This is a genomic window from Rothia sp. HMSC08A08, from assembly GCF_001808385.1.
Lineage (GTDB): Bacteria > Actinomycetota > Actinomycetes > Actinomycetales > Micrococcaceae > Rothia > Rothia dentocariosa.
Window position 1 is genome coordinate 1 of record NZ_KV793074.1, and the last position, 57,671, is coordinate 57,671.

Sequence of the window (57,671 nt, forward strand, 5' to 3'; positions counted from 1 at the left end):
AGCGAGCTTCTACGCCAGATGCTCCTTATGCAGCACCACCTGATGCGGCAGCGCATCCGCATCCATCACCTGGGCCTGCCGTTCTCGCTGTTGGTCGCGGGCGCGGTCTGAGAGCGAATAGAACCATTTGATGTGCTCGCACACCCGCTCATAGGCGGCGTCCTCGTCACGGGTGGAGATCGCCTCGTAAATGCCCCGGTGCTGGTCTTGAAGCGTCTGCTTGACGGAATCCCAATCGCGCAGCAGCGGCACCGCCTCCTGCACGTAGCTGATAGTCGCCATGTGCAGTGAATCGATCACGGTATCGAGCACAATGTTTCCGCCCAGCTTTGAAAGTTCGTAGTGAAAGCGGGTATCGCAGAAATGGAAACGCTCGTTTGATACCTGCGGCAGATCCATCTCACGCAGATGCTCGCGGGCGTTCTCCAGCGCCAGATCGCGTTCGGGGGAGTCGGGGGCATTTGCGGCGGCACGTGCAGCCGGTCCCTCCAGAAGCAAACGTGTAGAAACCACATCTTTGACCGGCAGGTTGCGGGTTGCGATGTGCATGCGCAGTGCCCAGCTGAGGGTGTCGGAGGGCTCCGAGATGACGATCGCGCCTGATTTAGGCCCCGATCCGCTACTGGAGCGAATCAGTCCCAGCGCGTTGAGAATACGCAGGGCCTCGCGTACCGAGGGCCGGGAAATTCCGTGTTTTTCGGCCAGTGCACGCTCGGAAGGCAGCTTATCACCGACACGCAGCTCGCCCAGGCGCAGCCGCCGCTCGAAGGTTTCAAGAATGATGCTGTAGCTGCGTTCCTGTATGCGGGATGTCGAGTCTGTCAGGTGAGTCATGAGGTGTTCCCATCCTAATAAGTCTCAAGATACGGGTGAGAATAACCCGTCGTGTGTGCGTTTGAGGCGGCTCAGGTGGGGTGGGAGAGTGCCTGAGCCTGTGAGGAATAGTAAGAGAAACGCGCGGGGCGGCGTACCGTGAAGTACACCGCCCCATCGTGGTTTATGCGTTTGTATGTGCAGCGTACCGGTTAGGGAATCAGGAACGAGAGCACGTTGGTCTGCAGGAAGACCAGAATACAGACCACCACGAGCATGGCGAACGACCAGGGAACCACGGCCTTGAGGATGTCGGATTCCTTACCTTCCATATCCACGGAGGTTGCCGCGATAGCCAAGGACTGCGGGGAGATCATCTTACCGACCACGCCACCGGTGGTGTTAGCAGCCAGCAGCAGTTCGGGGGTTGCCCCAGAAATACCGGCCTGGTGCAGGTTCTCGGCGGCAGAGACCTGCAGCTTCGAGAACAGTGCGTTGGCGCTGGTGTCCGAGCCGGTCACTGCGGTACCGATCCAGCCCAGTGCGGGCGCCAGGATAGCGTATACGGGGCCGAGTCCTGCCAGGAAGGTACCCATGGCAACTGTCTGACCCGAGAAGTTCATGACGTATGCCAGCGCCAGCACTGACGCAATGGTCAGAATTGACCAACGCATACGGTAGACGACCGAACCGAATTCGGTGAACAGTGCGGGGAACTTGAACCCGTAACGACCCTTCTCGTTGAAGAGGAAGTAGATAACACCCACGATCAGACCCGAGATAATCAGCAGGGTACCGGGGTTCGAGAGCCAGGTGAAGGAGTAAACAGCATCCTTACTTTTGTGCCGTCTTTGGTGACCAAGCGGGAGCTAAGCGCGGGAATATCGATTTTGATAGCCACGGTCTTGAGCCATGTCTTCAACTCTGCACTGAGGTTCACGAGACCGAAGATAACAACCACGATCAGGTAGGGCAGAAGAGCCATCCACACACGCACGGCGGGCAGTGCTTCTTTCTCTTCGACCTGTGAAGGAAGGCCGTAACGCTCACGCACGCCTTCTACGCCGCGCGGTTTCCAGAAGCGCAGGAAGAGCACTGCGGCACCCATCGAGACGATACATGCCACCACGTCGGTGAGGTTGTATGCGGGGGTTGCTGCGGTGATCCACTGTGCAATACCGAAGGAAATACCAATGACGAAGGCAGGGAGCCATGCATCTTTAACACCCTTCATACCGTCGAGGATGAAGAGCAGAATGACGGGCACGAACATTGCCAGGAACGGTGCCTGGTGACCGACGATGGTTGCAATAACGTGCGGGTCTTTGCCGCCAACATCGCCTGCAGTCACAATCGGGACGGCGACGGCACCGAAGGCCACAGGAGCGGTGTTAGCAAGAAGCACGGTAATAGCTGCTTTGAGCGGTTTCACACCAAGGGCAAGAATCATGGTTGCGGTAATTGCCACGGGAGCACCGAACCCTGCGAGGGCTTCAAGCAGACCACCGAAGCAGAAGGCAATCAGAATCGCCTGGATACGCAAATCGCCGCCGCCCAGACGGTCGAAGGTACGGCGCAAGTCTTCAAAGCGTCCGGCAAGCACGGTGACCTGGTAGAACCAGATAGCGCCGAGGATCACCCAGCAGATCACCAAACCGTAGATAGCGCCGCGCACCGCGCTGAGCCCTGCCAAGTCGAAGGGCATCGTAAAGCCGAGGCTTGCCACCAGGATGGATGCGGCAAGTGCCACCAGCGCCGACCAGTGTGCGCGTGCCTTGACGACGAGTAGCATGATGAAGAAGGTCAGTAGCGGTATGGTTGCCACGAGCGCGCTTAGCCCAAGGCTTCCCCCGACTGCGTTGGGTTCAGCGAAGAATGTATTCACTGGAACTCCTTTGGTTCGGTTCGACATGGATGTGGTCAGACCAATCAAAATTCCACGGATTCGTGGCGACTATGGCACCCTTCTGGGATGTGGTCAGACCATTAGCTTCATGTGAAGCCTACCCGAAGGGTGGTTTGAGATACAACTTATAGAGTGCAGGTGTGTTTTCCGCACGATGGCGGGGGAGAGGGGTGATATTTGCGTTCTGGGCGTCAAAAATGGGTTGTTCCAACTTCTGGCATTAAATTTCAGCTCTGCGCATAGAGATTTTGCGCACTGTATTTTTTCGAGATGTTCCCGGGTTGTACCACCCGATATTGCAAGGGATTTCATGGGTAAAGTATGCATATTTACGGGAAATTATGCAGATAAATTTGGCAGTTCCGCGTCAGCTCGCGGATGTTGCATATACACCCGCTGGAATGTCTGTTTAAGGTATCTCGAAACATTGGGGTTGCTATGACCTAAAGCATGCTTTACTACCTGAAACTAAGGGAGTCCTTAAAACTCAATTTGGTGAGAAAAATGTTCGTTATTTCAATTAAAGGAATGCTCCGAACCTGGTGTTAAATGAAGATCAACGAAGAAAGTCTACGATTACGTTTCTACACCGATATGACCGGTCCCCGTAAACACCGGCGGGTTCCTGAGAGAACCTGGTCAGTCATGATCCTGGCGCGTTGAAAACCCGCGTTACGTAAATTCGGCACAGGAATTTGCGTCCCGGAGCGCATACCGCATCCCACACCAGCGGTTCTGTAGAGACTCGAAACCAGAAAGGACGGATAACATGCGTATTGCGCTTTTCTCCACGTGCATTGTTGATGGCATGTATCCCCGCGTAGCGCGCGCGACCGTCGAGATTCTAGAACGCTTAGGGCATGAGGTTGTTTATCCTCCCGGGCAGACCTGCTGTTCCCAAATGCATGTCAATTCCGGGTATTTTGATGATGCCTACCCCGTTGTAAAAAACCACGTCGAGTCTTTTGAGGCGTGGGATTGGGATGTTGCCGTGGCACCTTCAGGTTCCTGCGTGGCGTCCCTGGGGCACCAGCAGCCCATGATCGCTCGTCATCAGGGCGACGAAGATCTTGCCGTGCGGGCAGAACAGATTGCCGCACGCACCTTTGAACTTTCCCAGCTTCTCATTGACGTTCTGGGCATCACCAACGCTGCCGAGCAGCTTGGTTCTTACTTCCCCGAGCACGTGACCTACCACAGCTCATGCCACGGTATGCGTCTGCTGCATCTTGGCTCTCGTCAGTCAGATCTTGTGCGCACCGTTGAGGGTATTAAGTACACCGAAATTGAGGGTCTCGACCAGTGCTGCGGCTTCGGTGGAACCTTCTCGTTCAAGAACGCCGATGTTTCCGGGGCGATGGTTGAAGACAAAGCAACCAACGTTGAGAAGACCGGCGCATCCGTATGCACTGGCGGCGACTGCTCCTGCCTGATGAATATCGGCGGTGCACTCTCACGCCGCGGATCCTCTGTTAAGACCGTCCATTTTGCCGAAATCCTCGCCTCCACCAAGGAGAATCCGCTGAAGATTGATGGCAACGTAGAACTCGCCTTCGCATAGAAAGTAGGTTGATGATGACTTCCACCGCAATCCCCCTGGGTATGCCGAAGGTCGTGCACTACGGCGAAGGCAATATCTTTGAGAACGAACCGTTCCCCGAATACGCCAAGCGTGAGCTGAAGAATGACCAGCTGCGTAATAACCTGCGTTTCGTGACCCACGCTATTCGCAATAAACGTGCCCGCGTTACCAGCGAGCTGCCCGACTGGCAGGAGCTGCGCAACACCGGCGAAATGGTGAAGAACTATGTGCTCTTCAACCTGCCTCAAATGCTGGAACAGTTCGAGCGCAACTTTACCGCGCGTGGCGGCCACGTGCACTGGGCACGCGATGCTCACGAGGCAAACCAGATCGCCCTCGATCTGATTCGCGAACAGGGTGTGGACGAGATTATCAAGATCAAGTCCATGGCAACTGCCGAGACCGGTCTGAACGAGTTCTTGGAAGAGAACGGTATTAACGCCATTGAGACCGACCTTGCGGAAGAAATTGTGCAGCTGGGCGAAGACCGCCCCTCGCACATCCTGGTTCCGGCAATTCACCGTAACCGCCGCGAAATCCGCGATATCTTCCTTAAGAAGATTGAAGGCATTAACCCGGATATTACCGATGAACCCGCTGAGCTTGCGGAGGCTTCGCGTAACCGTCTGCGCGAGAAGTTCCTCTCGACTAAGGTCGCCGTTTCGGGCGTGAACTTCGGTATCGCTGAGACCGGCACCATGACCATCGTAGAATCCGAAGGCAACGGTCGTATGTGCCTGACCCTGCCCGACACCCTCATTTCGTTCATGGGTATTGAGAAGCTGTTGCCCACCTTCCAGGACTACGAGGCGTTCCTGCAGCTTTTGCCGCGTTCCTCCACAGGTGAGCGCATGAACCCTTACACCTCCATGTGGACGGGCGTAACCCCCGGTGACGGCCCGCAGAACCTGCACGTGATCCTTATCGATAATGGTCGTACCGCTGTGCTGGCCGATGAACTGGGTCGCCAGGCTCTGCGCTGCATCCGCTGTTCTGCCTGCATGAACGTGTGCCCCGTGTACGAGCGCGCCGGTGGTCACGCCTACGGTTCCACCTACCCCGGTCCGATTGGTGCAATTCTTTCGCCCCAGCTTTCCGGTATTGAAGCGGCGCACAATAACTCGCTGCCATACGCATCTTCGCTATGCGGTGCCTGCTACGAAGTGTGCCCCGTGAAGATCAACTTCCCCGAGGTGCTGGTGCATCTGCGCGGTAAGGATGTTGAGGCGAAGCACGCGAAGAAACACACGCCCACGCAGATGGACGCCATGATGTACGGCGCTAAGAAGCTGTTCTCCTCGGGCAAGATGATGGCAGCCGCCGAGCGTGGTCTGCCGATGTCCCGTCTGATTAGCGGAAAGAAACACAAGATTACGAAGGTGCCCGGAATTATCGGCGGTTGGACAGACTACCGTGATATTCCTGAGCCTCCCAAAGAATCGTTCCGCAACTGGTGGAAGAAGGAAAAGTCTGGCGCACCCGCTCGCGACAGCGCCGAGCGCGTGGATATTTCCGCTCTCATTGAAGCGAATAAGGGTAAGGTTGCAGAAGCCGCAGCGAACGCACAGGCTGCGGCCGAAGCTCAGGCGGCTCGTGAAGGTAAGGAGAACGCATAATGTCCTCTGCGAAGGAAGATATTCTCACACGTATTCGTGAGTCCCTGTCGGATGCCCCCGAGGCACCAACCCCCGTGCGTAACTACCGCCGCGTGAGCGAGCTGAACCGCGAGCAGACTATTGAGATGCTGGTGGATCGCCTGATCGACTATAAGGCGAACGTCTTCAACGCGACCGAATCGAATATCGCCGAGGTTATTGCCGAGCGTCTGGGAGAGAAATCGCGCTATGTGGTTCCCACCGGGCTGAACCCCGAATGGCTGCCTGAGGATACCGCAACCCGCGTGCATGTCACCGATTCGGGGAGCACTCTCGAACCCGGCGCGCTTTCGGTGCATGAACTTGACGCCGTGGATGCGGTGGTCACTTCCTCGACCGTATCGTGCGCTGAGACCGGCACCATTTTCTTGAACTCCGCCCCGCAGGAAGGCCGCCGTGCGATTTCCCTGGTGCCCGATCACCACGTATGTGTGGTGCCGGAATCCACGATTGTGGAGCTGGTGCCGGAGGCGATTGAACGCATCACCTACGAGCGCCCGGTGACAATGATCTCCGGGCCGTCTGCGACCAGCGATATTGAGCTGATTCGCGTGGAGGGTGTGCACGGACCGCGCATCCTGGATGTGGTGATTCTCGAAGGCAAATAGTAGGTGCGGCAGGCGTGTACCTAGGCGGTTGAGCCTAGAGCCCCGCTAACGCATTGAATAGAAGGGGATGGGGACCTAACGTGATTCCTATCCCCTTTCATTGTGTGGGAGAAGTGCCTCGCACGCTATCACCGCTCGAACAGCATAAGCACGCACATCACGAGCTGGAGCGCAGCCGGCCCACAGCACGAGCACAGCGAAGCCCCTGCCGCGCATCCGGGAGAGTAACCCGGTGCCCAGCAGGGGCTTCTAGGAACAAGCTACAGAACTTTACGCGCGAGCGTCGAAGTGCTGCAGACCGGAATCTTCGCGGCTACCGCCTTGACCGTCGCCAACATCGCGGTAATCGCTGATCCATTCAATTTTCTGAACCCACTTGACCATCTTGTAGCCGTGCATGGAATCTGCACGCAAGCGCAGGGGACCACCGTAAACATCCGGTAGGGGCTTATCGTTCATACCCCAAGCCAGAATGGTTTCGTCCTCCATTACCATGGAGATATCCAAGCATTCGTAGTAGGGTTCGGTGGGGCGACCATCGTAGGTGTGACCCACGTGCCCGAAGGAAGTCACCATAACGTACCGTGCGTTATCGTCCTTTTCAACAAGGGCGAGTACATCACGCAGGCGAACACCTTCCCATTTGGCGATGCCCGTCCACCCCTGCATGCAGGTGTGCATCGTAATATTGACTTCCTTGCCCAAGGACTTCAAATCGTCGATGCTTAGCGACTTCGGCTCTTTCACCAAACCGCCCAGCTCCAGGCGATAATCTACGAAGTCCTGTTCACGCAGTCGGTTCCATTCGGTGCTTTCACGCTCTGTAGGCGGGCGTGTGTTAACCCAGTGGAACGGCGAAATATCGGCGTCCGTGAAGGTCTGCTTCTTGACCTGACGCGAGGAGATGCGATCCAGGAACAGGTTGCGAACCGGCTGGGTCAGACCCCAAACGAAGGTCTGAGCGAAGCGCAGGTCTCGATGCGACCAGTAAGAAGCACCGATCCAGACCGCGAGAACCACGACGACACCAACGATCAGCATGGTCACTGCCTGGGCGAACTGTGCCGCGTCAATCTCGTTGTAGTTCTTGTTGAGCATCATGTGCGCAATGTTGTACTGCGGGTGAACGATGAGTACCAGCGCCACGTGCATGATCGTGAAAACGCAGTAGAACGCCATGCCCAAGAAGTGAATTGAGCGGGCGGTCTGGCGGTTACGGAACAACCGCACGTAGCGTGGGAAGCGACCGCAGAACGCGGGGCTCATGATAGGACCGGTGGCAATCATCAGTGGTGCCACGATGAAAACCACGGTGAAGTACATGAGCTTCTGAAGCGCATCGTAGGGTTGGAAATGCTCAATAGAGGGGATTTGGAAACCCGCGTAAATCTGGATGGACTGCCATGCCTCGGGGAAAATATCCCAGGAGGTAGGAACAATACGGCGCCACTGACCCGTAATAAAGAGTAGGCTCACATAAACCAGACCATTAGCAATCCAGATGACGGTAGTGAGAGCGTGCCAAGCACGTCCCAAGCCAATCTGAGCCTTACCGGGGAGCGAGATCAGAGGAGAGAGGCTTCGTTGATCGTCGCGGGCGGTGTATTCGCCAGGAACGGTTGAAACCTTATCCTTCGTGAACTTGAGCCACTCAGACCCGGGGGTGCAGTGGTTGTTCCAGTAAAAACGCGGATGTGAGGCAATAACTTCCCAACCGGATCGGATGAGAAGTCCAATCATCAGAAAGTTAATGAAGTGGGTGATGCGCAGCCAGGCAGGAAAGTCTAGTGCTACACCACCGGCACTCATCATGAGTGTTTGGTGCATTTGTCTTCCTTAGAATGACCGTGTGTGCGTATGGAATTGGTGTGTGAGGCCGTAAAGGTAAAGTGCTCTGATGAGCTATTCAGAGGTTGAGGCCATATCGTTCTCCGTCCCTGTAGAGCTCGTCTGTCAACGCGGGACTACCCGGAAGAGTCATATCTCGACTAACCTGCAACCCCACATGAGATATTGGATTCTGTGGGATTTATGAGGAGCCCTGCCGTATCTATTTCATCTTAGCTGACACAGTGTCACTCGCAAAAGATAAGAGTCGTAACACGCCGAAAATTTGTCGTAAAAATACCGAATATTACGGACTTTTGAGGGTGTTAATGACCTTAAGTAATGCTGCCGGGTAACGATTACGTGACGGGTAAATTATGGAATTTAAGAGGTTATATGTATGAAAACTTAGGATACCCTTTTTGTGGGTTTAGAGCGATTAAACCAAAATTACACGTTCTTATTTTATGGTTTCAGACACCTCAACTCGTCGGCACCCTGAGAACCGGAGTATGCACGATGCACGCGAACGCAGCAGGTGAGGCTCGGTCGGGCACATCTCCCCGCCCGCACCTAGAGCGCGAGCAGATATTATTTCGGCGAACAGATAGCGGATTGCTATCTGCTCGCCGAAATAATATCTGGGGGTAGAATCCTGACTCTAGACCGTGCGGATTGCATCGGCGGGTTGCGCGCGAGAGGCCACAATAGCCGGAACCATGGCAGATACCAGTCCGGAGATACCACCTGCGCCGAGCCCCAGGAATAGGGGAGTCGCCTCCAGAATAGGTTTCCAGCCGTTGAGTTGGCATATCAGTAAGGTCAGGAGCGTGCCTAGCGTAATCCCCAAAATACCACCCGCAAGCCCAATAAAAAGCCCTTCAAGCAGAAACATGCGCCGTACCGCCGCTTTCGACGCTCCCACCGCACGCCGTAACGCGATCTCGCCGCGCCTGGTTTGCACGCTTAAATACAGAGTTGTGCCCGCGCTCAGTGCCGCCAGCAGAAGAATACCCCAGGAGGATACAAGCGAGAGGGTCGCAATATCGTTCGAGACCCCGCGATGCAAAGACCTCAAGTCTGTGACCGTCTGAACCTTGTAATTTTCCGGGTGCGCCGCATCCACGCTTAAGGGCGCTACCTCAGAAACAGGCGCGGGGTAGCCTGGTTTAGTGCGCATGAGAAAAAGGTGCTCGTTTTGCGGGTATGACGATGCGCTCTTCATATCAAGCACCACAGCATTAAGCAGAAGGGCATCTCGGGGAGCGTCCTCAATGATGCCGACCACACTATACTCCCGCCCTTTGAGTGTCACGATGGAGCCGGCACCAGAACCGGAAATCCCAAGCTGTTCCGCTGCGTGCTTTCCTACGAGAGCCGAAGGGCGGTCTTGATTCATATGTGCGCGGGTAAAAAGGGTGCGGGCGTTGCCTGGTTTGGTGACCGCCTCTGCCGCATCCAGGTACCCCGTGTCGATAGCGTAGGTGAGCACGCTTATTTTATTGATGGGAACCGGTACGTCAAGCGGGAACTTTGAGACATCACCGGCGATGCTCGTGCGGTATCCGACGGCGGTAACCCCGTTAATCGCCGTGAGTTTTTGGGAAACCTCCCCGGCTTCTTCAGAGGAAAAATCTTGGGAGACGGGTGAAAGTCGAACCTCGTCGAGAGCTGCCGCTTCCAGGCGTTCACTGACCTGATGAGCGGTGCTGTTCAAGAGTCCCGAGGATGCCACCAGCCCGGTGACCGCGAGCGCATAGGCGGTGCAGAGCAAAGCTGAGCGTCCTAGCCGTGTTGTCATGGCGGCCGCCGCATCCCAGACGGAGGAGAACCAGGCTCGAACACCGCTGCGTTCCAGGGGCTGCTTTTTCTGCTGCCGTTCAGACATATTATGCTGTGGAGCGGTACTTGATTCTGCGTCTTTGAAGTGCACCTCTTCTAGATGGCCGTCTACCATGCGCAGACACCGGCTTGCCTGACGGGCAACATCTTCATCGTGGGTAATCAGAACAATGGTAGTACCCGCCGCATTGAGTCTTTTGAAATCTTCCATGACTCGCTCGGTAGTTACACGGTCCAGGTTTCCGGTGGGCTCATCAGCAAGAAGAATATCCGGGTGCGTGCTCAGGGCACGGGCTATAGCAACCCGTTGGCGTTCACCGCCGGAAAGCGCACCTCCGGAATACATGAGCCGGTGTTCCAGCCCCAACTGGGTGAGCGTCTCTTCGCTAATGCGTAGTTGTTCGTGAAGACCCACTCCCTGTACCCGAAGGGGAAGTGCAACATTGCGTATCACGCTTTCGTGGGGCAGCAGATGTGCGTCTTGAAAAACGAACCCGAGATGTCGGCTGCGCAGAATGTCCAGGTCGCGGGTCGGTGCATGGGTAATGTCACGTCCACGAAGAAAATAGCTGCCGTGCGTGGGGGTATCTAAGAGGCCGAGCACATTCAAGAGCGTAGATTTACCGGACCCGGAAGGGCCGATAATTGCGAGCATATCGCCCGGGTACACCCGCAGGTCTAGGTTCTGCAGAACGGGAGTATCGGCCCTGGTGTAGGTTTTGGATATGCCTACGAGCTCAAGAATAGGCTCATGCCCGTTGTTGATGGATTCTTCGTGTTCGGTTTCGTAGGGCAAGTCAGCGCTACGGGGTTGGGATTTCAACGTCGGTTCCTTCCCGCAGCTCCTGGTCGCTTTTAATGGCCGCCCAGCCTTCAGCCTGGCGTACTACGGTCACGGTGACTTCTTCTCCACTGTGTAGGCGCAGATACTCTTCACCGTTTTTCTCACGCAGGGCTGTAATAGGTACGGCTAGTGTGGGGTCGCCGCTGCTTTTCACCTCAAGAGTTGCGGATGCACCATCGGGCGCTTGGAACCCTTCCGGCACGGTGAAGGTCACGTCTTTACCTGGTATATCGCCGGTGGCGTTAAACTCTGATATTGCGGTAACGGTTGCCGTTCCTGAGGCCCCACCGGCGGATTTTGCTTCGGCGGTGCTGCCCACGTGCAGGTCACGGGTGACATCGATGGTTGCACGTGCCACGATCGTGGGAGAGCCGTTCCGTGTAGTCAACAGCGGATTCTCCCCCAGTACCGTACCCTGTGCTGCGATAGTTTCGACGGTGCGCCCCGCAGAGGGCACCAGCATAAAGGTTTTCCAGTCGATGCTTTCAACATCGCCGCTGGCAACCCCTAAGTTGTAGAGGAAGGACTGATAGGCCTTCATACTTTGCTCCGACCAGGTGCCGTCTGTACCGGGGGCATACCCCCAATTGGTGAGGGTCTGTTGGAGCGCCAGCACATCAGACCCCGAATCGTCTTTCTTGATGGTGCGGTAGAAAGGAATGGAATCGGGCATGGCAATAATGGGCACATCAGAGATAGTTGCCACAAGGTCACCGGGGTGAATAGTGCGCCCAGGTTCTACCGCAACGCGAGTAACCACGGCACGTTCAGCCCCTACAGCAGGGGAGTAGGGCTCAGCTTTACCCAGCTGCACTTTCCCTTGAAGTACCGTCGCCTGCCCTACCTGACGTTTTTCGATTTTGGTGGTGACGGTGAGTTTTTCTTGAGAGCTGGCAAGGGCCTCTGACTGTGCGGTACTCATATTTTTACCCACGATTAAACCTAGAACCAGAAAAAGCAAGTTAGCGCAGATAAAAATAATGAGGATGCGCGAGCGGGGAATGCGCTCCAAAGAAACATGTGACGTATTTTTTACCATGAGGGCAGCGGCTCTCCGTGATCGGCTAATACTTTTTTAGCCTCTTCGATTTGGGCGTCAAGGTTTTTGCGGTATTCATCAAGCTGCGGCTTGTACTTTTCAATGGCTGCGGCCTGATATTGTGCCCGGCGGTTCATAGTTTTCATGAAATATCCGGTGCTGTCTTTGCAGTCTAGATCAGCGAGAGCGACTTCAATTTCTTTTTCTTTATCGCCGGGAACATCTGGTGCCCAGTAGTAGTCTTTGGGAATAGAAATACCTTTATCTTTGAGGCATTGTTCCCATTCTCCGTGCCATTTTTTGACGTCTTCATCGCGCATCCATGCGGAGTCTGCTTCAAGATCAGCCTGAGCAACGATGGTGTTGGCTTCGGGCATTCGAGCGGGGAAATCGCCCAGCTGACGGACTGTATTTTGGCATTCGCTATATATTTCCATCTGGGCTTCCGAATATTCTTTTTGGGGAAGTAATGTAACTATACGAATTTTTGTTACATCATGGTCGATAGAGTATCCGTATTTGGAGACGTAGTCTTTATTCCAAATTCCGTACTGAAAATGTGGTTTAATTTCAACACCATCTCCGGTGCTGCCGCTTGGAACTCCTCGCGCTACTGAACAGTCATTGTTATTGTAAATATTTGCACTGAGCGTTATAAGCCCTTCTGATGTAGACATCATATATTTGTTGAGTGGAAGAATAATTTCCATATGTTCGTTATCAAAGGTCGCTTTAACATCTGAAAACTTTGAATAATTTAAATCTTTTCCGGCGGTAGGATCACCCTGAGGCTCACCTGTGTGAGGTCCGCTTGAACATGCTGAACACAGGAGAGTAAGGCAGGTAATGGCAGAGAGAAGCCTTTTCATAGCTTTGGATTCTTTCGAGATGAGGGGACTGAGCATCCAGTCCAACAGAACCATGTGAGTGGTACAGCACGTTTTTGTGATGTATCTCAAATCTAGCGTAAATCACCCAGAAAGCAAGGCTGTAGAATTATAAAATTACCCATGTTTATGAATAAATATCTGTGAGTTGTGAATAAATATTGATGAGATGTTTGGTATACACGCGAAAATGATGTGTTATAGCCCCATATAAGGGATATATGCAGCTGATGTGCCTCAAAAAGCCGGTGGATGCCCAACGCAACATGTATATATATTTTTTCTAAATAACGGACATCTATCTGACAGATGCTCGTCACGGGACGTCATATACCGTCTAAACCCCGGAATCTCGCAGGTAGTCCCGTCCCCTATAATCGTGCGGGTTTCTGGCATGGGAGGGGGGGACCACGAACTTCGGACGGTGTGACCGCAGCGAACGCATCCGCGCGGGAAAATCCCTACAATGAACCATAAACGCCGAACGAGCAGAGTCTTGCGCCAAACCTACAGGAGCAGCAGATGAGCAATGATATGGATCTTCGCACCTCCTATAAGAAATTCATCCAGGACTTACCCCAGCTTCTCGCGGACAAAGGCCCCGAACAGGTATATGCCCTGTACAAAGCCGAGAATTATGGCAGCCTGCGCGCGGGCGGGTTCCGCGAGGAAATCGAACGCCTAGCCAGCCCTGTACCTCACTGGTGCGATCAGGGGTTCTTTCGGTTAGCCGAGCTCTACGATGGGCTGCAGCTGAACCATGGCGACGACTATTTTCTGGCGCTTATGAACCTGAACGTTTCGCTTCGGCAGAGTCTGCTGCGCCACGACCGGCAATTTCGTGACGAGCTGCTGTGGCACCTGTTCACCGTCGAGGGAACCCCCGAAAGGTCGTTCGCGACTGTAGATAAAAATACGTTCAGAAACACCTGGCAGAGAGAACTGCTTGAGGCTTCTGCCGAGGGGCTGATTCCCCGGGAACATCTGCTGGATGCGTGCCTGGCATCGTTAGCGCGGGACTTCGCCGCCTACCGCGCCGGGTGGTTCTCCCGCATGTATGCCGCGCTCAAACCCACCGCCGCAGAATCCGCTCAACGGCAGGATACGCTCGTGAACCTGCTGGGGTCGCCGGTGGGCACGACCGTCACCCTAGCGGTCAAACAGCTTTCGGCGGTGCATCGGGCGGGGCTTCTTGAGGCCGACCGGTTCGTTCATGGATGCGCCCCCGCGCTGCTAACGAGCAAGGCGAATGCGCTGGCGATCCTCAAACTCTTGGCGTCTCTGCGCGGTACAGTCGGTGATACGCCGGTTGCTGAAGCATCTGTTGCGGGACTGAACCACGCGCATCCACAGGTGCAGTTGGCAACCGCAAAATTGCTGCATCAAGCCACAGCGGCTGAAACGCTGCATCAGCATGTGCAGAACCTCAGCCCGGTTGCACGGCAGGAATTAGAGGATGCCGAACTCCTGAAACGTACAGAAGAGGGAACAGCGCAGCATACAGCCTTGAAAGCCCCAGTTGAGACCGAGCAAACCGCCAAGGATACGGACCACGATGCCCCGCATCCTGATTACATGCGTTCCGGGAAAGGTACGGGGGGGGGAAGTTCCCAATATTCTTGAGAGCATCCGAGTGAGTTGGGATTATCGTGAAAGCGAGGCGAAACGCCCCAACGGCAAACCTGAAAACGTGTGGTGGAGCCCCGCCGTGCACCTGCCTGCCGCAGAACCACACCACACGCCGGACGAAAAACATCTGCTCACCCTGCACTATGTGGCAACGAGTTGCGAAGAACTGGCGCGCCTCTGCCCTTCTTCCACAGTGCCCGTGGCGGTAGGGCTGTTGGAACGATGGGTCTTTCTCGACGAAGAAGACGGGCACCACTATATGCATGATATGGTCCAGACCCTCAGGAACCATCCGGGGCAGTGGAACTCCATCACCTCGCAGGCGCTCGCTGTGCTGGCTACTTCAAAGCATAATATAGACCGTGCGGGAGCCGCCGAGCTGTTGGCGGAGAACCTTGGCGGTCGGCTCTCCTACGAAGACGCCACTACAGGGTTTTCGCAGGCTGCTCCGGCGCTGATGTTCACCCGGTGGGCGCATACCTTTGAGGATATGGCGGCTATAGACCCGCGTGTTACCCTGCGTTTCTTAGGCGGTCTGCTGCCGCATTGTGATCGCACCCAGCACGGGATGGGGAAGCTCCTGGGAGTATATGCGCAGGAATACGTGCGTGTTCACGGCGCGGATGATTCCCCGCAACTAAGCCCCGAGATGACCGCGTGGTTAGGCGGTTTTAAAGGGTCCTCGCAGGCGGCAAAACACGCACGGGCTATACTCAAAACCCTGACCTAAATACGCTTCCTTAGCTCGGGGCACTAGCTAGTTCTCCGGCGGTTTCTGGGTTTTGGAGGACCCCGAAGAGCCTTTGCCCCGCAGAGGACTGTGCGTTTCTTTCGTCGGTTTCACAGCCGGAATCATGCCGGTTGTGAGCTTCACCGTCGCGTTGCGGTGCGCCTTCAACGCATCAATCTGGGCACGCTTAGAAACACCGGACTCAGCCTCAGCCGCCTGCGACCTAAAAGCCCGCTTAATGGCCGCAGCCCACAGTGGGAACAGCAAAACCGTGAGGGCACCACCTGCCACCAGAAGCGATGCGGTAGAGCTCTCCAGCAGCCCCGAACTCGTGGCGATACTCGTGACCGCCACAATAATAGGCAGGCCCGCCGCTGAATACAGCGCCAACTCAATCTTCTCGCTCATTGACTGCAGCCCCGAACCCGTGTTCGTGAACCGCTCCGCAATAAACACCGGCACCCCGCGCACCAGCAGAATACCAATAACCACCATCGCCAGCAGCAGAGGCGAAGACGCCACCACAGAAGGGTTAATCCCCATACCGCTGACCACGAAAAACAGCGGAATCATGAACGTAAACCCGACCGTCTCTAACCGTGCCGTGATCATGTGAAGTGCGCCCACCGGGGTGAGCGAACGCATAATAATACCCGCAGCGAAGGCGCCGAGCACCGCATCCAGCCCGAAAAGTGCCGTAAACATGATGAGGGTAGCCAGCAGAAACATAGCAAGACGCAGCACGAGCTGACTGGTCGTGTTAGTTTCTACCGCCATAATTTGGCGCAGACCGGGCACTTTCTGCAGAAGACGATGCGGAATAATCGCCGTCACCACAGCAATCGCCATGAACCCCAGCAGAATCAGAATCGCCAAGCCCGGAGAGTACGAGGAGAGCAGCAGCGACATCGCAAAAATCGGGAAAAGCTCGCCAACGGCACCGTGTACCAGCCCCGCATTCCCCCCCCGAGTACCCGCCGCACCATGGGATTTGAGCATGGGCAGCAGCGTGCCCAGAGCCGTGGAACTCAGCGCAATACCCACCGCAATATAGGTGTTAAAACCCTTGGCGAAACCGGTGATGAGCGCCGCCCCCAACACGCCCAGCGCAAAGCAAACGAACCAGGTTACGATCGCGCTCTTACCTTGGCGGTTACGCAGCGAATCGACATTAATCTCAAACCCGGCAATCAGAAAGAGCATACCTAAACCCAGCTCTTTCAGCAGCGGAATGCCGCCGTCGCTGCCGGATGCCAGCCCCAGCACGTTCGGGCCAATGAGCACACCGCAGATCAGCAGGAACACCACATCAGGGATGCGCTTGCCCGTTAGCCGCGACATGATGGGCGAAAGCAGCGCCGCTAAGGTCACCCAGAAAATCGAGACATACTGCGCGGTACCCTCAACCCCAGACGCCTCGTGCGGACCCGCAGCAAGAATATGCGTGTGCGCGGCGGCGAGGGGCTGGGCAAGCTGAGAAACATCCAGAACGTTCATAGTGAAGAAAGCATACCTTAGATACTTCGGGTTATTCACATAGGAGGGGCTTCAATGAGTTTGGGCGTAAGTACAGCGGGCGAAGAAATCTACTCCAGTTGCCCAAGGTATCACATGACGTTCCGAAGCCAGCGGATAATCCGCACACAACAATCCGGTATCTTGCACCCACCCCCGCACATCTGCGCCCTGAGCTGGGGCAAAACATTTTGACATCACGTGATGCGGCATACCCTCAACACGAACCGTCACAGCATCAGGCGCCGCTAGAAACCGCCCGCAGAACACGGTACCGTAGAATGCACCACCACAGGCACGAGCGAGCAGGAGATGCATGCTACCGGAAACCAACACCCGGCGAGATACCGGGTTAGACAGCGCTCGCGCTTTTGCGCTTCTGCTCATGCTTATTCCCGTGAGCGTAAGCCATAACCTGGTGCCCGGCAAACATTTGAGCTGGCTTTCACAGATGCTTCCACAGGCGTTGGATCTGTTCGCCGTGATTCTGGGAGCGGCTGCATATTTATACTCCCGCAAAGTGGCTTTTCCGCAGTTTTTTGCGAGCAGCATCGTGCGTTTTCTGGCGTTCTGCGTGCTCGGCTGGATTCTCGCCCAACTTCCACACAGCACCTTTGCGGATCAAGCTTTTTCCGGGTGGAAAGACTTCCCCATCCGTTTCGATATGCTTCTGCCCCTAGCCGTGCTGACCCTGCTGAGCATCGGGCTAGTATATATGCCGTTTTGGGTGCAGCTTGCCGTGACCGTGCTCGCCAGCCCCGCCGTGCCGTTCACTTACGAGCGGCTGAGCGTGGGCGGGTGGACTGCCGACGACTGGCTGCATCGTACAATTCCAGCAATCGTGAACGAAAGCGCGGGAACCATGTTTCAGGATGGGTTCAAACTCATTTGGCTTATGGGCTTGGGCATGGTGCTGTGGCGAGGGTACGAAAAACTCGGCGCACGCCTGGGCACACCGGTGGCGCTGGGTTCTCTTGCTATGAGCATCTACCTGTGGGTGTATCCGCATGCCCAACTGGGACCGCTCACGTGGCCGATCATACTCACCATCGTAGGCGTGGTGGGAACCATCTGCACCTGGGGCGAACTTGCGCGGCTCAGTGCCGGAAAAGGCATGCTGGAACCGTTCGCGCGGCTGGGTCGAATGTCGCTGAGCGCATCCATTGTGATGCTGGCGCTGGCATTCTACGGCGGCGGGCGGCTCGTGACGATGGTCGCCGGTGAAGGTTATCGCGCCCAGCAGCAGGGGAGCGTCTATAGTTATGCGCTCTGGTTCGGGTTCTTGCTTGTATGGTGGGTGCTGGCGATGATGCTGTGCACTCTGTGGGAGAAAATTCAGCAACGCGGCCCCCTCGAAATGGCGCTCGCCCTCATGAGTGGGCGGGGATAGGGCCTGGACTCGGTCGAAGATCTCGTCCTCGCATCGTAGCGCGGACAGGCCCGAAAGACACTCGCTGCCTCGACGATAAAAAATGAGGTAAGGGTGAACCAACATGCTAAGGATCTGGCAGAGCAATACGGCACTAAGTGTAATGGTGGTCATCAGTTTGGTGGGTCGCTGGAGCCAAGCCGACCTCGCCGAATGTATCAACGTGTCACGGCAGACGATCGTCTCACTAGAGAACTGTCGATACGAGCCGACGCTGAAGACCGCCATGCGGTTATCGGCAGTGTTCGATGCACCGATCGAGGAGAAGATCTTCAGCCCAGACCCCGACGACCTCAGCTTCGTTCGCACAGACTGACCACACGCGCCCTTAACCCACAAGACGCCGAACGCCTCGATTCATCTGGATGGACCCCCATACAGCGAGGCCACTACGAGCACATCGTTACCCTCCGCCCAGGGCGATGGCGAGCGTTGCTGCTGCCAGCAGGAGGCTGGTCGGTGCCATCGTCCAGCGTTCGGCGGGGCTGCGCGAGATCGCGTTGAGCGCCACGCTCGCGGCGAAGAACGCGAACACCACCCAGGTCAAGACGATCACCGCTGTACTGTCTCCGGCCGGGAGAACGCCCGCACGGCTGAGCAGCAGGGCCGCCAACCCCGCGTATACCAGCACCGACGCCGCACTGGCGACGCGGAGCCCGTGCGGCAGAACGCGGTGCGTGCCGCCCCATACGAAACGACCATAGGGAAGGCCCGACGCGACGAGGAGCTGCAGGACGGCGAGCGCCGCCAGTAGCGCGAGCGCGACGACAAGAGCGATGGCGGTCATGCGGTTTCCTCTCGCCGAGCCTCTGCATTGCGAGCACATGCGCGCGGATGCCGTGGCCCAGGGTTGACCGCCGTCTTGCTCCTGTACCGCTTGACCAGGTGCCGGGCATCGACAGTCAGAGGCGGAGTCGCGGTATCCATCATTCACTCCTCAGATCGTGGGCCATGCTCGGTCGAGTACGTGCTGGTAGGGCTCTTCCTAGTCACGGTCACTCCTGAGAGTTCTCGGTCGACTCGGCGAGTCCGAGCAGCTGGCGTGTCTCGCGCAGCCACTCCCGTTCGGCCTCGGCGTGGACCAAGCCATTGCGCAGGGTCGCCGTCTGCAACAGCCCCATCAGGTCATCGGACCTGATCGTGATCGAGGATAACGTGGTCAACGCCTCGTTCATCTGACGCTCCCGCTCATCAAGCATCCTCTCCACCCCTTCCCGGCCGATCAGGGCGGCAAAGAACAGCCGGGCGAGGAACGGCTCCTTGGGAAGGTCCTCCTCCACCGGAGATGACAGCCAGTCCGTCAGCTCCGCGCGCCCGGCGTCGGTCAGGGAGTGCACCTTGCGGTCGGGCTTGCCGTCCTGTCGCACCACCTCTGTCGTGATCGCCCCCGCCCCGCTCAGCCGATCCAGCGTCCGATAGATCTGCGACCGGTCGGCGTGCCAGAAGTGCGCTACCGAACTTGCGAACGCACGTGCCAGGTCGTAACCACTTGCGGAACGGATCGACAGCAGCCCAAGGATCGCGTGCTTCAACTCCATGTCACATAGTCTACCACACACCTATATGACTATGCACCTATGAGTTCGGAATCTACGAGCACACTGGTGCTGCGGTCACCTGTCCAGGGATGACCCGCCATAGTGTGGGCCGCGGTCTTGAGTCAGGGCACGCGAGGATTGGAGTTGGCGGTGACGTTCTTCGACAGCACGGTCGGTGGCACCGCGCTGCATCTGCTCGATGGCACGGGACTGCTTGATGCGTCGAAGTGGGGTGCGTGGTTGTGGTCGCACTTGTGGATGGAGGTTGCTGACGGGGTGCTGCATCAGGAGTGTGGCTGGATGCGCGAACCAATCATAGGGCCTCGTCCTCGCAGTGAAAAGGATGCTGCGTTTGAGTTGGATCAGTTTCCTCGGGATCCGCAGTGGGTTCCGGAGTGGATGGCGGTCAAGGCGGCTGCTTATCACAAGGAGGCGGAGAAGTGGGGGCGTCGGGCTAGGAAGAAAACCGAGAAGGCTGAGGCTGCGGGGGGGGGCAGCTGTATGTAACTGGGCGCATCAAAGATATGATGATTGTGAGGGGGAAGAACTATTTCCCGAACGATATTGAGAAGTCTTTGCGAAGGGACTTGCCAATCCTGCGTGGGCGGCGGTTTGTCGTGTTCCAAAATACGGAGGACCTTATCTATTGCTTCGTGGAGGAGGTGATTGAGATAGGCGATAGCACGGGTGTTCCAGGTCTTGTTCGGGACAGTGATGATGAGGTTGGCAGCATGTTGCGATCCGGAATCGCGCGTAGCGTGGCGCAAAGATATGGTTTGTATGTTGCTGATATGCGGGTGGTTCCGGCGGGCAGCTTGCCGACGACTGTCTCTGGAAAGATTGTCCGGACAGGTTTGGAGGACCTAATCAGTCGGTTAGACGTTGGAGAGAACGACGAGTGAGTTGATGGTATATGGGAACTGCAATAGAGTCCGGTAGTCGCGAAATTACAGATTTAAGGGATAGCCGCGTTCTGGCGCTTGTGCTCGTCTGCACGGTGAGTTTCATGAACGTCCTGGATATCACGGTGGTGTCGGTGGCACTGGGTGATATCGGGCAGAGTCTTGGTGGGTCGCAGAGTGAGTTGCAGTGGGTAGTGGATGCTTACACGCTGCCGTTGGGAGCGTTGCTGATGTCAGCGGCGACTTTGAGCGGAAGTCTGGGGCGGCTGCGATTGTTCCGATGGGGGCTGGTCCTGTTCACGGTGGGGTCGGCCGTGTGCGCGTTGGCCCCTTCGATGGTCGTACTCAATGTTTTCCGGGCTCTTCAGGCGGTCGGTGGGGCGATCTTCTTGGGCGTCGGTGTGCCGATGATCTCTGATCGCTACGCCGCCGGACGCGAGCGGGCACGAGCTACCGGGATTTACGGGCTCATCTCAGGGGTGGCTATCGCAGTGGGGCCACTGGCAGGCGGCGGTCTGGTCCTAGTCGTCGGGTGGCGTTCTATCTTTTGGATCAACGTCCCTGTGGGGGTGGTGTCCTGGCTGGCGTCGTGGTATGTGAAGGATCACGGCGCGGATCGCAGAGGTTCAGACATGGACTGGCCCGGAACGCTGCTGGCAGTCCTTGCCACCGGGGGCGTGACGGCCGTCCTGCTGGAGGGGTCGGCATGGGGGTGGACCAGTGCGCGCACACTTGGTGGCGTTGCCGTCGGACTGGCCGCGATGGGTTTGTTCATGGCCGTCGAGCGGCGCTCGGACTCACCTATGATTCCGGGACGCCTGCTGACTGACCGGCTCTATGTGGTGAGTATCCTGACCGGCTTTGCCGTCCAGGCTGGTCTGGTGGGGCAGATGCCTTGGCTGTCGCTGTATGCGCAGAATATCTACCTGTTGTCACCCCTGCAGGCCGGACTCTGCTTCCTCCCGTTCAGTCTCTGTGCCATCGCGGGGGCGTGGCTGTTTCGTGGCGGTAATAGGCGCTGGGCGCCGTCGGCCAGGCTGCTGGGGATCCTTGTCGTCGGGTGCGCGGCGCTGATGTCATGGGTACTGTTGTACGGCTCATCGACCTGGGTGGCGCTCCTGCCGGGTCTGATCCTGGCAGGCATTGCGGTTGGCGCTGCCGGGACCGTAGTCAACGAGCTGGCGGTTGCCTCCTTCGAGGGTGATGATGCAGGTGCGGCCTCTGGGCTGTCCGCGGCGATGAGGCAGATCGGCGTGGTACTCGGCGTGGCTGTCTCCGGCGTGGGGTTCGGTGGCGCGAGCGAGCACGTGGTGCGTAATCAGTGGCCGGTGGGTGCGCAGGAGCTTGTCAGCAGCGTGCGCTCAGGACAGGGACTGCGTACGACGGCTAGTGCTCCCGGTGCCGGGCGCAGCCTTCTTACCGACGTCGTGCACCGTGCCACCGACTGGGGGATGGTGACCAGTTTCGCGATCGGGCTGTTCATCATGCTAATGGTGCTGGTTACCGGTGTCCTGTGGCTACGACGAGGAGGCGTCAACATGCCGACTCCGGGGAAGAAAAACTCCCCCGATCCGAGAAACACCGCGCACCCCGCACACTAAGCGTCATGAGTCAGGCGTTTTCGCCTCACAGCCCTAGAATGCTCGGCTTCGGCGTGCCTTCTTGGGCTTCTTCAGTAGGTCGGTCATGGGGAAGTTCACATACCAGGCCTGGCGCTACCCCGGCAGAACACCAGAATTGGAGCACGATTCCGGGGACATGAATTTTCATATCCCCGAACTCGGTATTCCGCGAGATTAAGTCACAAGGACGACCCTCATAGAAATCTGCTTTCCCAAGACTTCAGCCACAACCGCCAAAGCTGTAAATGCATGACAACTTTGATAGGACATGACGGATTATCTTAGCAGGTTGATCACAGCCTTGCGTGAGGCTGAGATTCACGTTCAAGGCAACAAAGGACTTGTGAGTTTTCCCCGCAGGCGAAACATCAACGACGCCTGCTTCTGGGCAACCAATGACACATGGAATGTGGGCTATTCACGCTGGCTCACGGATCCAATAGCAATTCTCACCACTCCTGATCGTGATGTCTCACTGCGCTGGCTGATTTGCTGCATCGGCAACCTGTATCGCAAGAAGCAGAATGATTCTACCTCCTCCCTCTCCGAACCACTTCCGGATTCGTGAACGGCTGGAAAGTTCCCGAACCCAGCAACGGATAGGCACGTAACGGACTACTGTCGGATAGTGCGGGCGTATTCCTCTATCACAACGCCGGATTCAAAGCTTCGACAACTCACCAGATCAAAGTTCTGCACGACGGCACCAGCATTACCGAACAGTCGGACACCATCACCAAGGACGACGGGATTGCGTTTGAGAATGAGGCGGTCGATCTCGGGCAGCAGCTCTCCTGCAAGATTTCCACCACCGCAGAGATAGATCGCAAGCCCCTCTTGCTGCTTCAGCTCACGCACAGTCGCGAGCGCGTCAGCGGTGAATGTCACGCCAGCTGGCGGGGCTGTCTCCGAGCGTGTTGCGACGAACTCGCTCAGGTGCGCATAGGGTCGTTCAATACCGGCCGCCCGCGCAATGTCATAACTTGCTCGCCCTTGAATGACCGTGTCGAAGCGATTACCCGGCGGATGCATATCGAGCGCCGCGAGTACATGGGCGGGGAGCGCATCGGCGAAGTCACTCAAGTAGACAGCCATGTGATCCCCTTCAACGGGGAAGGCATCGTAACTGCCGTCCGGTGCGGCGATGTAGCCATCGATAGACACGGCGACGTAGTAAATCAGTTCACGCATCATATCTCCAATCACTACTTTTGTCGTGGTTAACATGACTTTACCACGATATCAGTAGTACATGCGATAGCATGATCACATGGTCCGTAATGCTGAACGACGCACACTGCTCTCCGACGCTGCTGTACGAGTACTCGCTCAACAAGGCTCACGCGGTCTGACGCATCGGGCGATCGACGCCGAGGCGAAAGCACCCAGAGGTACAGCCTCGAACTACTTTGCCTCGCGCGATGAAATCATCGATGCGATCCTGCTCCGTATCAGTGAACGTCTGCAGCCGGACCCCGACATCCACGCTGACCTTGCCCAGCGACCTCCCGGCGTTGAGCTATTCACCGAGTACTTGCGCGACATTGTCCACCGGCTGACAGACAACCGTGATGCTGCGATAGCGCTCTTCGAGCTGCGGCTCGAAGCCACCCGCCGCCCGCGCGTCGCGGAGGTGCTCACCACCTGGCGGCGAGCAGGGCTTCAAGCCGATATCGAGTTCAACGAGAAGATGGGCCTACCCGGTCGGCCTGCGGACATCACGCTTTTCCACTACGCCCTCGACGGACTGCTTCTTGATCATCTCACCGTTCCCGTGGATGAAACTGTCAACCCTGACGAAGTGGTGAGCGTGCTCGCCCACCGAATTCTCGGCAGCTGACGCAACCCATCACTTTAAAGTCGCCAACATGCTGGGTTCTCCCCAGACCCTCCAGCTCAATCCTGCTCTGCCGAGTAGACGCGGTCTACCAACGACAGCTCAAACTGCTGCATTTTGTGTCGCTGTCCAGGGCATGCTTGTCACGCAGATACTCCAGCGTCAGAACGAGGTTCTCAGTGGGGCCACTGCGTGCTGCGCATAGGCGCTCGCTCTCATGAGCGGGCGGGGATAGCCCGGCGAAGTGACGAATATGCTGGCACGCACGGTTTCTCTTCGATACTCTGGTGCCTACTGAAGAACACGTGAGAGAGGAATAAGTCCGTGACGTACTTTGCGCACAGGGTGGTGGGAAAAACTGAATATGACGGATTCGATGTCCCCCAGACTCCGCAGTCTTTCGCCGACGATACCGAGCAGCGCCTCACTGATCCCGACTTTTTGGAGGGTGACAAACGCTTTGCCCTCGTGGTGTGGGCTCTGCCTGAAGGCGTGAACCATGTTGATGACGTTCCCCAGGATTCGGTGGCGCACGGCAACTATATACAGTGTGCCGGTTCCACGCATGCGATGACGGAAATTAGGGTGGCTGCCGAAGATGGCTCGTACGAACAGTACACGGTGGCCCGCAAACCCGTGACCGACCCCGATGCGTGGACAACCATCACATGGGTTGGTAACCGTATGCCCGTTCAAGTGCACCCTGAAGAGGTTTTCACGGGTGAGCAGGCGGCGCCTATCTTCCGCGCCTACATTGAGGACGGCGTGATTCCGCCGCGCGATTTGCTGCGTACATTGGATATTTAGACATTTGACTCGGCCCAGTGGGTGACCCGAGCAGAAAGCATATACAGAAAACCCCCTGAAGATTACTCTCAGGGGGTTTAGAGTTGGTCGGGATGACAGGATTTGAACCTGCGACCTCGTCGTCCCGAACGACGCGCGCTACCAAGCTGCGCCACATCCCGGTGTTAACCTGTCGGACAACCCGCAGGCAACTCATCAATAATAGCCGAAGAACCCGGGGAAAGCAACACGAATAAGCCCTCTCAAAAACCTGTAAACCCTGATTTTCCAGGGGATTAAGCGCGGTGTCTTGTGCGTGTGCTTCCACATCCTGCGTGACACAGCATAGGCGCGGAAGCACACGCAACACCGGAGAGAAACGCTCAACATTTCCCGCAGCGGCTGTACAAGATTACCCGCTTAGATTTTGGCGAAGCGGAACACAAATGCGGCGGTCGCTTCACGAGTAACAGGCTCATGCGGGCGGAAGGTGCCGTCAGGCCAGCCGGTCGTGATCTTCTGGGCCTTAAACCATGCGATTTCACGGTAGAACGGGCTCTTCGAGTTAACATCCGTAAAGGGTGCCTGAGTCGGTGCCGCATCGTCGTTCATATTGGCGGCACGGTAGAAGAACGCCGCCAGGGCCTCACGGGTAACGGAATCGTGCGGGCGGAACGTGCCATCCGACCAGCCGGTCGTGATGTGCTGCTGGTGCATCCACACGATCTCCTTGTAGAAGGGATCGCTCGGAGCAACGTCGGTGAACGGCGACTGCTTGGGTAGAACAACATCGGGTGAGCCAGCCATCCGGTAGAAGTATGCGGCAATTGCGGCGCGCTCAATATTCTGGGACGGGCGGAAGGTGCCATCGGGCCAACCCGTCGAGATACCGGTCTGTCCCAGCCAGGTGATCTCCTGATAGAACATGTGGGTCTGGGGAACATCCTTGAAGACTACCGCCGCTGGCTTTTCGCTCGGTGCAGGTGCGGGAGCCTCCGGAGACGGGCCGTCACTCGGAGCCGGTGCGACTACAGGCGCCGCGGGAGTCGGATCTACCGAGAGCCCGGGGTTCGTCTCAGCTGCCGGTGCGCTGGGTGCTGCAGATGCGCTCGGCGCAGGATCCGCTGCCTTCGCAGTTTCCGCAAAAGCAGGCTGAGCGGCAAAGGTCAGGCCAAGAGCAAGAGTGAGTGCAGAAGCGGTGCCCTGAGCCAGAAACTTCCTCGCATCATTGCGTGACATATTTTCCTCCATGAGGTTATAAGGGTTTAAGTGAATGAGTATCTGCACGCTCTACGAAGCGGCAAGACACCTTTATCATCCACAAAAAACTTTGCCGTGTCTACTTGGGCGGTTACAGGTAAGAACTATGACGTTTAGGGCTCTCGTGCACGTATCACAATAGGTAAACGTGCGCGTAAGAGTTAGGCACTGGGGGAGTTTGAATCCTGCCGCGCATCCTCCCACGAGGTGTACATTGCGGCAAACTCGCCACCGGCGGCAATTAGCTCCTGCGGTGAACCATCCTCAACAATAGACCCTGCAGAAATAACCAGCACCCGGTCCGCACTCAGCACGGTCGAAAGACGATGTGCAATCACCACGGCGGTACGCCCCGCCAACAGAGCATTGAGCGCACGCTGCACCGCACGCTCGCTGGGAATATCCAAGGATGCGGTAGCCTCATCCAAAATCAGTACCCGCGGATTTGCCAAGAAAACGCGGGCAAAAGACACAAGCTGACGCTGCCCAGTCGAAAGGTTCACACCGCCGCGCCCGAGCATCGTGCCGTACCTCTGCGGGAGGGTCTGAATAAACTCATCCGCGCCGACAGCCTGCGCCGCCCGGCGTACCTGGTCGTCGGTCGCCTGCGGGTTGCCCAAACGAATGTTCTCGGCAATCGAGGTTGAGAACAGAAAAACTTCCTGGGTGAGCATGACGACGTTTCGGCGCAGCTCCCGATCGGTCAGGGAACGCACATCCACGCCGTCGAGAAGCACCCTGCCGGTATCAACGTCATAGAAACGGGCAATTAATTTGGCAATCGTAGACTTTCCGGCACCGGTTTCACCCACGAGTGCCACCGTCTGTCCCGGTGTAATCCTCAGCGACGTAGGCATGAGCGCGTGCTGACCCGCAGTGTAACCGAACGCGGCATCCTCAAGAACGATCTCACCCAGCGGAGCTGCCTCTGCCGAACTCTCGGTGCTCGCCGGCGTGGAGGGGGACTGCGGCAAGCTTACCGGATGCTGCGGGTCTTGAATCTGCGGTTTCTCGGCTAGGAACCCGGAAACCTTCTCCAACGCCGAAAACGCCGACTGGAGTACGTTATAAAACTCGGAGAGCGTCATAATCGGCTCAAACACCCGGTTCGCGTAAATAATGAGCGCAAGCAGGGTGCCCACCTGCATGGTGCCGCCGAGCACCGCATACCCACCAATCACAAGCGCCGCCGCCACAAAAATATTGCCCAGCAGAATCAGCACGGGGGAGTAGATGCCGAAGAGTTTGATGGAATCCATGACCGCAACCCGGTACCGTTCGGCGTTGCGGGCGTACAATGCGCGCGCATCCGCCTCTGCACCGAAACCCTTGATGGCTCGAATACCGGTGTAGGTTTCAACAAAACGGCTTGTCAGCTGGGCAGATTCGTTACGCATAGCACGGAATGCGGTCTCTGAGCGGGTGCGGAACCAGTGGGTTATCAGCCAGATGGGAACCGTCATAGCCACCAGAAGCAGCCCGATGCGCCAATCCAACAGGAAAATGGCGATTACCGAGAACGCAATCCCCAGCAGGGTTGTGGCAAGCTGACTGATACCACTGTCTAAGAAGGTGCGGATCGTATCAATATCGCTTGTCAGCCGCGAAATTACGCGGCCTGACGTATATGACTCGTGGAACGAGACGCTCAGCGATTGCGAATGTTGGAATACGCGCGTGCGCAGACTCAACAGCACACCCAGTGAAACCCTCACCGTATACACCACATTCACCCAGGTCAGGGTGCCGTTAGCGAGCACGGTCGCTCCAAAGAGCACCACAAAGAATATAAGCGGGGCGCTGTCGCCGCGGGTGAGCGGTTCAATCGCGGTATCGAGCACGCGCGCAATCAACCAAGGCTGCACGGCGGATGCGATCGCCCCGAGTATTACCGCCGCCACCGAAATCGCCAGGGACAGCCGATGCGGGCGCAAAATCTCGCGCAGTAGACGGTACGAACGTTCCCGAGCCTGCCGCCGTTCTTCGGGGGACAGGTTCGTGCGTTCGTCGGAATTCGGCACGAGACGCTTGGGCATTAATCCTCGTCCTGCAGACTCATCAGGCGGCGGTACTGCGGCAGCTTCATAAGCTCGGTGTGGGTGCCTTGGGCGGTAATACGGCCACCCTCCAGCAGCAGCACCCGGTCGGCAAGCGCCACCGTTGAAGGACGATGCGCGGTCAACAGAGTGGTAGCCCCGCCCAGTCCTTCGTGGCCGGTGCGCAGCGCCTCAATAATCTTCTCTTCCGTATGAACATCCAGCGCCGAGAACGGATCATCAAGCAGCAGCACGCTCGGGCGAACCGCCAGGGCACGCGCCAAAGAAAGCCGCTGCCGCTGACCGCCCGAGAGGCTCAACCCCTCTTCGCCAATAATGGTATTGACCCCTTCGGGAAGGTCATCCACGAAATCGCAGGCTGCGATCGTGAGGGCGGCGCGCACACGCTGATCCGCCTCCTCAGAAGAACTAAGATCGTGCACCCCTAACAGGATGTTCTCACGCACCGACCCCGAGAACAGCACGGCCTCCTCAAAAACAGAGGCCATTTGCGCGCGTACCTCAGGCAGCGGCATATCGGCGGCATCATGACCGCCCAGCAGAATCTTTCCCGACGAGGGCTCATAGAACCGCGGAATCAGGTTGAGAATTGTCGATTTCCCGCTGCCGGTAGCCCCTACGAGCGCCAAAATCTCGCCCGCAAAAGCTTTAAACGTAATATCGTGAAGTACCGACGGAGTTTTGGAGGTTGCAGCCTTCTGCTGTGCACGCGCAAACTCGCGTTCCTGCTCTGTAGGCTCGGGGCTTGGCTCCTGCAGATCAGCCTGTAACTCCGGGAACGCCGCAGGATCTGGCTCCTGCGCAGGGTCGGCGCTGTCCCGGTGATCCTGCGAACCCTTGGCAAAACCTAGAATCTTCGCCAGAAAACCGCCTAAACCGCTCTGCTCGGCGTGATCCGTTGAAGCCCCATCCTGCCCGGAATGTTCATCAGGAACCTCAGCCGTGCGCGCCTGAGTATCAGCGGAATCTTCGTGTGCGCGAGCTTCCGAACCAGAGTCAGAATCTACAGCGCTTGCCTGCTCGGCATAGCTAAAGCTCACCGCCTCACACGCCACAGAAATTGCGCCACCCGAAGGATAGGCCACGGTCTCCTCCTCAACTAGTCGTACCTGTTCATCGCCGGGATCCGCCATCACCTCAACGTGACGCTCAAACGCTACCCGGTAATTCAAATATGATGCCATCAGCGCGGTTGAACGGAGCACATGCCCCAATACCACCGTCAGCACCGCAAAATAGGCGGTCATCGCACCCAAAGAAAGACTACCCGATGCTACCTGCGGCGCGCCCACCAGCAGGGCGAGCATCGTCACCGCCCCCACAATCACGCGCTGATAAAACCCCACGCGCGCCACCAACATGGCACGGCGATGCTCCACCTCATTCAAATGTTCGGCATCGCGGGTATACTCAGTAATCTGCTCGGGGGAGCGACCCAGCGCTTTCACCACCCGAATACCGCGCACAGACTCCTCAATGCGGGTCGAAAGATCGCTGGTGAGCCGCTGAATCTCGCGGGTGTAAGCCTCATATTTGCGCACATAGCTGATGAGCGAGAGCACCAGCACCGGAATAGCCACCACAAAAATAACCGCGAGCGGGGCGGATGCGGTCACCATAAAATACCCGCCCGTTACGAACATGACCACAACCGAGGTCATCTGCACCAGCGCAAACGAAAACCACCGGCGAATCGTACTCAAATCGCTCATGGAACGGGTGAGCAGCTGCCCGGAAGACCACCGGTCAAGAACGCTCAGCGGCGCCCGTAAAATCCGGTCGAAAAAGTTCATGCGCATGCGGATTTCAAGCGTGGAGGTAGGATCCACGATCAGCCACCGCCGCCAATACGCCAACGATGCGTTCCCCACGCCAATCAAAAGTACTAGTCCGCCGCCAATCCAGACACCCGCCTCGGTCGTATTCTGCACAAGCTCATCGACAATGAACCGAAGCATCTGCGGAATAGAAATTTCGAGAATCGCCGCGCCAACAGCGACCAGCATGCCGATAGCCCAGCGCCACCGAATCGGGGCAATATACGGCAGGAATTTGAGGCGCGCGCGCTCGCCCGCATCATAGTTCACGGGCGCGGGAATAGGCTCCGGGGCAGTTTCCAAGAAGGGATTGCGTCGTCGAGAAGTGCCGGGGGCGTGTGTGCGGGTCGTGCTCGGTTCCTCCTGCTTAGCGGTTCAACGTTTCTGCATGACGTGAGCGTTAGTGCTCTTAATTATAGAGGGGCACCTCGGATGCACCCGCTACGGTTCTGCCCTGAGCGTCCCGTTCTTATCGGTGAGCTTAACGTTTCCCCTTCCCTAATCCGCGAGCAGATAGTATTTTGACGCGCAGATAGCGGATTGTTATCTTCTCGCCGAAATACTATCTGCTTCCGAGAGGTTGCACGGTTGCAGCTTAGGTGTAGTAGGTGTTCAGATGCGCCAGGTAGTCATCCGCGCTGTCTGCCACCTGCTGGGCAGCGGCTTCATCGTAGCTCTCATAGGTGTCGATGGTGTGGAACGCGAAGAGAGGCTGATAATCGGCGCTGATATAGTTGGCTGTCAGCTCGAAGGGGCGCAGGGTTTCGGCGACGGTGTATCCGACGGAGCCTTCCGCACTGTACTCTGGGGCGGGTGCTCCCAGCGAGACGGCAATGCCGAGTTTCTTATTCTCGAACGCCTTGCCTTTCGAGCCATAGGCCCATCCGTACGTCAGCACCTCGTCGCACCACTGTTTCAGAAGCGGCGGGCAGTTAAACCAGTACACCGGGAACTGAAGCACAATGTTCTGGTGCTCTTCCACGAGAGCCTGCTCGCGCTCTACATCAATCACGCCGTCAGGGTACTCGCTGTACAGCTCATGCACGGTAAACCGATCCGGATGCTGGCGCAGCATGTGAACCCAGGTTTTGCTGACCATAGAATCATGGATATTAGGATGCGTGACAAGCACAAGGGTTTTCATGGTATTCCCTTCCGCTCGACTTGAGAAAATACCATGGTATCCATGCCCTTTGGCTCTGACAATACCTCAGAGTACCCTTTCGGCTAATGGCTATACAGCGATCTCTCGCAAGGAGGTGCGCTGCTGACCGTGCGTATCAAAATTCTTCGGATCCAGCCATTGCAACAACCGGTGTTTGTGCTGCTCCCACTCGGTATCCAGCATTGAATACCACGCCGTATCGCGGTTGCGGTCTTTATACACGACGGCTTGGCGGAACGTTCCCTCATAGGTGAAGCCTAGGCGCTCGGCTGCGCGGCGTGAGGGCTCATTCAGTGCATCGCATTTCCACTCGTAGCGGCGATAGTGCAGCGTCTCAAACACGTATTGCGCCAGCAGGTACTGCACCTCCGTGGCGGCGCGAGTGCGTTTTAGACGTTCGCCATACGTTACACTACCCACCTCGATAACACGGTGGGCGGGGTTGATGCGCATGAGCGCTAGAGTGCCAACCGCACGCCCATCCTGATCTATCACAGCCAGATAGTACGGATCCGTGGATTCCTCCATGCGCTTGAGGAGGGTCTCTAACTCTGCCCGGTCAGCAACAGGGTTCAAGGACAAATAAGTGAAACTCTGTTCGGGAGCTTCAGGGCCGTAGACCTCGTACAGGTCGTTGCCGTGGCGTTCTGCATCAAGTTTTTCGAGGCGGCAGTAGCGCCCCTGTAAACAATCAATGCTGGGAGTCTCGCCCGCGCGGTAGTCGGGCAGGGCATCGCCGATAGGTTGCTGGTAGTCGTTATATCGCATGGACCTTTCCAAGGCATTGCAGTAGTAGGGAAGAGTGTCTTCCGGTATTTACTCTACACGCGAGCGGGTTATGGGATGTGTGTAACCTGCTGGGTAGTACCGAATGTAAATCTATTTGCCCTGTGTTGAAGATAGAGACAGGCGTAGCTTATACAACATGGCGAATTGAACCTAGCCCTCATCAAGCTCAGGATGCGCACTCTGAAAGTCAAGGAGATCATGCAGCGCTTGCTTCTTCTCGATACGTCGCTGCTCGCGAAAAGCAAAAACATCTTCACGTTTGAACCGGCGGTGAGTGCCAGCTTTATGCGAAGGTATCCGTCCTTCATCAGCCCACTTGGCAAGAGTGGGGCGGGACAGTCCCAGGATTGCGGCTGCCTCGCTGGTCGTTAAAATTTCTGGGCTGAACTGCACGGAAACATCGTGGTGAGCAAGAATAGCTTGAAATTGTGCACGAACAAAGTCGGCAACGGGTTCAGGGGCTTGAACCTTTTGCCCATTCGGCAGAGTCCCCTGAACCGTGAGGCTTTGGACGAACTCTTCTGATAACGGAATAATCTGTTCTTGCAGAGGCTCAGCCGCAAAAGTTCGAGTGTGCTGGGCAGTCATGACTGCTACCTCCTAACTCATACATACTTGGGGGTTTCTCTAGTTTACGGTATTTTTCGTTTGCAAACGAAAGTCATAGTGCTAGAGGGGTAACAGAGCCAGGTTTCGGTTTGTATAGATTGTAGACGGAGTATGCACCTAGAGGTATCTGGAATATGTGGTATGCGGTAGTAATAAATACTGATGCAGAGAAAGCCTTCCGGTATTTACTCTACACGCGAGCAGGTAGCATTTGGCCGAGCAGGTAGTATTTTCCTACCTGCTCGGCCAAAAACCACCTGCTCGCGGAATCTGAAGGGGAAGGAAACCTACCCGTCCTTAGCCGTGAGGGTGACGAGCACCGCCTCCGGGGGACAGAAGAGTCGCACCGGCGCGAACCGTGAGGTCCCCAGTCCTGCCGAAACCTGCACCGGAACATCGTCCTGGTAACTCACACCCTTCGCACGCGAAGGCGGCAAATCACAGTTACTCACGAGCGCACGACCGCCCGGCAGACATACCTGCCCGCCGTGCGTGTGACCAGCAAAAATAAGTTCGGCACCATCCTGAACAAATCTGTGCAGAGTGCGCATATACGGTGCATGGGCAACACCCACACGAATACGCGGCACGTCCGAAGACTCAAACGCCTGCGGTGAGAACCCCGGATGAGCATCATAACGCAGATGCGGATCATCCACCCCCGAAAATTCCAGGCGCAACCCGCTCAGCGTGATGCCGTCGTACCGGTTAATAAGCCCCGTCCATCCTCGCGACTCAAAAGCGTTATGCATACGCTCAATCGGAAGCGGCACACGCGACCCTTTCTCAATCTCCTGAGGCGTGCGCGCCTGCCACAGATACCGTGCAGGATTCTTCAGCACCGGGGCAAAATAGCAGTTCGAGCCAGGCACGAAAACCCCCGGAAAATCCAGGAGAGGGTCAAGTGCCTCTAGGAGAGGGTCAAGCCCGCCCACATGCGAGAGGTTATCGCCCGTATTCACCACCAAATCCGGGCTCAGGTCCGCCAAAGAGTGCATGAACTCGGTCTTCGTTCGCTGCCTTGGAATCATGTGCATATCCGAAATATGCAGAATCCTAAAGTTTGGCGACCCCACCGGAAGCACCGCGAGAGTTTCCTCGCGCACCTGAAAATTATTCAATTCGACGAAGCGCCCATACGCCGCCGTGGCGGCCCCCAAAGCAAGCCCTGCAGCCGCAAACTTCACCATACTCTGTGTGAAGTGCGAACCACGTGCCGCTTCAGAAGCCGCCACGGATGCGCGGGCACCGGATGCGTTCTCACACATCGTGTGCCTTTCTTCAGTACGCCCTCTTAGTTACCGTTGACGTTTGTTGACGTCACCGATGCCGGGGGCTCAGTAAACTTCTCGGTGTTGTACTTCGGTGCCATGGCCTGCATGAACTGCTGCCACTGGGCACCCGCATAGGTCGCACCGTCCACGTACTCCAGCACGCGACCGTTAATCGCAATACCGTTCATCGAGCGGTAACCCAAGTCGTTACTGCCCACCCACGAAGCGGTTGCCAGGCCGCGGGTGTAACCAACCATCCAGGTCTGTGAGGAGTTATCGTTCGTACCGGTCTTCGCGGCGGAAGCATCCGGCAGACCGATAGCGCGCTTAGGCGCTGAACCTCCGGAGGCAAGCACGCCCTTGAGCACGTAGCTCACACCGTTAGCAATATCCGGGCTAATCGCCTGCTCACACTTAGACTCGTAAGTCTTCATGGGCGAACCATCACTCTTAGTAATCTTCTCAAGTGGGCGCGGCTCACAGTACTTACCTTCGCTCGCGAAAGTTGCGTATGCGCTCGCCATGGTCAGCGGGGTAGCACCGTACCTGGTACCACCAATGTTTGCACTGAGCAGACCCGGATCGTACAGCTGCTGACCCAGACCGTCGTGCAGGTGCAGCTTATTTGCCATATCGCTGATATCGCAGAGGTCGAGTTTACTGACCATCGAGTACAGGTAGGAGTTAGCCGAAACGCGAATACCGTAGGCGACCGTACCCCAGCTCTGGTATCCCGGAACCGCGTTCTTGAAGGACCAGCCGTTAGCGGAGTCACGGTAGTAGTACTTACCGCCCTCCACACAGCGGGCGTTCCACCCAAAGCTGCTTGGGTAGGATAGGGCCGTACCATCGATTTGGGCGTTCACACCTCGACCAGAGTTAATCCACTGGGACAGCACCACGGGCTTGAAGGTTGAGCCCGGCTGGAATCCGGGGGTGCCGCCATAGAGCGAATCTACGTTGAAGTTGAACTGGGTTTGCGAGTGGTCATTCGCATCCTTGGGTTTACCCCATTCGGCGTTCTGAGCCATCGCCACCACGCGACCGCTGCCAGGCTCCACACTGGTCAAAGCGGCGTTCACGTTGTTGGTGTTGGTGGAACCAGGCTGAACGGCCTCCACAGACTGTTTAGCGATCTTCTGCGCTTCGGGGTTCAGAGTACTCACAAGCTTAAAACCGCCGCGGTTGAGCAGGTTCAAACGTTCCTCGGGAGTTGCCCCGAAAGATTCGTCGAGCGCAACATAGTTCACCACGTAGTTACAGAAGAATGAGCTTTCGCCCGCAACAGAGCAGCCCTTCTCAGGCGGATGAACATTGAGCTTAATAGGCGATGCAATGGCTTCATCGTATTCTTGCTGTGAAATCTTACCGTCACGAAGCATGGTGCCAAGCACCACATCGCGGCGTTCACGCGCCAGATCGGGGTGGGTTGTTGGGTCATAGGTGTTCGGTGACTGCACCAGACCCGCGAGAAGGGCCGATTGGGCTACCGAAAGATCCTTCGCGGAAATACCCCAGTAGTATTGGGCCGCCGCCTCAACACCGTAGTTGGTACCGCCCAAGTTCACGATGTTCAGGTAGCCCTCAAGAATCTCGTCTTTAGACTTGTTCTGCTCCATCGAGATAGCGAGCTTCATCTCTTTGATCTTATCGAGATACCCTTTATTCCCGCCCAGGGTTGTGGGGTCTGCGCCGCGCTGCACATCGGAATCAACGATCAGGTTGTTCACGTACTGCTGTGTGAGTGTCGATGCACCCTGACGTTTCTTCGGGTTCAGGAAGTTATTCGCGAACGCACGACCAATGCCGATAGCTGATACGGCACCGTGGTTGTAGAAGTCGCGGTCTTCCACCGAGATAATGGCATCACGCATATGCGGTGACATCTGATCGAGCTTAACCTCTGTGCGGTTTTCCTCGAAGAAGGTCGCAAGCTCGGTCTTACCATCAGAGGCGTACAGAGTCGATGGGCGTGAGAAGGGGCCTTCTGAAATGTCTTCCGGAAGATCCTGGAACCACGTCATTGAGGCATTAGCGACCATGCCAACACCTACCGCCGGGGGTACCACGATAATTGCTACCAAGAACCCGGCAATGATACTGAACGCCACAAACTGCAAAAAGTCACTGGGGCGACGCCGTTGCGCGCGCGATTTTTTTCGTGAAGCCATTCATTCAGTTTAGCGGATACACCTGAGAACGCATCCCTCAAAAGGGTTAAACTCTAGGTTTAACTTGCCGGTTTCCCGTCTTCGCGGGCAACGCGCCGGATGTACTTCCTTGGCTATACCGTGAAAACACCGGGTCTATGCCCCGAAAATCCGCGGTATCTCGCGGGTTATGTACTCTGTGCGGGGCTGACCGGCGTATCCGGTGCACGAGGTGACCGTTCGGCGTCACGTTCTGGCCTTCTGTTACGCCTAGAGCGTTGAACCTGCAATAGAGCGCAATAGCCTTGTTCGAGCCGGGGAACAGGACTACCCTAGAGCTATGAAGAAATGGGAATATTTGACTGTGCCGTTGATCGTGCACACCACCAAGGCAATCCTTGATAACTACGGTGAGGAAGGGTGGGAACTCGTTGCGGTTCTGCCCGGTGCACCCGCACCCAGCGGACCGAACCCCGCAGGTAACATGGTGGCACCCACCCAGGGTAACCCCATCGCCTACCTCAAGCGCGAGAAAGTTGAAGGCTAAAGCCTTGCACCACGCCCGGTAACCTGAATCCTCCGGTTGCCGGGTTTAGCGTCCCTTTTGCGATATGCTTCTACAAACACTACATATATGCGGCGCACGTGCCACCAACCACATCCCTGGAGAACCCCATGACTGAATCCCGTTACGAACTGAGCATTCGTGAACTCGGATACCAACTTCCCGAAGTCGCAGCCCCTGTCGCCGCCTATGTACCCGCCGTGGTGAGCGGGAACTATGTGTATACCTCCGGGCAGCTTCCATTCGTCAGCGGTCAGCTGCCCGCCACCGGTAAAGTCTCGGATTCGGGTGACTCAACATTTGTGACCCCTCAGGACGCTAAGAAGTACGCCGCTATTGCAGTGCTGAATGCGCTTGCCGCCGTGAAGTCCGTTATCGGCGACCTTGACCGGGTGAAGAAGGTCGTGAAAGTTGTGGGGTTCGTGGCATCAGACCCGGAATTTACCGGTCAGCCCGGGGTGATCAACGGCGCCTCCGAACTGTTGGGTGAGATCTTTGGCGAGGCTGGTACGCACGCCCGCTCGGCGGTCGGTGTTCCGGTGCTTCCGCTGGACTCTCCCGTTGAGGTTGAAATCATCGTCGAGTACGTCTAATATTCTCAGGATCATGACTACGACACCTTCTCAGAAGCTGTACACCGGAGTAGTTCCGGTGGTTGGTGAAGAACGGAAGCCGCGCATCTTTACCGGGCGGTCTTCTGCACCTGCCGCACGCACCGAACAGATTCAGCGTCTTTATAAAATCCCGGAGTTTATGCGCACTGCCGCCGAAACATGGGTATCCGAGGGCGGTGAGGATGCTGGAGGGGCATGCTCGCTCCGCCAAGCGGCGTCAGTCATCTTTGTGCGTGACGGCGAAGACGGTCTTGAAACCATCCTGACCTACCGTCCGGGGTCCTCACCCTTGGGCGTTGTCGCTTTTCCGGGCGGTACCGTGACCCCCGGCGATGACGACGCAACCCCCTGGTACGGCCCGACCCCCGATGAATGGTCTGCCAAGTTCAAATTCAAAAATGTAACCTGCGCGCGACGCACCGTGATCGCTGCTATTCGCGAGTCCTTTGAAGAAACCGGTCTGCTTCTTGCCGGTGAGGACGGGCAGAACGTCGCCGAAAGCGGCGCGGGTGAAGAACAGATGAGTCAGCGTGAGGCAATCGCCGATCAAGACAAGAGCTTCGGGCAGTTCTTAACCTCATGCGGACTGAAACTACGCACAGACCTGCTGCGCCCGGTATCGCGCTGGCAGTCGCCCGACTTCTTCCATAAACGCTACGACATCGCCTATTTCACCACGGTTGTTCCTGTGGGGCAGAACGCCAAGCTGCTGGAAGGCAAAGGTGTGTGGGGCAGCTGGGTGAATGTGCGCACGCTCATGGAGAGTAAGGATACTTCGGAACTGGGGGATCGTATCGGGCAGCCGAATACGGTGGGTAAGACCCTTGAGGAACTGGTGACTCCCGCCGTGATGTGCATGCTTGAGTCGCTCGCCGCCTCAGAAACCGGGGTATCGTGGCTGGCAAAGCGTCGTACCGTTGAGGTGAAGAAGCCCGTGCTCGTGAAGAACGACGGCGCGTGTATGCTTTCGTTTACCGAAGTTGTGCCGGTGTCGTCTAAAACAGGAACGCTTGGCACAGTCGGTCCACTCAGGTCGACCTCTGTTACCCCCTCATAAAACTTGGAAGGCCGGATTTTCCGCAATGTGTGGAGAATCCGGCCTTTGTTGTAGGCAGATAGTCACAGTGAAAGGAAAAATCTCATGATTCGCAAAATTCAGTACAACGCCTATGGCGATCCCAGCGTCCTAGAAATGGTTGAGACAGATGAGCCTACGCCGGGGGAGGACGAGGTTCGTGTGACGGTCAAAGCGGTTGGACTGAACCCCATAGATCTGAAAACCTTTGAGGGGTATAAGCCGCTTCGTGTCGCAGAGACTAGCAACCGTTTGCGTCACCCGTCCTGGTGGTTTGGCCGCGGTCCCGCACGTTTTCCGAAAGGTGTGGGGCGTGATTTTTCAGGTGTGATAGATGCTCTCGGTCCCGGTGTGAACAATGTTGCTGTGGGCGATGCGGTACTGGGAACCCTGCGCAGCGCTCCCGGCTCCGGCGTAACGGAAGGCTCCCTGGCTGAGAAGCTGGTGACTTCTGCCCAGAATATTGTTGCGAAACCTGAGAACCTGAACTTTGAGGTTGCCGCAGCCTTGGGTGTCGCCGGGGAGACCGCGTGCGGGGCGTTCCGTGCAATCGATCTGAAACCCGAGGATGTGCTGGTTATCAGTGCCGCATCCGGCGGTGTGGGAGCCGTGGCGGTTCAGCTTGCGGTGCATCGGGGAGCAACAGTTATCGGTATCGCATCAGAGAAAAACGCGGAGTTTGTGCGCTCTCTGGGGGCTACTCCAGTTGCATACGGTGACGGTTTGAAGGAACGTATTCTCAAGGCAGCACCGACCCCGGTTACGAAAATGCTTGACTGCTACGGCGGGGACTATATCCCGTTAGGGGCAGAGCTCGGACTGAAAGGGCCCGTGATGGGTACGCTGATTCCTACACCGAAGGCAATGATAAAAGGCGCGCAGTTTACGGGGGCGCGGCATGCTCAGCCCGGTGATCTGAAAGAAGTCGCCGATCTGGTGGCATCGGGAGATATTGACGTGACCTTAGCGCATGTGTACCCGTTCAAACTTGATTCCATCCGTGACGGCTATAAGGAACTGGGCACGGGGCATGTGCGCGGTAAACTTGTGGTCACTATTCCCTAACAAAAGTCGAAAACTATGAAAATTTTAGTGTCCGGTGCTACCGGAAACGTGGGCCGTTTGGTCGTGGAACAGGCGCTTGCGCGTGGCTATGAGGTAGTTGCACTTGCCCGGAAACCGCAGAATCTTCAGCTCGATCACCCGAACCTAACTACGGGCGCTGTAGATATTCTTGATGCTCAGGCCCTCAAACCCTGGCTTCAAGGCGTAGATGCGGTCATTAGTACCGTAGGGATTGGCACCTCGAAAACGCCGACAACCCTTTACTCTGCCGGAACAAAGAATCTTCTGAACGCAATGCAGGAGCATGGGGTATCACGTTTAGTTGTGATCTCTTCGGAGGTCGCCGAACATTGGGCTCATCAAGGGCTCTTCAAGCTCTGGGTGGTATTGCCGCTGCTGCAGCACTTTTTGGGTGCAACCTACGATGATATGCGGCGTATGGACGTGGTTTTGTGGGAAAGCACCGCGCAGTGGACTGCGGTGCGTGCCCCTCGCATTCAGCCGATGAAACCCAAAGGCTCTTATCGGCTAGATGCCCACAAGCCGCTTCGACGCGGCTGGATGATTACCCCAGCGGATATGGCGACTGCGTTACTCGATATTGCCGAATGTGAGGACCTGAACCGGCAGCACGTCTACGTTGCTAACTAGATGTGAGAAGGCGCCTGCTATGCCTTAATTGGGCGATGCTTATTTCAGCTATATGCTCCAGAGCTTACTTGCCGTTTGCCAGTTATCAGGAGCTCCCATATGTGAAATTGGGACTATCTGAACTTCTGGAAACGATTGTACGACTGTCGGTAACAGCTTTTTATTACCAACGTTGAGACGATCTAAGAGAAGCTGCACAAGTGTAAGTTGCCCGAAAGTGCGTTTCCAATCGGTATTTATGCAGTCGAGATCGGTGTGGATACCTTGAGCAGGTAGCTTAGGCGAAATAGCATGTACCCTGTTAAAAAGGCGCCCATGGTGAGCGCAGATATTCCGCACGATGTTAAGAGCCTTAAGCCAGCTACGCAATTGAGGCGCAGTGAGGTCGCACTGACTAGATATAGTATTCTGCACGCTAGTGGGTGAAAGCTCGTAAAGATAGGTCAAGCTTCCCCAGTCCATAATCTCCGTTGCAGCCCATACTGGGAGCTTCCCGCCATATTTCTGTTTGTGGTGTTTAACAAAGTCTTCACGTGATGATTTAAGCTCATGTTCATAACGTCTACGCCAGTATTCATACTTAGTACTACGAGCGGTAGCCCCTAGCTTGTAAGGATCAAGGTGAATCAAAGGGTCGAGACGCCCTAGTTCATGACCAAGATGCGCACGTATTGCAAGCTCAATAGGTGTAAGGGCTGTAAATGTTGCAGTACGAAGTCGAGAATCAAATCTATATAAGTCAACTACATCTCTCAACCGCGTACCTGGAAAGAAAGTATCTGCACGGCTGCTATTTTTAAACTCTCGAAACGGGTAGCAATAACCGCTCAAACGATAATAACTAACCTGCTGAAGCAAAAATATCGCTTCGTCGCGATCTCCTATGTCCATACCACGTCTGACTAGGATATCTACTTGCTCATTGTAAGTTTTAAATTCTTTGATGTCCTCGCCCATGAGTACCCTCTGCATGATGAAGACCGGCCCTGGACCTAACTATCAAAGTAGTAGGCGGAACCGGTCGTGGTGATAAACACTCTACACAACGTTCGTCATTCTAAGCAAGCGCGATCGCGCCTTATTCTTGATAAATGTCATAAGAACTTTCGTCTTGCTAGAGTTATCCGCACTCGCTTTACAAGGGGACCCGTATCGCCTGGAGGCGATCCACCCTTAGGCGCTTATGACGAGTATCCCATCGGAAACGTCTGGCTTCCCGTACTCTTGCTTGGGCTCAGGAGGATATCCGCAACGAGCGCCTAAGGCTGTCATCCACGGCAAAGCGAAGCGGCACCGGGGATGACAGGTCGCCTTGTCAAGCGAGTGTGGAGTATCCTCCTGAGCCTTGGAGCTGATTCGATGCAGAGCACGCAAAAACCGCATCCGAAATCGTTGAATAACACGACGTATCGGATGCGGTTTCGTGTAAAGACTCTGCGAGCCCGTCAGAGAGCTTAGCGCGAGCGTTGGCGCAGTCGCGGCAAATCGAGAATCACGACTGCGCGAGCCTCTAGGCGAATCCAACCGCGGGAAACGAACTCTGCCAGTGCCTTATTAACGGTTTCGCGGGATGCACCGACAAGCTGTGCCAGCTCTTCCTGGGTGAGTTCGTGGGCAACGAGGACGCCGTCGGTTGCGGGGCGCCCAAAGCGGTCTGCAAGGTCGAGGAGAGCCTTAGCGAGGCGACCGGGGACGTCGGAGAAGACGAGATCTGCCAGCGCTTCGTTGGAGTGGCGCAGGCGGCGTGCCAGGGTCTTGATAACCTGGTCGGAGATGCTGGGGTCCTGTCGCTGTGCACGTTTGAAGGACTCGTGCTTAATAGCAGCCAGGCGTGTTTCGGAAACCGCTACGGCGTTGGTGGATCGGGGAGAGGGGTCGAAGAGCGCCATCTCACCGAAGACGTCACCGGGTCCCATAAGAGCGACCATATTTTCGCGCCCATCTGCGGCGGTGCGCCCGAGCTTGACCTTGCCGGAGAGCACAGCGAAGAGCTGGTCGCCCTGGTCACCCTCGTAGAAGAGCACGGCGTTGCGGGACAAATCAATTTCTTGGATATCGTCTGTGAGCAGCTTGAAAGCGGCGTCATCGAGGGTCGCGAAAAGCGGGGAACGACGAAGGATATCGAGATCCATAGTTACTCCTTGAGTGGGATAGCGGGCGATTCTTTCGCTCGAAAATCTGTGCGTCACACGGTCGCGTCTGCGAGACGGATACGATGTGAACCGCATCGCTGGTGTGTGACATATTCAACTAATACTGAGCCTACCTCATATTTTCTATTTCCGCATCTAAAAAACTGCCTCGAGCAGGAAAAGTTTTCTGCGCTTACGGGGAAAACTTAAGAAATTCACAGCTTCGCACTCTAGCATCAGCATGTACAGTGTGAGAGGGCGTTGAGCAGCGCACGAACTCTTCGACTTCTCTCATGCTCAGGCGTGCCTTCCGGACGCGCCGTGCGGATTCACCGCATTTTATGTATTCACCAAGGAGAACGCTCATGCCAGCAACTTTTAGCCCCCTTGACATTATTATTCCTGTCATTCTCGTGCTTTATTTCATTGCCGGTCTGCGTAGCGGTTTCTTCACCACGCTAGGTACCTTCATCGGTCTTGCTCTAGGCGTATGCGCCGCCGCGTGGCTCATCCCGCTTGCCGTTGCGGCTGTGGGCTCCAAATGGGGGCTGATTACCGCTATCGGTATCCTGATCCTCTGCCTAACGCTGGGGCAGTGGTTGGGACTCATCGGCGGCCGCAGCCTGCGCCGTGTCACGGATATAACCCCGCTTAAAGGCGTAGAACGTTTCTTTGGCGGCGTGCTCAATGTTGCCGCCTGCGCGCTTGTGCTCGTGGTCTTAACGCTCACGATGCGCACCGTACCCCTGCCGCAATTCAACGCCGCGTTGAACAACTCAAAGACCCTCTCATGGATGGTCGAGAACACTCCGGATGGTCTGCGCAACGGTATTGAAAATATTCGTAACGATGTGCTCGCATCCGGCACTATTCCCGAGGTGCGCCAGCTGATCGCCCCGGAAACCAGCGCGCCCACCCAGGGCGTAGAAACGGAGGCGCTCAATAACGCCTCTGCCTCTGTTGTGCAGATTCTTGGCGCCGCAGAACAGTGCGGATACACCTCGACCGGTTCCGGGTTCGTGGTGGATCATGGGCTTATCGCGACGAACGCACACGTGCTTTCGGGCGTGAACTCGCCTATGGTGAGGGATCAGCGCGGGCGCACCTGGCAGGGCGAGGTGGTCTATATGGATACCGCCCAGGATCTTGCCTTTATCCGCGTGCCTGGGATGAACCTGGACCCGTTGCCGATCGGCAGGAACGCAAACCCCGGCGAGACCGTAACCTTCATGGGTTACCCCCAGGGCGGACCGTTCAAGGCGCTCCCTGCGACCGTGCAGGGTGTGGGCAATACCCAGACCATTGACGTAGAGACCGGTAAGCCTAACCCGATGCGCCAGGTCTACCAGCTTGCCGCAGATGTGCAGCACGGTAACTCCGGCGGGCCTGTTCTTGACGAGAACGGTAACGTTGTGGGCGTGGTCTTCGGTAAAGCTCCCGATGGTGAAAGCAGCACGGGGCAGACCGGCTATGCGATAACCGCATCCACCCTGAAGCAGGCGCTTGAGGCTGGTGGCAGCAACACCGCTTCCGTGGCGACCGGAACCTGCAAGAACTAATTGCTGTAACACGATAAACGCATGATGTTATCGCTGGGTAACCCTGCGACGACAACCAAGATATAAGGTGCCTCACGTATCCCTGCTATTGGATGCGTGAGGCACCTTTGCGTGCCCGCCTCACCGCACGGCGCTGAGGCTCTGCGACCGATACTTCTCGGCTCTACTCCGACTCTAGATGCTGTGCCAAGAAATCTACCGCCATCACGTACCCGTAGGCGCCTGCTCCGGCGATCACCGCCGTAGCCTGCGGGGACACATACGAATGATGCCTAAACTCCTCGCGCCGGTGCACATTCGAGAGATGAACCTCAACGACGGGCAGCTCGGCGGCCTCCAGCGCATCGTGAAGCGCCACCGACGTGTGCGTGTACGCCGCCGGGTTGATAATAATCGCCGCGCCACGGGTGCGTGCACGCTGAATCTCATCCACCAGCACACCCTCATGATTGGACTGCATAAACTCAATATCGAAGCCGTGCAGGGCGGCGCGCTCACGCACCATCAGCTCAATATCGTGCAGAGTCGTGTACCCGTACACCTCGGGGCGACGCTGCCCCAGCAGATTCAGATTAGGGCCGTTCAGAACAAAAATCGTTGCAGACATACCCCTAGTGTGGCATATTTACCCGCTCAAAAGCGGCAGAAACCGTGCGGTAACGGCGAACTTCGGTACCCCTAGCTGGGAAAAGCAGACAAAAAACGGTAGGCTCGCGCTATGAGCGCATCCGCACCGAAAAGCACCACCGACACAGCCCCAGAGCTACAGCTCACCGAGGAAGAACGTGAACTGCTAAGCATCCGCACCGTGCCCGAGTTTGAGGCAGCACAGGCGGCACGCCGCCGCGCGAAGACACTCGCCAAAGCCCCCGAAAGCCACCTTGCCACCGTGCGCCGCGCCCGCAAAATCAACCGCATCCTGGGCGAAACCTACCCCTACGCCGTGGCTGAACTCGACTTCACGAACGCCTTTGAACTGCTGATCGCCACAGTGCTCTCGGCGCAAACCACCGATGTGCGCGTCAATCAGGTAACCCCGGCTCTCTTCACCCGCTACCCGGATGCGCCCGCCCTCGCCGCCGCCACCGAAGAAGAGGTCGAACCCTATATTCAATCCCTCGGATTCTACCGCGCCAAAGCGAAATCTATCGTCAAACTCGCCCGCCAGCTCACAGACGACTACGACGGAGAAGTGCCCGGAACCCTCGATAAACTGGTGAAACTGGCAGGAGTCGGGCGCAAAACCGCAAACGTGGTACTCGGCAACGCTTTCGGAGTACCCGGGCTGACCGTCGATACCCATTTCGGCAGGCTCGCGCGCCGCATGAGATTCACCACCGAAGACGACCCCGTCAAAGTCGAACACGACGTTGCCGAGCTTATCGAACCGCGCGAATGGACCGACTTCTCACACCGCATGGTATACCACGGGCGGCGCATCTGCCACGCCCGCAAACCCGCCTGCGGAGTCTGCCCCATCGCCGACCTGTGCCCATCCTGGGGCGAAGGCGAGACGGACGAAACTAAAGCGCGTAAACTCATGAAATATGAAATGGCACCCGGTCGTGAACGCCTGCACCTGCGATTCCTCACCGGTGCCACCCGCCGCCAGCTTCACGCCGAAGGATACCCGCTGAGTGCCTAACACCCTGAACACCGCCGCCGAACAAGCCCGCGATGCACTCGCGAACCTTGCCGCAGGAAAACTCGATTTCAACATAGACTCCCTCATGCGGTACGCGCCCAACAGCACACTCTCCAAAGAAGCGGCAGTGCTCGTTCTCTTCGGCGTACTCGATGATGAACCGAGCGCATCCGCTGACTTTGAGGGATGCCCAGAGTGCGTGGGCGAGAACCTGGACGTTCTGCTTTTGGTGCGGGCAGATACTCTGCGCTCACACGCCGGTCAGCCTGCATTCCCGGGCGGCAAAATCGACCCCGAAGATTACGAACTGGCGCGCCAGCAGGGAGTTTCGGTGGGGCGCATCGCCGCCCTGCGCGAGGCAGTGGAGGAGACCGGGCTTGACCCTGCGGGGGTTGAAATTCTGGGGGAGCTGCCGACCCTGCCGCTTGCCGTGAGCGATTTCAGGGTGACCCCGGTGCTGGGGTGGTGGGCTTCACCCACCCGGGTTGGCGTGGTCGATACGAACGAGTCTGCCCTGATTGCGCGGGTGCCCGTGCGAGATTTGCTCAACCCCGCCAACCGGCATACGGCATATGTGAAGCGCGGGCGCATAACCCATAAAACCCCGGCGTTTGAGGTTGCGCACTCTAGCGGCGATGCGCGGGTCGAGTTCACCGTGTGGGGGTTCACCGCGATCGTGCTCGATAAGATTTTTGATGCGCTCACCTGGACAGTACCGTGGGATGCTTCGGTACTTAAACCTGCGCCCGCATCTGGGTAAGCAGCCGTTGGCGGGTGTCTAAAGGCTCGCGGGAGGGAAGAGAAACGAGCGTAGGCGGCGTGGACCTATTTACCTTCGGCATAGTTGGTTGTGACCGTCACTGAGACCGGGAACTCCACCGGCACCGTCCCGAAAAGCAGGCGCGCCGCCTCTGCAGCAGACTCCCGCAGAATCCTCTCGACACGCTCCGCCTCAAGCTTGGGGCCGCACAGCAGCAGCTCATCGTGCAGAAAATAGACAATTTTGGTGCGCATAGGCATGCCGAAAACCGTCTCGGTCAGCAGACGCGAACGCACCCTGCCCATCCAGCACAGCGCCCATTCCGCAGCCGTTCCCTGCACCACAAAGTTGCGGGTCATACGCCCGTAAGAGCGCGAAAGTGAGACAGCACGCGACTCCGCCGCCGGGGTAGAACGGTCTGCAACCGTCCGTTTGAAACGTTCATCTGGCGCGGGTGAGGTGCGCCCCAAAAAGGTGGTGACCTGCCCGCCGACCTCGCCGATGCGCGCCGCACGCTCCGTAAACTCCATCGCACGCGGGAAAAGCTTGGCAACATGCGGCAGCAGCGCCCCAATTTCTCCGCTGCGCCCGCCGTACATAATGGCGAGAAGCCCCACCTTAGCCTGTGCGCGTTCGGTGAGCGCCACGCCCTCAAGCCGGGCGAGTTCGGCGATTCCCGCATACATATCGGTGCCGCGGCCCGCCGATGCCAGCGCCTCGTCGTGGCTGAGCGCCGCCAGGATGCGCGGCTCAATCTGCGAACCGTCAGAAACGAGAAAAACCTCGCCTTCGGGGGCTAGAATTGCCGAACGGATCTCGGCGGGAAGCTGCAGAGCCCCGCCACCGGATGCGCCCCACCGCCCGGTCGCGGCGCCTCCAACTTCAAGATGCGGGCGAAAACGACCGTTGCGCACCCAGGAATCCGCCCAAGACCACCCGTTCGCCGTAAAGATGCGGTACAGCTTCTTGTACCGCAGGATGGGCTCGATGAGCGCCCACCGCCGTTCCCGCTGCGTGGCAGTCTCCTCAGCCCAGCCCTTGAGCACATAGGAGCGGGTACTGGGCACGTTCACCCCGGCGGCGTGAAGTGCGCGTAAAAGTTCCTGCGGGGAATCCGGGTTCAGATGGGGCGCGAAAAGGTCGGCACGAATCTGCTCGGCAAGCTCCATCAGCTTGGCGGGATGCTCGCCTTCAGGTGGGCGCGAGCCCAAAATCTCAGTCAAATGGGCATCATGCGCGGCGGTGTCAAAGGGAATTCCATAGTATTCGATTTCTGCCGCGACCAGGGACCCTGCCGATTCCGCCGCCGCCAATAACCGCAGCCTTTCAGGATGCGCACCGGTGGCGATCGCCCGCAGCTGCGCGGTAAATTCGTCGAGATGCTGGTGCACCAGCTCGGTATCTGCCAATGTCAGCGTTGGGGGCGCCGCCTCATGACCGGACGCAGTATTTTCCTCAGCCGCCGTCAAAAAGTCGTCCCCGAAAAGCTCGCCCTGACCGGCAATTTGGCGTGCGACGGGCAGCTTACCCGCAGGTTTTTCGACAGTATCCTGCGCCAGGTCGAGAACGGGTTCATAACGAACATGCCCGCTCGGGTGAGTACTCGCGGTGCGCAGAATGCGCTGTACCAGGCGCATATCGTGGCACAGCTGAACCCGCACCCCTTTGCGCAGCAGAATAGGCGCAATCGTGCGGGTGTCAGCCCATATCCAGCGTGCGTGCGGTTGCTTCGACTCGGGGTTAATGCGCGGGTCAGAGCGACGTTCGACTTCGCGCACATAGGCGGGCAGATTTCCGGTACTCACGCGGTCGGCGCGCAGAATATTGAGCTTCGTGTGCATGCCGGTCAGTTGTGCCGGGGCGAGAGATTCGACGTGAAAAACTCCCCAAAAAGCGGGGGAGGATGGGGAACCATGCCCCGATGTTCCCGTGCCCGTGTGGGCGCGTGCGGGATGCGCATCCAGCGGAATGACCGAACCGCCGGCGGGCGCATCGAGGGGAACAACGATAATGTACACATTCCTATTATCGGTGAGAGAACCCCGAATATGCGAAGACGGTTATGCGTGAACCTGCATGTCAGGGCGAATTCGATGGCAGCAATCTATGTCCAAACCCCACCGCGACAGATATTCTAAGAAGATAGAGAAGCGCTTTGCCGTTGAGACAGGACAAAGAGTGACACGAAGCATAATTAAGGTTGTGATCGAACGATGAAGGCCGCACACGAACAAGAGACGACCGCGTTCATAGCCTGGTTCCGGCGAGGTCATCCTTCCGGGGATGCCCAGGTGGCCAGCGTCGGCAGCAAGGGCGCCAACCTTATAACGATGCATCGCGCTGGTCTGAACGTGCCGCCAGGATTTTGCGTGACAACAGACGCCTATAGAGCTGCCGTCGCACCGATTGCTGAAGATATTATTCACGAGGCAACCGGTACGAGCTCTCACGCTGCACGAGAGCTGATCCTGAAGCAGGAAGTCCCCCGCGCCGTGCGAGACGCCGTCGTCGAGGCTTACCGGGCGCTGGGATCGCCGGTTGTGGCGGTACGTTCATCAGCGACAACGGAAGATTTGGACAGTGCGAGTTTCGCGGGGCAGCAGGATACTTATCTCGGTGTGCAGGGAGAAGACTCAGTTGTCGATGCCCTAAGGCGGTGTTGGGCTTCACTCTGGACGGATCGGGCGATAGCATACCGCACAGAAGCCGGGTTCTCCCACGAATCGGCGGAACTTGCCGTGGTGGTGCAGGAAATGGTTGCTGCAGACGTGGCGGGCGTCTTATTTACGGCAGATCCTATCTCTGGCATGACGGATCGGATGCTCGTCAGTGCCTCCTACGGTCTTGGCGAGTCCGTCGTCGCCGCCCATGTCAACCCGGATACATTTACGCTGGACTCGCAGGGGCACGCCGTCGAGACGATCATCGGGGATAAAGAGACACGCATCGACCTCGACCACACCGGCGGGACTAAGAGAAGCCCGGTTCCACCGAATGATCGTGCGGCTTCGTGCCTGTCAGACTCCGATCTTCGACGACTTCACGCTCTCGGGCGGCAGGTATCCGCCTATTACAACGCACCCCAAGATATCGAGTGGGGTATATGCGGCGATGAGCTCCACCTCTTGCAGACTCGACCGATTACATCTTTATCGAATTTGTCGAACACCGACTCGGGACACGGACCTGCACAGTCAAAGATTCTGCAGATGATGCGTGATGACCTGATCGAGCATTATCCCGCACCGTATCCCCTGGACATCATGCCCGTGCGCAAGGTACAGCAGGAAGTTCAACAAGTTCTCGGTTCCTTCGGCGTGGATACGCCACCCGTTGATCGTGTTATCCGCATCAGCGATGACGGGATTGCGAGCATTCATGCAACGTGGCCGCGTGTTTCGCCGCGCATCGTAACGCACTTGCCTCGCACGATCCGACAGGCTTTTTCGGCTGCTAACCCCGACTGGAATACAGACTCGCTGGATTGGAAACATGAACTTGAAGCATTCCAGGCGGATAATCGGGCATTTGAGAGTATCACCGACCGCGACCTGATCGCGCGCAGTCACCGTGCGGTCGATGCGGCAGCTGAGCTTACGCGCGCTCGCTTCTCGCACTACCTCATGCCGCTAATGTTCAAACGTGCCGAGGCGGATATGATGATGAAAATTGCGCGGCTTGGTCCGAGCGTCACCACCGAGGATTTATTCGCGAACCTCGATTTTGTGACGGCGCATATCGACCGCGAAATTTCGCGTCTCTGCGAGCGCGCCCGCGAACTCGGTCTCGACGACGTTCTCGTGGACACGGATAACGCGGTTGAATCTCTCTCGAAGCGCCCCAATGGGCCGGCGTTTCTCGAAGAGGTTCAGCAGACGCTGTCGCGGATTGGGGCGCGCACACCGCGCATGTACCTGCCCTATTCAAGCAGGTCTTGGAGTGAGAACCCCGAATCATTTTTCACCCTGATTGCCGCCGGTATTCGTGGCAGGCACACCATGGATGCAGATCGGGCCGATAAACGTCAGCTTGTGCGCAGCCGACTGCCACGGTTCCTGCATAAACGTTGGGATAAGACGGTCACCGCGTTGCGGGCTCTGCATGTCGCACGTGAAGGCTCTCTGTATCTCATCGAAGAATGGTTTGTTGAGGCTCGTAGGGTCATGGACGAGATCGCACATCGACTCGTTGAACGCGGCATCTTGGCGAATCCCTCAGACGTAACCTATGCGCTGTTTGACGAGGTGGAATCTGCGCTGCTTGCAGAAGAACCATCCTCCGATCTGCAGCAGAAGATTTCGCGCCGAAAGCAGAAGCGCACAACCGCTGAGACCTTGTGGTGGGACCGGGGGAAGCACCGGTCCGAGACGGACGGCATCAAAGGGGTTGGCGCGAGCCCAGGGGTGACGATGGGCACGGCACGGGTTATCCACGGGCCGGAAGAGTTCGGGCTGTTGGAACCGGGCGAAGTGCTCGTGTGTCGGTATACCGATCCCACCTGGACCCCGCTGTTCAATGTGGCTGCCGCCGTGGTGGCTGATACCGGAGGTCCGCTTTCTCACGCGGCCATCGTCGCGCGCGAGGTCGGGATTCCTGCCGTTCTTGGCACTCAGTCCGGTACGCAGAATATTACGTCGGGTCAGACGATTCGGGTTGATGGGAACACAGGACTGGTTACACCGGTCGAAAGTGAGTGAGGGCAGATGAGTCGTCGTCACTGGTGTCTGGCAGCCGTGCTCATTGGGTCTGCTTCGGCTACGCTGATGCAGAACTTTATCACGGTCAGTTTGCCGACGATTGCCTCCGAGCTCGCCGGTCACAGCACCGTGGGGTGGGTTGTGGGTGCCTATATGTTAGCGTCCACCGCTATGCTTCTGAACAGTGGTCGCTGGGCCGACCGCCAAGGACCGCAGAAGGTTTATGTTGTGGGCACCCTGCTGTATGCAGCGGCTACAGTGTTGACTTCGCAATCTCAGTCGATGGTGCAGCTCATTATGTTCAGGGTGATTCAGGGTCTTGGTGCTGGCATTATCGTGCCCGCGAGTATGGCTGCTGTGACCCGGTACTGGCGTGATAAACGTCTTGGCAGGATTATTGGTCTGCTGGGTTCAATGCAGGTTGTTGCGACCCTGATTGGGGCACCCCTTGGGGGCTGGCTGACCTCAGTTCTTGGCTGGCGTGTGGCGTTTGCAAGCCCCGCTCTTCTCTCTATCGTGGCTCTTACCCTCTCGTTGAGCCTCCCCGGAATCCGGTTGCCGAGTGAACCCGCTGAAGCGCGAAGCTTCCGGTCTGTGCTGGCTGAGCCGGTACTCGTGCGAGGACTGATCAGCACGGCGGGTTTGTCGAGCCTTGCCTTCGGTGCCGCCGTCTATCTGCCCATGTCAATGGCCCATACGCTGAAGATGGATACCGCAACTTTAGGATGGCTGGTACTGCCTTTGGTGGCGGGAAGCGGCATTGGCTCCGCAATCGGCGGACTGCGCGCGCATCATGCACGCACAGAGGTAATCGGGTGGCTGACCGCGACTATCGGCGTCCTGACGTGCCTGGTGCCTCATATCTGGTCGCTGACTGTGGGAGGCGCACTCGTGGGAATTGGTGTCGGTATCGGTATGCCCGCGATCTTCGTGAGGCTCCAGGAGGCGATCGGCGGCGGAAATGAGGCCGTGACAAGCGGGTTTGTTCAATTCGCCAGGAACGCCGGTGGTGCTTTGGGAGTTCCCCTCTACGGAATCGGGTTGATGCTGCCTGTGGCTCTCTCCGTCTCGCTGCTGCTGACCTTCTCGTTCATGTCTGCCGCCGCGATCGGCGGACTTATCCTGTGCTGGGTGGGAATCATTGGTGTTTCTTCTTATAACCCGGTGCATAAACTGTCTCGCGAAGACAAGGCAGTAGGGTGAGGCGATAAGAACCCTTCCTAGTGGTTCGGGCGCAAAGCGGCACGGTTAGCGCGGTGCGTTATAGCGCGACATAAAAGCGTGGTTTGTGCAGTCGGTGAGCAGACAATCGGTGTGGGATCGTCCTCTTGTCCTGTGGATACCCCGTAAAAGTGTCCCATAGGGCGAAGTTATCCACAGTCTGCTGCTCGGCTGCCGTGCGCATGCGCGAAAACCTGTGAAATAGGGGTATGGCAGCTTTACCTCCTTCACCTCAGGCAGTATTTCGCACCCAAACGGCAGAACACGGCGTTTTCCGGGCGTTCTCTCGCGGCGCCGGTAGCGCTTATAGATCGAGTAGCGCCGAGACAGCAGGCACCGACGGGTTTGCCCCCGAGCAAACAGACTTCGTCACCTGTGGAAACTATGCCCCGCCCGAAACCCTCTCGATTGTTGGCACCTGCATGCCGCCTCAAGAGCTGATGGCACCCGATTTTTCAGCCGAGACAAGAGAACACCTGGGGCTCACCCCTATTCCGGTGTTTGAGGATCACCGCGCGCGGCGCATCGCCCGGCATGCCCTCACCTATCTGCTGGCGCGCCCACTCAGCCCACACGCCGAGACCGAGCATGTTTCACCTGTTGCTTCGGCAGAAGGCGAAAATCCCCGATTGTGGTCGAGTAAAGACCTAACGTTGGCGGTGCAGCAGGCCTGCGAAGAAGACATGTATGGGGACGAAAACCACGAGTTTCCCGTCGGGCACGAGCCCGACCTTGTATCGCGTGCGCTGTCCTGCCTGCACGCCGAACTTTACGGTCTGGGTGCGCTTGAAACCCTCACACATATTCCCGGAATCACCGATATTTACGTGAATTCTCCGCAGGATGTGTGGGTTCAGGCGCACGGACAAACCCAACCGGTAACCCTCACCTTCGAGACTGAGGCGCAGGTACGCCAACTCGCCAACCGTCTTATTAGGGCGCACGGCGGCAGGCTCGATGCGGCGCATCCGGCGGACGACGTGCACGACGACTCCGGTCGGCGTATCCACGCGGTCATTCCGCCGCTGGTCGAGAATACGCACCTGTCTATTCGTCTGCCCGCCCAAAGCTGTTTGACACTTGCCGCGCTCCGCGAAAGCGGCATGTTTGATGCGGCGACCGAGCAAGCCCTGCGCACCATGGTTGCGCGGCGGCAGAACTTTGTCGTCAGCGGGGGAACCGGTACTGGAAAAACCACGCTTCTGAACGCGCTTTTGGGTGAATGTGAAGCCTGGGAACGCCTCATGATCCTGGAAGATACCCCGGAACTGAACCCGCAGCATCCGCATACGGTGAGCCTCAAAACCCGTGCCGCGAACGCCGAAGGCGCCGGAGAGATCACGCTGGGAGACCTGCTGGTGCAAGCCCTGCGCATGGCACCCGATCGGCTCATGGTGGGGGAGTGCCGCGGCTCCGAAATCCTGCACCTGCTTAACGCCATGAACACCGGGCACCAGGGCGCAGGCACAACGCTGCACGCGAATTCCGCGTTCGCCGTGCCGCATCGTCTTGCCGCGCTGGGTGCGCTTGCCGGTTTGGATGAACGCACTGTAGCCCTGCACGCTTCCACCGCATTTGACCGCATTATTCACCTGGAACAGGTGCAGGGCATGCGGCGGATCGCTGGAATTTACCGGCTTGACCTGCGCCAGGATGCGCTGGTGGTAACGCCGTGCGGGTCTGAGCCTGCGGGTGAACTCTTGCCGGGCGAAGGCCCAACGGCAGACAATTCGGCGGGCGGCACCCTACCTGAGGGTAACGGGGAAAACTTACCGCTGAACCCTCCCACGGACGCTATTTCACCGGATAGGCACGCTGCCCATGCACGCTCGGCAACCGCGCATCCCGGACACGAACACCGCGGCGCAACCCCCGAAACGCAGACTACACCGACCGCATGTACCTATGGATACGATCCGGGGGTTCGCACCGATTCTGCCGCGCCCTATACAGCTGTACCACGGGAACAAACCGACCGTAGTAGCCAGGAAGGAGAGGAACTATGAGCCTGATGGTGCATCATAAGACGCGCGCCGCCGGTTCGTCTCAGAGAAAGGCGCGTAAAAACGCAGGCGACAGCATGGCATTTGGCGAGTATCTGCCCGCCACAACACAGCCTCGGCTAAAGACACGGTTTCAAAGGCTTATCCCGTCGACTCCACCAACCTCAACCGAGATGCGTCTATGGCCGCAAGCGTTGCGCGGTATATCTGCAACCCTGGATGCGGGTCTGAGCCTGCGCGAAGCAACGGCTGAAAACCGTACCCGGCATCCGCCTGGCGCTGACGGCTTTACGGTTCGCGGTTCCGCAGCACAAAGTCGGGAAATGGGGAACGCTGATGGGAACGAATCCGAAAAGTCCTCGCTCCTTCGCCGGGCGCTGCACCGACTGACGGGCAGCAGACGCGAGCGGGCATACCGGCAAACCCAAGACGATATTGACGAACTATTAGACACTTTGGCCCGTGAAGAACAGCTTGGTTTCGCGGCGGGAACAACCCTGGGCGCCCTTAGCGCGCAGCGAGCACACAGCCGGGAGCGCATCCGCGAACTCGGCCTGTGCTTACGCATGAACGAAACCACCGGCGCACCTCTGGCGCAGACCCTACGGGCTGCAGCCGAACACGCCGAAGAACACCTGGATGCTCTTCTTGGGCGAGAAAGTGCGCTGACGGGGCCGAAAACGACCGGCAAGATACTGTCGTGGCTGCCGTTTATCGGGTTGGTGATGGGCTGGCTGATGGGAACGGATCCCGTCGGCGCGCTGACTGGTTCGCTGGCTGGTCTGCTGACTGGTTTTTTGGGCATTACGCTGGCGCTTCTTGGGAGGCGCTGGACGGCTCGGCTTGTGCACCGGGCCGAACGCAGCTCCGTGCTGGCCGAGGAACCCGCGCAGAAGAATGCCCGCGCTCAAGGAACTAGGCGGCGCCGAAGAGAAAAGAAACCGCAGAAAGAACTGGCAGGGTTTAGCGGTTCTGCAGAGACTGAGCCGCTGGATCCGGCACTGATGCTTGAGCTTCTTGCCGCACAATTGCGTGCGGGGCTCGGCCTGACCGGCGCCTTACAGGCTCTTGGCCGGGCACTCGCGCATGAAGAACGGGCAATAAGTGATGCGCTTGAGCACATCACCTTGACCCTGACGGTAAGCGCCGATTGGCAGGCCGCCTGGGACGGTTACGACCATCCACTCTTGCGGGAATTAGCTCGGATCCTGGCACCGGCGTATTCGGCGGGAACACCCAGCTCGGCACTGCTGCGGCACTGCGCGGCAACATATCGGCTTGAAGAGCGCCGGGCGGCAGAGCGCGCATCCGCAAAACTTGCCGTGGCGCTGGTTCTTCCGCTGGGACTGTGCTCGCTTCCGGCCTTTATCTGCTGCGGAATCATACCGATTGTGATCTCGCTTCTTCCGGGGCTGCTGGCCTGAACCCGGTGAGCTTCGCCCCGAGGCACGTTGCAGCAAATCTACCCACAAAAATTATCAAACAAAACTATATGAAAGGAAACAACGATGACTGTTGTACACTCTGCTCCCGCTCTGCACACCACGCACCGGAGCACTCGGGAATGCCTTGAGACCTATGCCCGCACGGAAGAGAACCCCGTACTTTTAGGGCAGGCACTCGACGAATACACGAACATATACCTGCAGCAGCTTGAACCGCATTTTGCTCAACAACTGGCGCAGGCGCTCGCCGCCGGCTGCACCCTCGATAAATGCGCCGCAGAATGCCGTTCCCTGAGCGAGCACGAGGAACTCTTCGCGGGAATTCGCACGGATGAAGCCGCCGAACTGCACGAGATGGCCTCGCCCACCGACGAGGTTGAATATGCAGACGAAAACGACCCGGAGGAGGGCGCCAGCACCGCAGAATACGGCATCGTAATGCTCGCCGCCGTAGGTTTTGCCGGTCTGCTGGTCGCCATTCTCAAGTCCGACGAGATTCGCGGCATGCTCGTAGATATGGTCAAGAACGCCCTTGCAACGGGCGGTTCTGGGCTGACCTTTGGGCTTTTCTAAACCCGGTACTACCCGTGAAAACCGCGAGAGTTGCCCAAACCCGACGAAAGGAACGTCTATGAGGCTTATACACCGCATGATGCGCGCCTGGCGGTTACGCGCGCGTGATGAAGGCGCCGTGACTGCCGAATTCGCGGTCGCTCTGCCCGCCGTGATCGCAGTGCTCGCGCTCTGTCTCTCAGCGGCAGCGGTAGGCATAGCCCAGTCGCGACTCGAAGAATCCTCGCGAGTCGCGGCACGCGCCTTCGCCCGGGGAGACAACCTCGCCGCCGTACAGCATGAAGTTTCGCGGATAGACCCCAACATTAACCTGCAGGTACAGACCGTGGAAGAAACTTCGGGGGCGCGGCAGGTGCGGGTTCAGGTGGAGCGTGCGGCACCGGGGGTTATCGGCTCGGTAACCGGCTGGAGGCTGCAGGCCACCGCGACCGCACGGGTTGAGGGCAGCTCGGATAACGCCACGACGGCTGGCGGCGAATAAACATGGTCACACCTGGTTTCATCTGGAATGCATGCGTGCCGCCGTTCGCCAAACCGCGGCGCGAGGCGGCTGATCGGTCGCTGCCGACCGAAAACCCTGAGGAGGGGAGCGGCACCGTACTTGCGGTAGGCATTATCGCCGCCTTGCTGATCCTGGCAACCGTCATCATCGGTTTTGCCGGGGTAAGCACGGCGAATCGGCGGGCGGCGCAGGCGGCAGACCTGGCGGCGCTCGCCGCGGCGGATGCGCTGCGCGGCATCACCCCTGGAGACCCTTGCGATATTGCCGCCCAGGTAGCCCGCGATAATAACGCCAACTTGGTGGGGTGCGCCCTCGCGGACCGCCCCGAAACCGTGGATATTCGGGTGAACTCTGCCGTGCACGGACCGTTTGCTTTCCTCGGCGATGCGCAAGGTACATCGCGCGCCGGGGCACCGCATCCGGACTCTGGGGAGGGCGCACCCGATGAGGGATTATCCGGCGACGAGATCCCCGAGAACGTCCCCTCCGACCGAACCTCTGAAGAACCGGGGAACCCATAAAATCCGACTGATGAGCCCGATAGGAGGTGTTAGCCAGACCTTGTGGAATGCTCTAGCCTTACAGCATGTCCCGTTCTGCGTCATCGAGTGAGTGCAGCATTGCCCGCAGCAGGTTTTGTGCGCCCGCCTTGGAGAGCGGTTCGTTGCGGTTGCCGCATTTGGGGGACTGCACGCAGGAGGGGCAGCCGCTCTCGCATCCGCAGGAATCAATAGCGTCCAGGGTTGCGCCCAGCCAGGTGCGAACCGCCTCAAACCCGCGCTGGGTAAAGCCTGCTCCGCCGGGTGCTGCATCGTATACGAAGATGGTGGGGCGTTCCGTATCGGCGTGGTATAGGGTGGAGAGTCCGCCTAAATCCCAGCGGTCGCAGGTCGCAATCAGCGGTAATAAGCCGATGGCGGCGTGTTCTGCGGCGTGCAGGGTGCCGGGTGCATCCGGCTCAGCCACGCCGGCGGCAAACAGGTAGCTCGGGTCAAAGGTAAACCAGATAGCCTCGGTCATCAGGATACTCGGCGGCATCTCCATCGGCTCAT

Annotated in this window: 50 protein-coding genes, 1 tRNA gene and 1 pseudogene (1 of these 52 running past the window's edge); 26 read left to right on the plus strand and 26 right to left on the minus strand. The window is 57.5% G+C overall.

The annotated features are described in order from the left end of the window. Nucleotides 1-9 precede the first annotated feature (9 nt). Nucleotides 10-834, minus strand: a complete 825-nt coding sequence (locus HMPREF3164_RS06380) for a FadR/GntR family transcriptional regulator (RefSeq protein WP_070449719.1) — start codon at nt 832-834, stop codon at nt 10-12. A 191-nt stretch (nt 835-1,025) separates the two neighbouring features. Further along, nucleotides 1,026-2,725 (minus strand): annotated as a pseudogene (locus HMPREF3164_RS06385) (L-lactate permease). 763 nt (nt 2,726-3,488) lie between these two features. Between HMPREF3164_RS06385 and HMPREF3164_RS06390 the strand changes: the two are divergent. From HMPREF3164_RS06390 to HMPREF3164_RS06400, 3 genes are read left to right on the plus strand one after another with little or no spacing between them, the layout of a single operon-like run. Further along, the gene (locus HMPREF3164_RS06390; RefSeq protein ID WP_004005516.1) at nt 3,489-4,280 is read left to right on the plus strand and encodes a (Fe-S)-binding protein; all 792 of its coding nucleotides are present in this window, start codon (nt 3,489-3,491) and stop codon (nt 4,278-4,280) included. An 11-nt stretch (nt 4,281-4,291) separates the two neighbouring features. Next, the gene (locus HMPREF3164_RS06395) at nt 4,292-5,917 is read left to right on the plus strand and encodes a LutB/LldF family L-lactate oxidation iron-sulfur protein (RefSeq protein ID WP_070449723.1); all 1,626 of its coding nucleotides are present in this window, start codon (nt 4,292-4,294) and stop codon (nt 5,915-5,917) included. Further along, nucleotides 5,917-6,564: a LutC/YkgG family protein gene (locus HMPREF3164_RS06400; protein WP_070449726.1), complete on the plus strand. Its 648-nt coding sequence runs from the start codon at nt 5,917-5,919 to the stop codon at nt 6,562-6,564. The genes HMPREF3164_RS06395 and HMPREF3164_RS06400 overlap by 1 nt, the downstream gene beginning before the upstream one ends. A gap of 270 nt (nt 6,565-6,834) precedes the next feature. On the opposite strand, the gene HMPREF3164_RS06405 is transcribed toward HMPREF3164_RS06400, so the two are convergent. The 4 genes from HMPREF3164_RS06405 to HMPREF3164_RS06420 form a co-directional block, all read right to left on the minus strand. Then, nucleotides 6,835-8,391, minus strand: a complete 1,557-nt coding sequence (locus HMPREF3164_RS06405; RefSeq protein WP_070449729.1) for a molybdopterin-dependent oxidoreductase — start codon at nt 8,389-8,391, stop codon at nt 6,835-6,837. Nucleotides 8,392-9,052: 661 nt separating this feature from the next. Continuing rightward, entirely contained in the window at nt 9,053-11,056 is a 2,004-nt protein-coding gene (locus HMPREF3164_RS06410) for an ABC transporter ATP-binding protein/permease (protein WP_070449731.1), read from the minus strand. Next, on the minus strand, nt 11,037-12,116 hold the full coding sequence (locus HMPREF3164_RS06415; RefSeq protein ID WP_070449734.1) for an efflux RND transporter periplasmic adaptor subunit: 1,080 nt from the start codon (nt 12,114-12,116) through the stop codon (nt 11,037-11,039). Before HMPREF3164_RS06415 ends, HMPREF3164_RS06410 begins: the two co-directional genes overlap by 20 nt. Continuing rightward, on the minus strand, nt 12,110-12,985 hold the full coding sequence (locus HMPREF3164_RS06420; protein ID WP_070449736.1) for a hypothetical protein: 876 nt from the start codon (nt 12,983-12,985) through the stop codon (nt 12,110-12,112). Before HMPREF3164_RS06420 ends, HMPREF3164_RS06415 begins: the two co-directional genes overlap by 7 nt. Before the next feature lie 540 nt (nt 12,986-13,525). Here HMPREF3164_RS06420 and HMPREF3164_RS11355 point away from each other — a divergent pair. Together HMPREF3164_RS11355 and HMPREF3164_RS11360 are read left to right on the plus strand one after the other, a co-directional pair. Further along, nucleotides 13,526-14,626, plus strand: a complete 1,101-nt coding sequence (locus HMPREF3164_RS11355; protein ID WP_246822624.1) for a DUF6493 family protein — start codon at nt 13,526-13,528, stop codon at nt 14,624-14,626. Nucleotides 14,627-14,636: 10 nt separating this feature from the next. Beyond that, complete coding sequence (locus tag HMPREF3164_RS11360) at nt 14,637-15,362, plus strand: hypothetical protein (protein ID WP_246822625.1); 726 nt, start codon at nt 14,637-14,639, stop codon at nt 15,360-15,362. A gap of 27 nt (nt 15,363-15,389) precedes the next feature. Here the strand turns inward: HMPREF3164_RS11360 and HMPREF3164_RS06430 are convergent, their stop codons facing one another. Next, the gene (locus tag HMPREF3164_RS06430; protein WP_070449738.1) at nt 15,390-16,859 is read right to left on the minus strand and encodes a cation:proton antiporter; all 1,470 of its coding nucleotides are present in this window, start codon (nt 16,857-16,859) and stop codon (nt 15,390-15,392) included. Between the two features lie 51 nt (nt 16,860-16,910). Further along, the gene (locus tag HMPREF3164_RS11055) at nt 16,911-17,195 is read right to left on the minus strand and encodes a hypothetical protein (protein WP_141744112.1); all 285 of its coding nucleotides are present in this window, start codon (nt 17,193-17,195) and stop codon (nt 16,911-16,913) included. On the opposite strand from HMPREF3164_RS11055, the gene HMPREF3164_RS06435 reads away from it, so the two are divergent. Both HMPREF3164_RS06435 and HMPREF3164_RS06440 read left to right on the plus strand, forming a co-directional pair. Then, nucleotides 17,194-18,267: a DUF418 domain-containing protein gene (locus tag HMPREF3164_RS06435; protein WP_048752937.1), complete on the plus strand. Its 1,074-nt coding sequence runs from the start codon at nt 17,194-17,196 to the stop codon at nt 18,265-18,267. The two genes, HMPREF3164_RS11055 and HMPREF3164_RS06435, sit on opposite strands and share 2 nt — an antisense overlap. Before the next feature lie 142 nt (nt 18,268-18,409). Then, nucleotides 18,410-18,622: a helix-turn-helix transcriptional regulator gene (locus HMPREF3164_RS06440; protein ID WP_048752942.1), complete on the plus strand. Its 213-nt coding sequence runs from the start codon at nt 18,410-18,412 to the stop codon at nt 18,620-18,622. A gap of 87 nt (nt 18,623-18,709) precedes the next feature. Here HMPREF3164_RS06440 and HMPREF3164_RS06445 read toward each other — a convergent pair whose 3' ends face one another. The 3 genes from HMPREF3164_RS06445 to HMPREF3164_RS11195 form a co-directional block, all read right to left on the minus strand. After that, the gene (locus HMPREF3164_RS06445; protein WP_048752938.1) at nt 18,710-19,093 is read right to left on the minus strand and encodes a hypothetical protein; all 384 of its coding nucleotides are present in this window, start codon (nt 19,091-19,093) and stop codon (nt 18,710-18,712) included. A 208-nt stretch (nt 19,094-19,301) separates the two neighbouring features. Continuing rightward, entirely contained in the window at nt 19,302-19,844 is a 543-nt protein-coding gene (locus HMPREF3164_RS06450) for a PadR family transcriptional regulator (RefSeq protein ID WP_070449740.1), read from the minus strand. Between the two features lie 75 nt (nt 19,845-19,919). Next, a complete protein-coding gene (locus HMPREF3164_RS11195; protein WP_168160757.1) occupies nt 19,920-20,129 on the minus strand; it encodes a hypothetical protein in 210 nt (69 codons plus the stop codon). 628 nt (nt 20,130-20,757) lie between these two features. Between HMPREF3164_RS11195 and HMPREF3164_RS06465 the strand changes: the two genes are divergently transcribed. Further along, nucleotides 20,758-22,347, plus strand: a complete 1,590-nt coding sequence (locus tag HMPREF3164_RS06465) for an MFS transporter (RefSeq protein WP_080972556.1) — start codon at nt 20,758-20,760, stop codon at nt 22,345-22,347. A 289-nt stretch (nt 22,348-22,636) separates the two neighbouring features. Beyond that, nucleotides 22,637-22,936 carry a hypothetical protein gene (locus HMPREF3164_RS06470; protein WP_048751246.1) on the plus strand — a complete coding sequence of 100 codons (300 nt, stop codon included), beginning with the start codon at nt 22,637-22,639 and terminating at the stop codon, nt 22,934-22,936. A 47-nt stretch (nt 22,937-22,983) separates the two neighbouring features. Here the strand turns inward: HMPREF3164_RS06470 and HMPREF3164_RS06475 are convergent, their stop codons facing one another. Next, nucleotides 22,984-23,595 carry a dihydrofolate reductase family protein gene (locus HMPREF3164_RS06475; RefSeq protein ID WP_371440314.1) on the minus strand — a complete coding sequence of 204 codons (612 nt, stop codon included), beginning with the start codon at nt 23,593-23,595 and terminating at the stop codon, nt 22,984-22,986. A 43-nt stretch (nt 23,596-23,638) separates the two neighbouring features. Between HMPREF3164_RS06475 and HMPREF3164_RS06480 the strand changes: the two genes are divergently transcribed. Then, nucleotides 23,639-24,208, plus strand: coding sequence for a TetR/AcrR family transcriptional regulator (locus HMPREF3164_RS06480; RefSeq protein ID WP_048751243.1), 570 nt, complete (start codon nt 23,639-23,641; stop codon nt 24,206-24,208). 321 nt (nt 24,209-24,529) lie between these two features. Next, the gene (locus HMPREF3164_RS06485; RefSeq protein WP_070449745.1) at nt 24,530-25,012 is read left to right on the plus strand and encodes an NTP pyrophosphohydrolase; all 483 of its coding nucleotides are present in this window, start codon (nt 24,530-24,532) and stop codon (nt 25,010-25,012) included. 84 nt (nt 25,013-25,096) lie between these two features. On the opposite strand, the gene HMPREF3164_RS06490 is transcribed toward HMPREF3164_RS06485, so the two are convergent. From HMPREF3164_RS06490 to HMPREF3164_RS06530, 9 genes are all read right to left on the minus strand, one after another. After that, nucleotides 25,097-25,173: transfer RNA gene (locus tag HMPREF3164_RS06490), tRNA-Pro, on the minus strand. A gap of 238 nt (nt 25,174-25,411) precedes the next feature. Further along, on the minus strand, nt 25,412-26,230 hold the full coding sequence (locus HMPREF3164_RS06495; protein ID WP_246822626.1) for an S-layer homology domain-containing protein: 819 nt from the start codon (nt 26,228-26,230) through the stop codon (nt 25,412-25,414). A 182-nt stretch (nt 26,231-26,412) separates the two neighbouring features. Continuing rightward, nucleotides 26,413-28,287: an ABC transporter ATP-binding protein gene (locus HMPREF3164_RS06500; protein WP_070449749.1), complete on the minus strand. Its 1,875-nt coding sequence runs from the start codon at nt 28,285-28,287 to the stop codon at nt 26,413-26,415. After that, complete coding sequence (locus HMPREF3164_RS06505) at nt 28,287-30,395, minus strand: ABC transporter ATP-binding protein (protein ID WP_070449832.1); 2,109 nt, start codon at nt 30,393-30,395, stop codon at nt 28,287-28,289. Before HMPREF3164_RS06505 ends, HMPREF3164_RS06500 begins: the two co-directional genes overlap by 1 nt. A gap of 325 nt (nt 30,396-30,720) precedes the next feature. After that, the gene (locus HMPREF3164_RS06510) at nt 30,721-31,269 is read right to left on the minus strand and encodes an NAD(P)H-dependent oxidoreductase (protein WP_070449754.1); all 549 of its coding nucleotides are present in this window, start codon (nt 31,267-31,269) and stop codon (nt 30,721-30,723) included. Between the two features lie 90 nt (nt 31,270-31,359). Further along, nucleotides 31,360-32,058, minus strand: coding sequence for a GNAT family N-acetyltransferase (locus tag HMPREF3164_RS06515; protein ID WP_070449756.1), 699 nt, complete (start codon nt 32,056-32,058; stop codon nt 31,360-31,362). Nucleotides 32,059-32,229: 171 nt separating this feature from the next. Then, nucleotides 32,230-32,667: a helix-turn-helix domain-containing protein gene (locus HMPREF3164_RS06520; RefSeq protein WP_070449758.1), complete on the minus strand. Its 438-nt coding sequence runs from the start codon at nt 32,665-32,667 to the stop codon at nt 32,230-32,232. Nucleotides 32,668-32,975: 308 nt separating this feature from the next. Next, on the minus strand, nt 32,976-33,956 hold the full coding sequence (locus tag HMPREF3164_RS06525; RefSeq protein WP_070449759.1) for a metallophosphoesterase: 981 nt from the start codon (nt 33,954-33,956) through the stop codon (nt 32,976-32,978). 26 nt (nt 33,957-33,982) lie between these two features. Beyond that, entirely contained in the window at nt 33,983-36,133 is a 2,151-nt protein-coding gene (locus tag HMPREF3164_RS06530; protein ID WP_048751234.1) for a transglycosylase domain-containing protein, read from the minus strand. 319 nt (nt 36,134-36,452) lie between these two features. Here HMPREF3164_RS06530 and HMPREF3164_RS06535 point away from each other — a divergent pair, with 319 nt between their 5' ends. The 5 genes from HMPREF3164_RS06535 to HMPREF3164_RS06555 all read left to right on the plus strand — a co-directional run bounded on the left by HMPREF3164_RS06535 (nt 36,453) and on the right by HMPREF3164_RS06555 (nt 40,082). Further along, nucleotides 36,453-36,659 (plus strand): DUF4177 domain-containing protein, encoded by a 207-nt coding sequence (locus tag HMPREF3164_RS06535; protein ID WP_004005495.1) that lies wholly within the window; start codon nt 36,453-36,455, stop codon nt 36,657-36,659. 128 nt (nt 36,660-36,787) lie between these two features. Then, nucleotides 36,788-37,270: a RidA family protein gene (locus tag HMPREF3164_RS06540; protein ID WP_013397767.1), complete on the plus strand. Its 483-nt coding sequence runs from the start codon at nt 36,788-36,790 to the stop codon at nt 37,268-37,270. 13 nt (nt 37,271-37,283) lie between these two features. Then, entirely contained in the window at nt 37,284-38,348 is a 1,065-nt protein-coding gene (locus tag HMPREF3164_RS06545) for an NUDIX hydrolase (RefSeq protein ID WP_070449760.1), read from the plus strand. A gap of 84 nt (nt 38,349-38,432) precedes the next feature. Further along, nucleotides 38,433-39,431 carry an NADP-dependent oxidoreductase gene (locus tag HMPREF3164_RS06550; protein WP_070449761.1) on the plus strand — a complete coding sequence of 333 codons (999 nt, stop codon included), beginning with the start codon at nt 38,433-38,435 and terminating at the stop codon, nt 39,429-39,431. A gap of 15 nt (nt 39,432-39,446) precedes the next feature. After that, nucleotides 39,447-40,082: an NAD(P)-dependent oxidoreductase gene (locus HMPREF3164_RS06555; protein ID WP_070449762.1), complete on the plus strand. Its 636-nt coding sequence runs from the start codon at nt 39,447-39,449 to the stop codon at nt 40,080-40,082. Between the two features lie 48 nt (nt 40,083-40,130). On the opposite strand, the gene HMPREF3164_RS06560 is transcribed toward HMPREF3164_RS06555, so the two are convergent. Continuing rightward, complete coding sequence (locus tag HMPREF3164_RS06560; protein ID WP_239664670.1) at nt 40,131-41,039, minus strand: Abi family protein; 909 nt, start codon at nt 41,037-41,039, stop codon at nt 40,131-40,133. A 497-nt stretch (nt 41,040-41,536) separates the two neighbouring features. After that, nucleotides 41,537-42,214: a Crp/Fnr family transcriptional regulator gene (locus HMPREF3164_RS06565; protein WP_048754231.1), complete on the minus strand. Its 678-nt coding sequence runs from the start codon at nt 42,212-42,214 to the stop codon at nt 41,537-41,539. Nucleotides 42,215-42,579: 365 nt separating this feature from the next. Here HMPREF3164_RS06565 and HMPREF3164_RS06570 point away from each other — a divergent pair, with 365 nt between their 5' ends. Then, nucleotides 42,580-43,773 carry a MarP family serine protease gene (locus HMPREF3164_RS06570; RefSeq protein ID WP_070449764.1) on the plus strand — a complete coding sequence of 398 codons (1,194 nt, stop codon included), beginning with the start codon at nt 42,580-42,582 and terminating at the stop codon, nt 43,771-43,773. A gap of 163 nt (nt 43,774-43,936) precedes the next feature. Here HMPREF3164_RS06570 and aroQ read toward each other — a convergent pair whose 3' ends face one another. Next, on the minus strand, nt 43,937-44,380 hold the full coding sequence (gene aroQ, locus HMPREF3164_RS06575; RefSeq protein ID WP_004005487.1) for a type II 3-dehydroquinate dehydratase: 444 nt from the start codon (nt 44,378-44,380) through the stop codon (nt 43,937-43,939). A 111-nt stretch (nt 44,381-44,491) separates the two neighbouring features. On the opposite strand from aroQ, the gene nth reads away from it, so the two are divergent. Both nth and HMPREF3164_RS06585 read left to right on the plus strand, forming a co-directional pair. Then, a complete protein-coding gene (gene nth, locus HMPREF3164_RS06580) occupies nt 44,492-45,418 on the plus strand; it encodes an endonuclease III (protein ID WP_070449766.1) in 927 nt (308 codons plus the stop codon). Beyond that, a complete protein-coding gene (locus HMPREF3164_RS06585) occupies nt 45,411-46,178 on the plus strand; it encodes an NUDIX hydrolase (RefSeq protein WP_070449770.1) in 768 nt (255 codons plus the stop codon). Before nth ends, HMPREF3164_RS06585 begins: the two co-directional genes overlap by 8 nt. Nucleotides 46,179-46,243: 65 nt before the next feature. Here HMPREF3164_RS06585 and HMPREF3164_RS06590 read toward each other — a convergent pair whose 3' ends face one another. Beyond that, nucleotides 46,244-48,196 carry a bifunctional 3'-5' exonuclease/DNA polymerase gene (locus tag HMPREF3164_RS06590; protein ID WP_070449774.1) on the minus strand — a complete coding sequence of 651 codons (1,953 nt, stop codon included), beginning with the start codon at nt 48,194-48,196 and terminating at the stop codon, nt 46,244-46,246. Nucleotides 48,197-48,391: 195 nt separating this feature from the next. On the opposite strand from HMPREF3164_RS06590, the gene HMPREF3164_RS06595 reads away from it, so the two are divergent. From HMPREF3164_RS06595 to HMPREF3164_RS06625, 7 genes are all read left to right on the plus strand, one after another. Beyond that, nucleotides 48,392-50,875, plus strand: coding sequence for a PEP/pyruvate-binding domain-containing protein (locus tag HMPREF3164_RS06595; RefSeq protein ID WP_070449777.1), 2,484 nt, complete (start codon nt 48,392-48,394; stop codon nt 50,873-50,875). A 6-nt stretch (nt 50,876-50,881) separates the two neighbouring features. Continuing rightward, on the plus strand, nt 50,882-52,078 hold the full coding sequence (locus HMPREF3164_RS06600) for an MFS transporter (RefSeq protein WP_070449780.1): 1,197 nt from the start codon (nt 50,882-50,884) through the stop codon (nt 52,076-52,078). A 227-nt stretch (nt 52,079-52,305) separates the two neighbouring features. Then, nucleotides 52,306-54,102 (plus strand): TadA family conjugal transfer-associated ATPase, encoded by a 1,797-nt coding sequence (locus HMPREF3164_RS06605; RefSeq protein WP_246822627.1) that lies wholly within the window; start codon nt 52,306-52,308, stop codon nt 54,100-54,102. After that, nucleotides 54,099-55,523, plus strand: a complete 1,425-nt coding sequence (locus HMPREF3164_RS06610; RefSeq protein ID WP_070449783.1) for a type II secretion system F family protein — start codon at nt 54,099-54,101, stop codon at nt 55,521-55,523. Before HMPREF3164_RS06605 ends, HMPREF3164_RS06610 begins: the two co-directional genes overlap by 4 nt. A gap of 84 nt (nt 55,524-55,607) precedes the next feature. Next, nucleotides 55,608-56,117, plus strand: a complete 510-nt coding sequence (locus tag HMPREF3164_RS06615; protein ID WP_070449786.1) for a DUF4244 domain-containing protein — start codon at nt 55,608-55,610, stop codon at nt 56,115-56,117. A gap of 58 nt (nt 56,118-56,175) precedes the next feature. Continuing rightward, a complete protein-coding gene (locus HMPREF3164_RS06620; RefSeq protein ID WP_048754224.1) occupies nt 56,176-56,598 on the plus strand; it encodes a TadE/TadG family type IV pilus assembly protein in 423 nt (140 codons plus the stop codon). A gap of 2 nt (nt 56,599-56,600) precedes the next feature. Continuing rightward, complete coding sequence (locus tag HMPREF3164_RS06625; protein WP_070449787.1) at nt 56,601-57,140, plus strand: Rv3654c family TadE-like protein; 540 nt, start codon at nt 56,601-56,603, stop codon at nt 57,138-57,140. Between the two features lie 58 nt (nt 57,141-57,198). On the opposite strand, the gene HMPREF3164_RS06630 is transcribed toward HMPREF3164_RS06625, so the two are convergent. Then, nucleotides 57,199-57,671: the end of a DEAD/DEAH box helicase gene (locus tag HMPREF3164_RS06630; protein ID WP_371440315.1), read on the minus strand. It continues 2,155 nt past the right edge of the window; only the last 473 of its 2,628 coding nucleotides appear in the window; the start codon falls outside the window, past its right edge — the gene reads right to left on this strand; it ends in the stop codon at nt 57,199-57,201.

Excerpts from the sequence above, each read along its gene's own strand:
- HMPREF3164_RS11355 (WP_246822624.1), top strand. The coding sequence starts at position 13,526 with ATGAGCAATGATATGGATCTTCGCACCTCCTATAAGAAATTCATCCAG.
- HMPREF3164_RS06390 (WP_004005516.1), top strand. The coding sequence starts at position 3,489 with ATGCGTATTGCGCTTTTCTCCACGTGCATTGTTGATGGCATGTATCCC.
- HMPREF3164_RS06560 (WP_239664670.1), bottom strand. The coding sequence starts at position 41,039 with ATGGGCGAGGACATCAAAGAATTTAAAACTTACAATGAGCAAGTAGAT.
- HMPREF3164_RS06400 (WP_070449726.1), top strand. The coding sequence starts at position 5,917 with ATGTCCTCTGCGAAGGAAGATATTCTCACACGTATTCGTGAGTCCCTG.
- HMPREF3164_RS06595 (WP_070449777.1), top strand. The coding sequence starts at position 48,392 with ATGAAGGCCGCACACGAACAAGAGACGACCGCGTTCATAGCCTGGTTC.
- HMPREF3164_RS06435 (WP_048752937.1), top strand. The coding sequence starts at position 17,194 with ATGCTACCGGAAACCAACACCCGGCGAGATACCGGGTTAGACAGCGCT.
- HMPREF3164_RS06415 (WP_070449734.1), bottom strand. The coding sequence starts at position 12,116 with ATGGTAAAAAATACGTCACATGTTTCTTTGGAGCGCATTCCCCGCTCG.
- HMPREF3164_RS06510 (WP_070449754.1), bottom strand. The coding sequence starts at position 31,269 with ATGAAAACCCTTGTGCTTGTCACGCATCCTAATATCCATGATTCTATG.
- HMPREF3164_RS06450 (WP_070449740.1), bottom strand. The coding sequence starts at position 19,844 with ATGGAGTTGAAGCACGCGATCCTTGGGCTGCTGTCGATCCGTTCCGCA.
- HMPREF3164_RS06520 (WP_070449758.1), bottom strand. The coding sequence starts at position 32,667 with ATGACTGCCCAGCACACTCGAACTTTTGCGGCTGAGCCTCTGCAAGAA.
- HMPREF3164_RS11195 (WP_168160757.1), bottom strand. The coding sequence starts at position 20,129 with ATGCAGCACCCCGTCAGCAACCTCCATCCACAAGTGCGACCACAACCA.
- HMPREF3164_RS06615 (WP_070449786.1), top strand. The coding sequence starts at position 55,608 with ATGACTGTTGTACACTCTGCTCCCGCTCTGCACACCACGCACCGGAGC.
- HMPREF3164_RS06555 (WP_070449762.1), top strand. The coding sequence starts at position 39,447 with ATGAAAATTTTAGTGTCCGGTGCTACCGGAAACGTGGGCCGTTTGGTC.
- aroQ (WP_004005487.1), bottom strand. The coding sequence starts at position 44,380 with ATGTCTGCAACGATTTTTGTTCTGAACGGCCCTAATCTGAATCTGCTG.
- HMPREF3164_RS06530 (WP_048751234.1), bottom strand. The coding sequence starts at position 36,133 with ATGGCTTCACGAAAAAAATCGCGCGCGCAACGGCGTCGCCCCAGTGAC.
- HMPREF3164_RS06605 (WP_246822627.1), top strand. The coding sequence starts at position 52,306 with ATGGCAGCTTTACCTCCTTCACCTCAGGCAGTATTTCGCACCCAAACG.
- HMPREF3164_RS06495 (WP_246822626.1), bottom strand. The coding sequence starts at position 26,230 with ATGTCACGCAATGATGCGAGGAAGTTTCTGGCTCAGGGCACCGCTTCT.
- HMPREF3164_RS06420 (WP_070449736.1), bottom strand. The coding sequence starts at position 12,985 with ATGAAAAGGCTTCTCTCTGCCATTACCTGCCTTACTCTCCTGTGTTCA.
- HMPREF3164_RS06545 (WP_070449760.1), top strand. The coding sequence starts at position 37,284 with ATGACTACGACACCTTCTCAGAAGCTGTACACCGGAGTAGTTCCGGTG.
- HMPREF3164_RS06540 (WP_013397767.1), top strand. The coding sequence starts at position 36,788 with ATGACTGAATCCCGTTACGAACTGAGCATTCGTGAACTCGGATACCAA.
- HMPREF3164_RS06515 (WP_070449756.1), bottom strand. The coding sequence starts at position 32,058 with ATGCGATATAACGACTACCAGCAACCTATCGGCGATGCCCTGCCCGAC.
- HMPREF3164_RS06475 (WP_371440314.1), bottom strand. The coding sequence starts at position 23,595 with ATGTTAACCACGACAAAAGTAGTGATTGGAGATATGATGCGTGAACTG.
- HMPREF3164_RS11055 (WP_141744112.1), bottom strand. The coding sequence starts at position 17,195 with ATGCATCTCCTGCTCGCTCGTGCCTGTGGTGGTGCATTCTACGGTACC.
- HMPREF3164_RS06465 (WP_080972556.1), top strand. The coding sequence starts at position 20,758 with ATGGGAACTGCAATAGAGTCCGGTAGTCGCGAAATTACAGATTTAAGG.
- HMPREF3164_RS06535 (WP_004005495.1), top strand. The coding sequence starts at position 36,453 with ATGAAGAAATGGGAATATTTGACTGTGCCGTTGATCGTGCACACCACC.
- HMPREF3164_RS06610 (WP_070449783.1), top strand. The coding sequence starts at position 54,099 with ATGAGCCTGATGGTGCATCATAAGACGCGCGCCGCCGGTTCGTCTCAG.
- HMPREF3164_RS06440 (WP_048752942.1), top strand. The coding sequence starts at position 18,410 with ATGGTGGTCATCAGTTTGGTGGGTCGCTGGAGCCAAGCCGACCTCGCC.
- HMPREF3164_RS06430 (WP_070449738.1), bottom strand. The coding sequence starts at position 16,859 with ATGAACGTTCTGGATGTTTCTCAGCTTGCCCAGCCCCTCGCCGCCGCG.
- HMPREF3164_RS06405 (WP_070449729.1), bottom strand. The coding sequence starts at position 8,391 with ATGCACCAAACACTCATGATGAGTGCCGGTGGTGTAGCACTAGACTTT.
- HMPREF3164_RS06550 (WP_070449761.1), top strand. The coding sequence starts at position 38,433 with ATGATTCGCAAAATTCAGTACAACGCCTATGGCGATCCCAGCGTCCTA.
- HMPREF3164_RS06620 (WP_048754224.1), top strand. The coding sequence starts at position 56,176 with ATGAGGCTTATACACCGCATGATGCGCGCCTGGCGGTTACGCGCGCGT.
- HMPREF3164_RS06470 (WP_048751246.1), top strand. The coding sequence starts at position 22,637 with ATGACGGATTATCTTAGCAGGTTGATCACAGCCTTGCGTGAGGCTGAG.
- HMPREF3164_RS06565 (WP_048754231.1), bottom strand. The coding sequence starts at position 42,214 with ATGGATCTCGATATCCTTCGTCGTTCCCCGCTTTTCGCGACCCTCGAT.
- HMPREF3164_RS06445 (WP_048752938.1), bottom strand. The coding sequence starts at position 19,093 with ATGACCGCCATCGCTCTTGTCGTCGCGCTCGCGCTACTGGCGGCGCTC.
- HMPREF3164_RS06570 (WP_070449764.1), top strand. The coding sequence starts at position 42,580 with ATGCCAGCAACTTTTAGCCCCCTTGACATTATTATTCCTGTCATTCTC.
- HMPREF3164_RS06380 (WP_070449719.1), bottom strand. The coding sequence starts at position 834 with ATGACTCACCTGACAGACTCGACATCCCGCATACAGGAACGCAGCTAC.
- nth (WP_070449766.1), top strand. The coding sequence starts at position 44,492 with ATGAGCGCATCCGCACCGAAAAGCACCACCGACACAGCCCCAGAGCTA.
- HMPREF3164_RS06600 (WP_070449780.1), top strand. The coding sequence starts at position 50,882 with ATGAGTCGTCGTCACTGGTGTCTGGCAGCCGTGCTCATTGGGTCTGCT.
- HMPREF3164_RS06500 (WP_070449749.1), bottom strand. The coding sequence starts at position 28,287 with ATGCCCAAGCGTCTCGTGCCGAATTCCGACGAACGCACGAACCTGTCC.
- HMPREF3164_RS06625 (WP_070449787.1), top strand. The coding sequence starts at position 56,601 with ATGGTCACACCTGGTTTCATCTGGAATGCATGCGTGCCGCCGTTCGCC.
- HMPREF3164_RS06395 (WP_070449723.1), top strand. The coding sequence starts at position 4,292 with ATGATGACTTCCACCGCAATCCCCCTGGGTATGCCGAAGGTCGTGCAC.
- HMPREF3164_RS06480 (WP_048751243.1), top strand. The coding sequence starts at position 23,639 with ATGGTCCGTAATGCTGAACGACGCACACTGCTCTCCGACGCTGCTGTA.
- HMPREF3164_RS06525 (WP_070449759.1), bottom strand. The coding sequence starts at position 33,956 with ATGTGTGAGAACGCATCCGGTGCCCGCGCATCCGTGGCGGCTTCTGAA.